This is a genomic window from Yimella radicis (assembly GCF_054778255.1).
On the sequence record NZ_BAAGZR010000025.1, the window covers coordinates 396199 to 452883 of the forward strand.

The 56685-nt window shown below is 67.2% G+C and carries 52 protein-coding genes, 3 tRNA genes and 1 pseudogene (2 of these 56 cut by a window edge); 23 read left to right on the forward strand and 33 right to left on the reverse strand.

The features are described 5' to 3' along the window. On the forward strand, window positions 1-1049 hold the 3' portion of the coding sequence (gene corA / locus ACYU8W_RS14950) for a magnesium/cobalt transporter CorA (protein WP_499470276.1). 106 nt of this gene lie to the left of the window's left edge; 1049 of the gene's 1155 nt are visible here — the last part of the coding sequence; the start codon falls outside the window, past its left edge; its stop codon occupies window positions 1047-1049. A 20-nt stretch (window positions 1050-1069) separates the two neighbouring features. Here the strand turns inward: corA and ACYU8W_RS14955 are convergent, their stop codons facing one another. Both ACYU8W_RS14955 and ACYU8W_RS14960 read right to left on the reverse strand, forming a co-directional pair. Continuing rightward, window positions 1070-1747: an IclR family transcriptional regulator domain-containing protein gene (locus ACYU8W_RS14955; protein ID WP_499470278.1), complete on the reverse strand. Its 678-nt coding sequence runs from the start codon at window positions 1745-1747 to the stop codon at window positions 1070-1072. Then, window positions 1635-1901: an FAD-dependent oxidoreductase gene (locus ACYU8W_RS14960; RefSeq protein ID WP_499470280.1), complete on the reverse strand. Its 267-nt coding sequence runs from the start codon at window positions 1899-1901 to the stop codon at window positions 1635-1637. The genes ACYU8W_RS14955 and ACYU8W_RS14960 overlap by 113 nt, the downstream gene beginning before the upstream one ends. A 341-nt stretch (window positions 1902-2242) precedes the next feature. Here ACYU8W_RS14960 and ACYU8W_RS14965 point away from each other — a divergent pair, with 341 nt between their 5' ends. From ACYU8W_RS14965 to ACYU8W_RS14985, 5 genes are read left to right on the forward strand one after another with little or no spacing between them, the layout of a single operon-like run. Next, a complete protein-coding gene (locus ACYU8W_RS14965; protein ID WP_499470282.1) occupies window positions 2243-3073 on the forward strand; it encodes a siderophore-interacting protein in 831 nt (276 codons plus the stop codon). A 46-nt stretch (window positions 3074-3119) separates the two neighbouring features. Then, a complete protein-coding gene (locus ACYU8W_RS14970; protein WP_499470284.1) occupies window positions 3120-4169 on the forward strand; it encodes an iron-siderophore ABC transporter substrate-binding protein in 1050 nt (349 codons plus the stop codon). Next, the gene (locus ACYU8W_RS14975; RefSeq protein ID WP_499470286.1) at window positions 4166-5212 is read left to right on the forward strand and encodes a FecCD family ABC transporter permease; all 1047 of its coding nucleotides are present in this window, start codon (window positions 4166-4168) and stop codon (window positions 5210-5212) included. The genes ACYU8W_RS14970 and ACYU8W_RS14975 overlap by 4 nt, the downstream gene beginning before the upstream one ends. Further along, on the forward strand, window positions 5209-6261 hold the full coding sequence (locus tag ACYU8W_RS14980; RefSeq protein ID WP_499470288.1) for a FecCD family ABC transporter permease: 1053 nt from the start codon (window positions 5209-5211) through the stop codon (window positions 6259-6261). The genes ACYU8W_RS14975 and ACYU8W_RS14980 overlap by 4 nt, the downstream gene beginning before the upstream one ends. Next, a complete protein-coding gene (locus ACYU8W_RS14985) occupies window positions 6258-7055 on the forward strand; it encodes an ABC transporter ATP-binding protein (protein WP_499470290.1) in 798 nt (265 codons plus the stop codon). Before ACYU8W_RS14980 ends, ACYU8W_RS14985 begins: the two co-directional genes overlap by 4 nt. 97 nt (window positions 7056-7152) lie before the next feature. Here the strand turns inward: ACYU8W_RS14985 and glpK are convergent, their stop codons facing one another. Beyond that, complete coding sequence (gene glpK / locus ACYU8W_RS14990; protein WP_141927451.1) at window positions 7153-8703, reverse strand: glycerol kinase GlpK; 1551 nt, start codon at window positions 8701-8703, stop codon at window positions 7153-7155. A 79-nt stretch (window positions 8704-8782) separates the two neighbouring features. Then, window positions 8783-9520 (reverse strand): MIP/aquaporin family protein, encoded by a 738-nt coding sequence (locus tag ACYU8W_RS14995; RefSeq protein ID WP_168990109.1) that lies wholly within the window; start codon window positions 9518-9520, stop codon window positions 8783-8785. Window positions 9521-9739: 219 nt separating this feature from the next. Here ACYU8W_RS14995 and ACYU8W_RS15000 point away from each other — a divergent pair, with 219 nt between their 5' ends. The 3 genes from ACYU8W_RS15000 to ACYU8W_RS15010 all read left to right on the forward strand — a co-directional run bounded on the left by ACYU8W_RS15000 (window position 9740) and on the right by ACYU8W_RS15010 (window position 13825). Then, window positions 9740-11467: a glycerol-3-phosphate dehydrogenase/oxidase gene (locus ACYU8W_RS15000; protein WP_499470293.1), complete on the forward strand. Its 1728-nt coding sequence runs from the start codon at window positions 9740-9742 to the stop codon at window positions 11465-11467. A 122-nt stretch (window positions 11468-11589) separates the two neighbouring features. After that, window positions 11590-12312, forward strand: a complete 723-nt coding sequence (locus tag ACYU8W_RS15005) for a response regulator transcription factor (protein WP_129624275.1) — start codon at window positions 11590-11592, stop codon at window positions 12310-12312. Window positions 12313-12319: 7 nt separating this feature from the next. Next, window positions 12320-13825 carry a sensor histidine kinase gene (locus ACYU8W_RS15010; RefSeq protein WP_499470295.1) on the forward strand — a complete coding sequence of 502 codons (1506 nt, stop codon included), beginning with the start codon at window positions 12320-12322 and terminating at the stop codon, window positions 13823-13825. A 53-nt stretch (window positions 13826-13878) separates the two neighbouring features. On the opposite strand, the gene ACYU8W_RS15015 is transcribed toward ACYU8W_RS15010, so the two are convergent. Then, a tRNA-Ser gene (locus tag ACYU8W_RS15015) sits at window positions 13879-13968 on the reverse strand. A 247-nt stretch (window positions 13969-14215) separates the two neighbouring features. On the opposite strand from ACYU8W_RS15015, the gene ACYU8W_RS15020 reads away from it, so the two are divergent. Together ACYU8W_RS15020 and ACYU8W_RS15025 are read left to right on the forward strand one after the other, a co-directional pair. Then, window positions 14216-15802, forward strand: a complete 1587-nt coding sequence (locus ACYU8W_RS15020) for an LCP family protein (protein ID WP_499470297.1) — start codon at window positions 14216-14218, stop codon at window positions 15800-15802. Between the two features lie 39 nt (window positions 15803-15841). After that, window positions 15842-17752 (forward strand): penicillin-binding transpeptidase domain-containing protein, encoded by a 1911-nt coding sequence (locus ACYU8W_RS15025; protein ID WP_499470299.1) that lies wholly within the window; start codon window positions 15842-15844, stop codon window positions 17750-17752. A gap of 97 nt (window positions 17753-17849) precedes the next feature. Here ACYU8W_RS15025 and ACYU8W_RS15030 read toward each other — a convergent pair whose 3' ends face one another. Together ACYU8W_RS15030 and ACYU8W_RS15035 are read right to left on the reverse strand one after the other, a co-directional pair. Continuing rightward, on the reverse strand, window positions 17850-18053 hold the full coding sequence (locus ACYU8W_RS15030) for a cold-shock protein (protein WP_129624281.1): 204 nt from the start codon (window positions 18051-18053) through the stop codon (window positions 17850-17852). A gap of 336 nt (window positions 18054-18389) precedes the next feature. Continuing rightward, window positions 18390-18752 carry a hypothetical protein gene (locus tag ACYU8W_RS15035; RefSeq protein WP_129624283.1) on the reverse strand — a complete coding sequence of 121 codons (363 nt, stop codon included), beginning with the start codon at window positions 18750-18752 and terminating at the stop codon, window positions 18390-18392. 206 nt (window positions 18753-18958) lie between these two features. Here ACYU8W_RS15035 and ACYU8W_RS15040 point away from each other — a divergent pair, with 206 nt between their 5' ends. Beyond that, window positions 18959-20116 (forward strand): PRC-barrel domain-containing protein, encoded by a 1158-nt coding sequence (locus ACYU8W_RS15040; protein ID WP_499470302.1) that lies wholly within the window; start codon window positions 18959-18961, stop codon window positions 20114-20116. 6 nt (window positions 20117-20122) lie between these two features. Here ACYU8W_RS15040 and ACYU8W_RS15045 read toward each other — a convergent pair whose 3' ends face one another. The 4 genes and pseudogenes from ACYU8W_RS15045 to ACYU8W_RS15060 all read right to left on the reverse strand — a co-directional run. Continuing rightward, a complete protein-coding gene (locus tag ACYU8W_RS15045; RefSeq protein WP_499470304.1) occupies window positions 20123-21376 on the reverse strand; it encodes a GNAT family N-acetyltransferase in 1254 nt (417 codons plus the stop codon). Window positions 21377-21415: 39 nt separating this feature from the next. Further along, window positions 21416-22405, reverse strand: coding sequence for a cation diffusion facilitator family transporter (locus ACYU8W_RS15050; RefSeq protein WP_499470306.1), 990 nt, complete (start codon window positions 22403-22405; stop codon window positions 21416-21418). Continuing rightward, window positions 22395-23276, reverse strand: a complete 882-nt coding sequence (locus tag ACYU8W_RS15055) for a crotonase/enoyl-CoA hydratase family protein (protein WP_141927441.1) — start codon at window positions 23274-23276, stop codon at window positions 22395-22397. The genes ACYU8W_RS15050 and ACYU8W_RS15055 overlap by 11 nt, the downstream gene beginning before the upstream one ends. An 11-nt stretch (window positions 23277-23287) precedes the next feature. Beyond that, window positions 23288-23467 (reverse strand): annotated as a pseudogene (locus ACYU8W_RS15060) (DUF1345 domain-containing protein); the annotation flags it as partial. A gap of 284 nt (window positions 23468-23751) precedes the next feature. On the opposite strand from ACYU8W_RS15060, the gene ACYU8W_RS15065 reads away from it, so the two are divergent. Together ACYU8W_RS15065 and ACYU8W_RS15070 are read left to right on the forward strand one after the other, a co-directional pair. Continuing rightward, a complete protein-coding gene (locus tag ACYU8W_RS15065) occupies window positions 23752-24507 on the forward strand; it encodes a histidine phosphatase family protein (RefSeq protein ID WP_499470308.1) in 756 nt (251 codons plus the stop codon). Continuing rightward, window positions 24497-25429, forward strand: coding sequence for an NAD(P)H-hydrate dehydratase (locus tag ACYU8W_RS15070; RefSeq protein WP_499470310.1), 933 nt, complete (start codon window positions 24497-24499; stop codon window positions 25427-25429). Before ACYU8W_RS15065 ends, ACYU8W_RS15070 begins: the two co-directional genes overlap by 11 nt. A gap of 4 nt (window positions 25430-25433) precedes the next feature. Here the strand turns inward: ACYU8W_RS15070 and ACYU8W_RS15075 are convergent. Next, a tRNA-Ser gene (locus tag ACYU8W_RS15075) sits at window positions 25434-25523 on the reverse strand. A gap of 134 nt (window positions 25524-25657) precedes the next feature. Between ACYU8W_RS15075 and ACYU8W_RS15080 the strand changes: the two genes are divergently transcribed. Both ACYU8W_RS15080 and ACYU8W_RS15085 read left to right on the forward strand, forming a co-directional pair. Then, window positions 25658-26083 (forward strand): hypothetical protein, encoded by a 426-nt coding sequence (locus ACYU8W_RS15080; protein ID WP_141927437.1) that lies wholly within the window; start codon window positions 25658-25660, stop codon window positions 26081-26083. Window positions 26084-26278: 195 nt separating this feature from the next. After that, window positions 26279-26554 (forward strand): HU family DNA-binding protein, encoded by a 276-nt coding sequence (locus tag ACYU8W_RS15085; protein WP_168990111.1) that lies wholly within the window; start codon window positions 26279-26281, stop codon window positions 26552-26554. An 80-nt stretch (window positions 26555-26634) separates the two neighbouring features. On the opposite strand, the gene epsC is transcribed toward ACYU8W_RS15085, so the two are convergent. Both epsC and cysK read right to left on the reverse strand, forming a co-directional pair. Beyond that, the gene (gene epsC / locus ACYU8W_RS15090; RefSeq protein WP_141927436.1) at window positions 26635-27261 is read right to left on the reverse strand and encodes a serine O-acetyltransferase EpsC; all 627 of its coding nucleotides are present in this window, start codon (window positions 27259-27261) and stop codon (window positions 26635-26637) included. An 83-nt stretch (window positions 27262-27344) separates the two neighbouring features. After that, entirely contained in the window at window positions 27345-28277 is a 933-nt protein-coding gene (gene cysK / locus ACYU8W_RS15095) for a cysteine synthase A (RefSeq protein WP_129624303.1), read from the reverse strand. Window positions 28278-28636: 359 nt separating this feature from the next. On the opposite strand from cysK, the gene ACYU8W_RS15100 reads away from it, so the two are divergent. The 3 genes from ACYU8W_RS15100 to ACYU8W_RS15110 all read left to right on the forward strand — a co-directional run bounded on the left by ACYU8W_RS15100 (window position 28637) and on the right by ACYU8W_RS15110 (window position 32895). Beyond that, window positions 28637-30889, forward strand: coding sequence for a (Fe-S)-binding protein (locus ACYU8W_RS15100; RefSeq protein ID WP_499470313.1), 2253 nt, complete (start codon window positions 28637-28639; stop codon window positions 30887-30889). A 147-nt stretch (window positions 30890-31036) separates the two neighbouring features. Then, window positions 31037-31399: a hypothetical protein gene (locus ACYU8W_RS15105; RefSeq protein WP_499470315.1), complete on the forward strand. Its 363-nt coding sequence runs from the start codon at window positions 31037-31039 to the stop codon at window positions 31397-31399. After that, entirely contained in the window at window positions 31396-32895 is a 1500-nt protein-coding gene (locus tag ACYU8W_RS15110; RefSeq protein ID WP_499470317.1) for a hypothetical protein, read from the forward strand. The genes ACYU8W_RS15105 and ACYU8W_RS15110 overlap by 4 nt, the downstream gene beginning before the upstream one ends. Before the next feature lie 6 nt (window positions 32896-32901). Here the strand turns inward: ACYU8W_RS15110 and ACYU8W_RS15115 are convergent, their stop codons facing one another. The 9 genes from ACYU8W_RS15115 to ACYU8W_RS15155 all read right to left on the reverse strand — a co-directional run bounded on the left by ACYU8W_RS15115 (window position 32902) and on the right by ACYU8W_RS15155 (window position 41446). After that, window positions 32902-34728, reverse strand: coding sequence for an ABC transporter ATP-binding protein (locus ACYU8W_RS15115; RefSeq protein WP_499470319.1), 1827 nt, complete (start codon window positions 34726-34728; stop codon window positions 32902-32904). Then, window positions 34725-36455, reverse strand: a complete 1731-nt coding sequence (locus ACYU8W_RS15120) for an ABC transporter ATP-binding protein (RefSeq protein WP_499470321.1) — start codon at window positions 36453-36455, stop codon at window positions 34725-34727. The genes ACYU8W_RS15115 and ACYU8W_RS15120 overlap by 4 nt, the downstream gene beginning before the upstream one ends. 12 nt (window positions 36456-36467) lie before the next feature. Then, window positions 36468-37400 (reverse strand): ABC transporter substrate-binding protein, encoded by a 933-nt coding sequence (locus ACYU8W_RS15125; protein WP_141927430.1) that lies wholly within the window; start codon window positions 37398-37400, stop codon window positions 36468-36470. After that, window positions 37397-38137 (reverse strand): ABC transporter permease, encoded by a 741-nt coding sequence (locus ACYU8W_RS15130; protein ID WP_168990112.1) that lies wholly within the window; start codon window positions 38135-38137, stop codon window positions 37397-37399. Before ACYU8W_RS15130 ends, ACYU8W_RS15125 begins: the two co-directional genes overlap by 4 nt. Further along, window positions 38134-38775 (reverse strand): ABC transporter permease, encoded by a 642-nt coding sequence (locus ACYU8W_RS15135; protein WP_129624316.1) that lies wholly within the window; start codon window positions 38773-38775, stop codon window positions 38134-38136. Before ACYU8W_RS15135 ends, ACYU8W_RS15130 begins: the two co-directional genes overlap by 4 nt. Beyond that, window positions 38772-39908, reverse strand: coding sequence for an ATP-binding cassette domain-containing protein (locus ACYU8W_RS15140; RefSeq protein WP_499470324.1), 1137 nt, complete (start codon window positions 39906-39908; stop codon window positions 38772-38774). The genes ACYU8W_RS15135 and ACYU8W_RS15140 overlap by 4 nt, the downstream gene beginning before the upstream one ends. Before the next feature lie 45 nt (window positions 39909-39953). Next, window positions 39954-40628: an alpha/beta hydrolase gene (locus tag ACYU8W_RS15145; RefSeq protein WP_499470326.1), complete on the reverse strand. Its 675-nt coding sequence runs from the start codon at window positions 40626-40628 to the stop codon at window positions 39954-39956. Next, a complete protein-coding gene (gene dcd / locus ACYU8W_RS15150) occupies window positions 40629-41204 on the reverse strand; it encodes a dCTP deaminase (RefSeq protein WP_141927426.1) in 576 nt (191 codons plus the stop codon). It abuts the gene before it with no gap. Window positions 41205-41375: 171 nt separating this feature from the next. Beyond that, window positions 41376-41446 (reverse strand) — tRNA-Gly (locus ACYU8W_RS15155). Window positions 41447-41505: 59 nt separating this feature from the next. Here ACYU8W_RS15155 and ACYU8W_RS15160 point away from each other — a divergent pair. From ACYU8W_RS15160 to ACYU8W_RS15170, 3 genes are read left to right on the forward strand one after another with little or no spacing between them, the layout of a single operon-like run. Continuing rightward, a complete protein-coding gene (locus ACYU8W_RS15160; protein ID WP_499470328.1) occupies window positions 41506-42291 on the forward strand; it encodes a LamB/YcsF family protein in 786 nt (261 codons plus the stop codon). Beyond that, window positions 42288-42935, forward strand: a complete 648-nt coding sequence (locus ACYU8W_RS15165; RefSeq protein WP_499470330.1) for a 5-oxoprolinase subunit B family protein — start codon at window positions 42288-42290, stop codon at window positions 42933-42935. Before ACYU8W_RS15160 ends, ACYU8W_RS15165 begins: the two co-directional genes overlap by 4 nt. Continuing rightward, entirely contained in the window at window positions 42932-43780 is an 849-nt protein-coding gene (locus tag ACYU8W_RS15170) for a 5-oxoprolinase subunit C family protein (RefSeq protein ID WP_499470332.1), read from the forward strand. The genes ACYU8W_RS15165 and ACYU8W_RS15170 overlap by 4 nt, the downstream gene beginning before the upstream one ends. A 49-nt stretch (window positions 43781-43829) precedes the next feature. Here ACYU8W_RS15170 and aroQ read toward each other — a convergent pair whose 3' ends face one another. The 5 genes from aroQ to ACYU8W_RS15195 form a co-directional block, all read right to left on the reverse strand. Further along, complete coding sequence (gene aroQ / locus ACYU8W_RS15175; protein ID WP_499470334.1) at window positions 43830-44273, reverse strand: type II 3-dehydroquinate dehydratase; 444 nt, start codon at window positions 44271-44273, stop codon at window positions 43830-43832. A 9-nt stretch (window positions 44274-44282) separates the two neighbouring features. Then, a complete protein-coding gene (locus ACYU8W_RS15180; protein WP_499470336.1) occupies window positions 44283-44801 on the reverse strand; it encodes an MFS transporter in 519 nt (172 codons plus the stop codon). Window positions 44802-44871: 70 nt separating this feature from the next. Continuing rightward, window positions 44872-45561, reverse strand: a complete 690-nt coding sequence (locus tag ACYU8W_RS15185; protein WP_499470338.1) for a Pr6Pr family membrane protein — start codon at window positions 45559-45561, stop codon at window positions 44872-44874. A gap of 204 nt (window positions 45562-45765) precedes the next feature. Then, a complete protein-coding gene (locus ACYU8W_RS15190) occupies window positions 45766-46299 on the reverse strand; it encodes a YbhB/YbcL family Raf kinase inhibitor-like protein (RefSeq protein WP_499470340.1) in 534 nt (177 codons plus the stop codon). A gap of 47 nt (window positions 46300-46346) precedes the next feature. After that, window positions 46347-46847 carry a Fur family transcriptional regulator gene (locus ACYU8W_RS15195; protein WP_499470342.1) on the reverse strand — a complete coding sequence of 167 codons (501 nt, stop codon included), beginning with the start codon at window positions 46845-46847 and terminating at the stop codon, window positions 46347-46349. A gap of 146 nt (window positions 46848-46993) precedes the next feature. Here ACYU8W_RS15195 and ACYU8W_RS15200 point away from each other — a divergent pair, with 146 nt between their 5' ends. Continuing rightward, complete coding sequence (locus tag ACYU8W_RS15200; RefSeq protein ID WP_499470344.1) at window positions 46994-48856, forward strand: acyl-CoA dehydrogenase; 1863 nt, start codon at window positions 46994-46996, stop codon at window positions 48854-48856. 329 nt (window positions 48857-49185) lie between these two features. Here the strand turns inward: ACYU8W_RS15200 and ACYU8W_RS15205 are convergent, their stop codons facing one another. From ACYU8W_RS15205 to ACYU8W_RS15225, 5 genes are all read right to left on the reverse strand, one after another. Continuing rightward, window positions 49186-50370 carry an acetate/propionate family kinase gene (locus ACYU8W_RS15205; protein WP_499470346.1) on the reverse strand — a complete coding sequence of 395 codons (1185 nt, stop codon included), beginning with the start codon at window positions 50368-50370 and terminating at the stop codon, window positions 49186-49188. Next, window positions 50367-52457 (reverse strand): phosphate acetyltransferase, encoded by a 2091-nt coding sequence (pta, locus tag ACYU8W_RS15210; RefSeq protein WP_499470348.1) that lies wholly within the window; start codon window positions 52455-52457, stop codon window positions 50367-50369. The genes ACYU8W_RS15205 and pta overlap by 4 nt, the downstream gene beginning before the upstream one ends. A 61-nt stretch (window positions 52458-52518) precedes the next feature. Continuing rightward, entirely contained in the window at window positions 52519-54330 is a 1812-nt protein-coding gene (locus ACYU8W_RS15215) for an NHL domain-containing thioredoxin family protein (protein ID WP_499470350.1), read from the reverse strand. A gap of 87 nt (window positions 54331-54417) precedes the next feature. Then, entirely contained in the window at window positions 54418-55212 is a 795-nt protein-coding gene (locus ACYU8W_RS15220; protein ID WP_499470352.1) for a carbon-nitrogen family hydrolase, read from the reverse strand. Beyond that, window positions 55212-56685, reverse strand: the 3' portion of a protein-coding gene (locus ACYU8W_RS15225) for a bifunctional copper resistance protein CopD/cytochrome c oxidase assembly protein (RefSeq protein ID WP_499470354.1). It continues 491 nt past the right edge of the window; the window shows 1474 of its 1965 coding nt (coding positions 492-1965); the start codon falls outside the window, past its right edge — the gene reads right to left on this strand; it ends in the stop codon at window positions 55212-55214. The genes ACYU8W_RS15220 and ACYU8W_RS15225 overlap by 1 nt, the downstream gene beginning before the upstream one ends.

Here is a 56685-nt window from a genome sequence, read left to right on the forward strand (position 1 = left end):
AAGACCGTCCCGCAGAGGCCACCGTGGTCGAGCGTGCGATCTACTGCAACGGTCGCAAGTTGGAGAACCCCGCGACGATCTCCGAGACCATCCACCGGTTGTCGCACAAGCCCGATCCGTCCGAGCGGCCGATGGCCTGGATCGGCTTGGCCCACCCCAGCGCCGATCACGTGCAGCAGGTCGCGCGCATCTTCGACCTGCACCCGCTGGCGGTGGAGGACGCGATCGTCGCCCACCAGCGTCCGAAGCTCGAGCGCTACGACGACACGTTGTTCGTGGTGCTCCGTTCGGCCAGCTACGACGACGACACCGAGACCGTCGACTTCGGCGAGATCCACCTGTTCATCGGCCCCGACTTCGTCATCACCGTGCGGCACAGCGCCGACCCCAAGCTCGGTCCGGTGCGCAAACGGCTGGAAGCCGAGCCCGACCTGCTCGCGCTCGGCCCCGAAGCCGTGCTTTACGGCGTGCTCGACCACATCGTCGACGGTTACGCTCCCGTGCTCGTAGGCCTCGAGAATGACATAGACGAGATCGAGACGCAGGTGTTCGAGTCCGATCCGAGCGTCTCGCGCCGCATCTACGAACTCAGCCAGGAGGTCATGGAGTTGCAGCGTGCGGTGAAGCCCTTGCAACGCATCCTCGACGCGCTCGACAAGGGTGTCGAGAAATACGGCACCGACCCCGAACTCCAGCGCTCACTACGCGACGTCGCCGACCACGCCACCAGTGTCGCCGAGCGGGTCGACGGCTTCCGGCAGTCGCTCGCCGACATCCTCACCCTCAACGCCACCCTCGTCGCACAGACCCAGAACGAGGAGATGAAGCGGCTTGCCGAGGTGGCGAACAACCAGGCGGACGAGGTGAAGAAGGCCTCGTCGTGGGCGGCCATCCTGTTCACCCCAACTGTCGTCGCCGGCATCTACGGCATGAATTTCGAGAAGATGCCCGAACTCTCCTGGTGGTTCGGCTACCCGTTCGCGTTGTTCTTGATGTTCGCGGTCAGCACCACGATGTGGCTCGTCTTCCGGCGCAAGGGCTGGCTCTGACCCACCTCACTGCTGTTCGGTCACCGAAACTGGTTCCGACGCACGTAGTCCTCACTGATCGAGGATGCCGTCGCATCGCGCAGAGGCGCGGCCACGGAACGGATGCCCACTGCGAGGTCTTGATCGGTCATGCACCACCCCTTGGCGCGAGTATCCACAAGTTCCCGTTCCAGTTGGGCCCGGTCGACCTCCCGGCGGGCGACCACCCCCGATCGGCTCGGCTGGGCGAGCACCGCGTCCAACTCCTCAGGGCTCATGTCGGCGAGCAGCACCTTGCCGAGCGAGGTTGATGCGGCGGGGGGAGCGCGTGCCGATGCCCACGCGCAGCGCCACGATCTTGGGCACCGCGACGCGTGCGACGTAGACGATGTCCGAGCCGCGAGTTGCGCGATCGAGGAGGACTCGTGGGTGTGCGCGACCAAGGCCTCCATGTGCGGTCGCGCGATGTCCCACAAGCCTTGGGAGTGGATGTAGGAGACGCCCAGCTCCAGCACCCGTGGGTGAGCGCACTCCGAAGTCGTTCTGGTTGATCTTGTAGTAGAAGGCGTAGCGGGTCGGCAGCGTTCGGTAGTCGGTCCTGGGCTGCTAGGAGAACTCGCGCCCCGGGAAGTGGTAGATGTTGCCGGGCGCCTCGGCGCACACCTCCTCAAGACGGTGCGCCACTCCCATGTGGTCGAACATCTCCATCGAACGGGCATGGACGGTCATCGCCCGGGTCGTGTGCGATGGCCCGAGGCGCTTCTCCAGCAGGCGCACCGAGACGCCTCGGCGCAGTAGTTCGTGAGCCAGGATCATGCCGGTCGGACCGGAGCCGACGATCAGGACACTGGGGTTGTTACGTGAATAAGGCATCACTGCTCCTCAGCAACGAAATTGTGATGAACGTCATAGTGAGCAAGCAGCCGACTCGGGGATATCCAGATAACGAATCCTGTCCGAAACGCGCACGGGTGTGCTTCCGCTGGTCGATCGTCGTCGTCCTGCCGATCGGCCCTGCGCAGCGACGAGCACCCTGCGAGCTACGCCTACGCGGAACATCGACCCGGTAGACGCGCGACTTACGCATTACCGCGAGCGCCTCCTGGCCGGAGCGAGACCGGCTTGACATGGTTAGGCAATGCTTAGTTAGGTACACCTGACCTAAGCCGCCGCTCTTGTCATGGAGTGGGGTCCAGCAACCGGAAGGAACTCGCGTGACCACACTGCTCGGCCGCATCGAACAGCGCGCCGTGTCTGCGTACACCGCCGTCACGATGGCGCAGATGCCCGACCGCACCGACCTTCGGCAGTGGCCCATGACCGTCCGCTCGATCACTGAGGTCGCCGACCATGTGCGTCGGTTCACGTTCGTGGCCAATGAGTTCAGCGGCTACGCCAGCAACGGCCCCGACGAGTACTTCGGGTTGCTCATCCCCACCGACGGTCGGCTGACGATGCCCGATCCGAACGAGGCCAACGTGCGGCGCGCAGTGCATGCGATGAATCCGGTCGAACGCCCTGAACTTCGGTGGTACACCTTGCGGGCGGTGCGCCCCGACCTCGGCGAGGCCGATGTCGACATCGTGTTGCACGGCGACGCCGGTCCCGGCACTGCCTGGGCGTCGCGAGCGCGCGTCGGTGACCGCCTGGGCTTCCGCCAGGGCACCGCGCTCTACCTGCCCCAGCACGACGGCCACGAACTGCTGGTCGCCGACGAAACCGGGGCCCCGGCGCTGGCCGCGATCATCGACCAGCACCCGGACAAACCGCGCACGATCATCGTCGAGGTGCCGGACACCGATCACCTGTCGCCACTGCCGGTCGACACCGACGCGCACATCGTCATTCGCGGCGATCGCGCGCCCGGCGAAGCCGTGCTGGAGGTGCTGCCCGATCTGCAGTGGCCCGCCCTCGGCTACGCGTGGATCTGCGGCGAGCGCGCCCTCGCGACCGGCGTCCGGCGCCATCTGGTCAGCGAGCGCGGTGTGCACCGCAGGAAGGTCATGTTCTCCTCCTTCTGGCAGCTCGGCCAAGCCCGCGTCTGAACCACAACCCGCCCGAAATCTCTTATCCGACAAGGAAATTCCTCGCATGCAGAAGATCGCATTCCCCCTCGCGCTGCTGGCAACGGGCTTGCTCGCAGCCTGCTCGACCGGGCCGACCGGTGGCGCCGACAGCCAAACCGCGGGCACCCTGGCGGCCGGCGCCACAACGACCACCGACAGCGGCGCCTTCCCGGTGACTGTGAAGACCGCGCTCGGTTCCGCCACCATCACCAAGGCGCCGCAGCGAGTGGTGACCCTCGGCTGGAGCGACCAGGACGTCGCGGTCTCGCTCGGCGTCGCGCCGGTCGGTGCGCCGGAAGTCACCTGGGGTGGCAACGCCGGCAAGTCGACCGATTGGTACGACGCCGCGTTGGCGAAGATCGGCGGAAAGCAGCCCACCCGCTACAGCGACGCCGACGGCACCCCGTTCGACAAGGTCGCCGCGCTCAAACCCGACCTGATCCTCGCGACCAACTCCGGCATCACCAAGGACGACTACGCGAAGCTGTCGAAGATCGCACCTGTCGTCGCCTACCCCGACCAGCCCTGGGGCACCTCGTGGCAGCAGTCGCTCGACCTCGTCGGCAAGGCCCTGGGCAAGTCCACCGAGGCCGCGAAGCTGAAGACCGACACCCAGAACTCGATCAAGACCGCCGTCGCGAAGTACCCCGCGATCAAGGACAAGTCTGTCGCGTGGGCCTGGTTCACACCGACCGACCTGTCGAAGGTGAGCTTCTACACCAGCCTCGACAACCGGCCGCGGATGCTGAACGAGTTCGGGATGAAGACACCCGACTTCATCACCAAGCTGTCCGCCGGCAAGCCCAACCTGTTCAGCGTCGATGTCTCGGCCGAGAACGCCTCGACCGCCGACGCCGACGTGCTGGTCTTCTACGTCGACAACGCGGCGCAGACCAAGCAGATCACCGGCAACGCGCTGCTGTCGAAAATCCCTGCGCTGCAACGTGGTTCGTACGTCGCCAGCTCCGACAACGTCGCGGCCATGCCGATGTCCAGCCCCACCCCGCTGAGCATCCCGACCGCACTCGAGAAGTTCCTGCCGCAGCTTGCTGCGGCCGCCGCCAAGGCGCAGTGAGCACTCTCGTCTCCACCCGACCCGCGTCCGGCCGACCCACAACCGGACGCGGGTCGCGCCGGCGCGCCGGCGTCGGCTTCGCGATCGCGACGGCGACCTTGGGCGTCGCCTGCGCGCTCTCCCTCGCCATCGGCTCCAGCAGCAGCCTCGGCATGCTCGACGCTTTGCACGCGTTCTTCACCGGCACCGGTGACGCGGCCGCCGTCGTCGATGCACGCGCCACCCGCACCCTCGTCGCGGTAGTCGTCGGGGCGTCGGTCGCCGTGTCGGGTGCCGCGCTGCAGGGACTCACCCGCAACCCGCTGGCCGACCCGGGACTGCTCGGCGTCAACGCAGGCGCTTCACTGGCCGTCGTCATCGGCCTGACCGCCGGCTTCGCCGGCAACCAACTGTCGTTCGTGCTCCTTGCCCTGCTCGGCGGCGCTCTCGCGGCGTTCGCCGTCTATGCGATCGCCTCCGCGGCCTACGGTGGCGCTGGCCCGATCACGCTGGCACTGACCGGCGCCGCGGTCACCGCCGGCTGCTCGAGCATCACCGCCGCGCTGCTCATGCGCGACCAGGGGGCGCTCGAGGTCTACCGTTTCTGGCAGGTGGGCTCCGTCGGCGGACGCGAGTCGGCGAACCTGCTCCTCACCCTCCCCTTCCTCGCCGTCGGCGCACTGATCGTGATCGCCTCGGCGCGCACTCTCAACGCGCTCTCACTCGGCGACGACCTCGCCCGCGCCCTCGGCCGGCGGGTCGCGCTGGTGCGCATCACCGTCGCCGCCGGAGCCGTGCTGCTCGCCTGCACGGCCACCTCGATCGCCGGACCGATCGCCTTCGTCGGGCTCGTCGTGCCCCACGTCGCGCGCGGCTTCGCTGGGCCCGACCACACCCGCTTGCTGCCGCTGTGCGCCCTGGGCGGCGCCGTGATGCTGACCCTCGCCGACGTCATCGGACGCGTCGTGGCCCGCCCAGGCGAGCTTCCGGCCGGCATCCTCACCGCACTGGTGGGGGTGCCCGCGCTGATCGTGTTGCTGCGCCGCAAGGTGGTCACCCTGTGACTGCCGCAACCTGCGCCACCCCTGCCCTGAAGGCGGTAGCCGCCGCGCGCACCCGCGTCCGCCGCAGGTTGTCGGTCGCGCTCGTAACCGCGGCCTTCGCGCTGCTCGGACTGCTCGCCGCGCGCGTGCTGCTCGGCGACTACACCGTGACGATCCCCGACTTCTTTCGCATCGTGACCGGCACCGACATCCCGGTGGCCGGTTTCATGGTGATGGAGTCCAAACTCCCGGCCGCGCTCGCAGGAGCTCTTGCAGGGGTCGCCTTCGGCGCGGCCGGGTCGATCTTCCAGACGATGTTGCGCAACCCGCTGGCCAGCCCCGATGTGCTCGGCGTCTCGCTGGGAGCAAGCGCAGGGGCGCTGGGTTCGTCGGTGCTGCTGGGCTGGTCGGGCACACCGATGTCGCTCGCCGCGCTCGTCGGCAGCCTCGTCGTCGCGCTGCTGATCCACCTCGTCGGCGGCCGCGGCGCGACCGCCTCGCACCGGATGATCCTCATCGGGCTCGGCATCAGCGCGGCGCTGCAGTCGCTGATCCAGTGGCTGCTCATGCGCTCCAACATCCATCAGGCACAGGACGCGATGGTGTGGCTGACCGGGTCGCTCAACTCCCCCGGGTGGAGCGGAATCGCCCGGCTGGCAGTTGTATTGGCCATCGGCCTGCCGGTGGCCGCCGTACTCGCCCGGCCGCTGCGACTGATCGAACTCGGCGCCGAAGCGGCCACTGCACTCGGCGCTGCGGCTGACCGCACCCGACTCGCGCTCATGGCCGTCGCGGTCCTCATCACCGCCACCGCGGCCTCCGTCACCGGCCCCATCGCGTTCGTCAGCCTGCTCGCGGGGCCCACCGCGCGCCGCCTCAACGGCGGCCGCCCCTCGATCCCGTTGTCGGCACTCATCGGAGCCTGCATCGTCGTTGCCGCCGACTACCTCACGAAGTACGTCGTGCCCGGCAGCCTCCCGGTCGGTGTGCTCACCGGCATCGCCGGCGCGCCTTTCCTGCTGTTCCTGTTGATCCACCGCCCCACCTCGCGAGGAAGTAACGACGCATGACCCTCGAAGCACGTGGCCTCACCCTCACCTACGACAAGCACACCGTCGTCGACGCTCTCGACCTCGCGCTGCCCGCGGGCCAGATCACCGCGATCGTCGGCGCGAACGGCTGCGGCAAGTCGACGCTGCTGCGCGGGCTGTCGCGGGTGTTGCGTCCACACGCGGGTGCGGTGCTGCTCGACGGTGCCGACCTGAGGTCGATGCACCCCAAGCAGGTCGCGCGGCGCGTCGCGCTGCTCCCACAGCAACCTGTCGCGCCGAGCGGCATGACCGTCGTCGAACTCGTCGGGCTGGGCCGGCACCCGCACCAGAGCGCGTTTCGTCCCCGTACCCGTGACGACGATCGCATCGTCGCCGAGGCACTCGAAGCCACCGCAACCCTCGACCTCGCAGACCGCCTCGTCGAAGAACTCTCCGGTGGCCAACGACAGCGGGTGTGGATCGCGATGGTGCTCGCCCAACAGACCGACGTGCTGCTGCTCGACGAACCCACCAGCTTCCTCGACCTCGCCCACGCCGTCGACGTGCTCGACCTGGTCACCGACCTCAACCGCGAGCGCGGGACGACGGTGGCGATGGTGCTGCACGACCTCAACCTGGCTGCCCGGTACGCCGACGAACTCATCGCGGTCAAGGAAGGAACGGTCGTCGCTCAGGGCAGCCCGACGGAGGTGATCACCGCCGAGCGCGTGCGCGGGGTCTTCGGTCTGACCGCGAGTGTCGTGCCCGACCCGGTGACCGGGACGCCGCTGGTGGTGCCGATCGGCCGGCACCACAGCGTCCCCGCTGCCTGAACAGAACCAGGCCCCAGCCGTGTCGGGGCTGGGGCCTGGGTTCTGGTCCGGGTTTCGATCCGTCGCTCGCAGCCACGACGGCTCATCCACCGGTCGGTTACTGCTGGATGTCGGCCTCCGACACCGCGTCTTCCGGCTTCTCGTCGTCCTTGGCCCAGTCGAGGGTGCGCTGGACGGCCTTGTTCCACTTGGCGTACAGACGCTTGCGGTCGGCCTCGTCCATCTGCGGCTCCCAGCGCTTGTCCTCGGCCCACTGCTTGCGCAGTTCGTCCTCGTCCTTCCAGAAACCGACGGCCAGGCCGGCCGCGTAGGCCGCGCCCAACGCGGTGGTCTCGTTGATCACCGGACGGATGACGGGCACGCCGAGAATGTCGGCCTGGAACTGCATGAGGGTCTCGTTGACCACCATGCCGCCGTCGACCTTCAGCTCGGTGAGGTCGACGCCGGAGTCGGCGTTCATCGCGTCCATCACCTCGCGGCTCTGGAACGCGACGGCCTCGAGCGCGGCACGGGCGATGTGGCCCTTGTTCGCGAACCGGGTGAGGCCGACGATCGCGCCGCGGGCGTCGGAGCGCCAGTGCGGGGCGAACAGACCGGAGAAGGCGGGGACGATGTAGACGTCACCGTTGTCCTCGACCCCCTTGGCGAGGTCCTCGACCTCTGGCGCCGAGCTGATCAGGTTGAGGTTGTCGCGCAGCCACTGCACCAGCGACCCGGTGACGGCGACCGAACCCTCGAGGGCGTAGATCGGCTTGTTGTCCCCGATCTTGTAGCAGACGGTGGTGAGCAGGCCGTTCTTGCTCATGACCTTCTCCTCACCGGTGTTGAGGAGCATGAAGTTGCCGGTGCCGTAGGTGTTCTTCGCCGTGCCGGGCTCGTAACAGACCTGACCGAAGGTGGCGGCCTGCTGGTCGCCGAGGATGCCCGCGATCGGCACACCCGGGAAGGAGCCCTTCTCCCGGCCCTTGCCGTAGACCTCCGACGACGACCGGATCTCCGGAAGCATCGACATCGGAATGCCCATGTCCTTGGCGATGGATTCGTCCCACTGCAGGGTGTCCAAGTCCATCAACATGGTGCGCGAGGCGTTGGTGACGTCGGTGACGTGGACACCGCCGTCCGAGCCGCCGGTCATGTTCCACAACACCCAGGTGTCCATGTTGCCGAACAGCAGGTCGCCCTTGTCGGCCTTCTCGCGAGCGCCCTCGACGTTGTCGAGGATCCACTTGACCTTCGGACCGGAGAAGTAGGTGGCCAGCGGCAGGCCGACCTTGTCCTTGTACTTGTCGGCACCCTCGGAGCCGCCGAGTTCCTCGACGATCTTGTCGGTGCGGGTGTCCTGCCAGACGATCGCGTTGTAGACGGCCTCGCCGGTGTTCTTGTCCCAGACGACCGCGGTCTCACGCTGGTTGGTGATGCCGACCGCGGCGACGTCGCCGCGCGAGATGTCTCCCTTGGCCATGGCCTCGGCGCTCACCTTGCGGGTGTTCTCCCAGACCTCGGCCGGGTTGTGCTCGACCCAGCCGGCCTTGGGGAAGATCTGCTCGTGTTCCATCTGTGCGACCGAGACGACCTTGCCGTCGTGGTCGAAGATCATGCACCGCGTGCTGGTGGTGCCCTGGTCGATCGAAGCGATGTACTTGCTCACTGCGGTGGCTCCTTAGCCGAAAGTTTCGTGCGGGGAAGAGAGGAGTGTCCCGCCGCTGGTGCGACGGGCCCACGTCCGATCACATGTAGACGATCGCGAGCAGACCTGCAGCGACGGCGCCGAGGAGCGGGCCGACGACCGGGATCCACGCGTAACCCCAGTTGCTGTCGTCCTTGTGCGGGATCGGCAGCACGGCGTGCGCGATACGCGGACCGAGGTCACGCGCCGGGTTGATGGCGTACCCCGTGGGGCCACCCAGCGAGGCACCGATTCCGACCACGAGCAGCGCCACGGCCAACGGGCCGAGACCTGCGGGTGACTTGCCGAACATCATGATGATGAAGACCAGAACGAAGGTCCCCAGGGCCTCGGTCACGAGGTTCCAACCGGTGGAACGGATCTGCGGGCCGGTGGAGAAGACGCCGAGCGAGCCGGCCTCACCGCGCTCGTCGAACTGCTTCTTGTAGGCCATCCAGCACAACACAGCACCGATGAAGGCACCGATCAGTTCGGCGGCCAGGTAGACCATGGTGGACGCGGCGGTGATCTCCACGCCCTTGGCGTAGGTCACGGGTTCGTCACCGAGGCTCTGAGTGAGCAGACCGATGGTGACGGCCGGGTTGAGGTGCGCGCCCGACTTCCAGGCGGCGTAGACACCCGCGAAGACCGCGAGACCCCACCCGAAGTTGACCATCAGGAAACCGCCGTCCGTACCGTTGTTCTTCGGCAGAGCGACGTTCGCGACGACACCACAACCCAACAACAGCAGGATCGCGGTTCCGATCACTTCACTGACAAATACTGCTCCGAGGCTCACCGTTGAACCCCTCCTCCCAGTATGCGAAGAGCGCGGACCGCGATCTTCGGCGTAGATGTGACTATGTTCTACCAAAGGTCAACCCATGTCCGTAGGGCTTAAGCGCAATTGACCGGCGCGTTTTCGGTCCTCTACATCCGTAGTGGCCAGTGGGTGGCGACGTTGACCACTCGTTTACAGTTGAACCAGAACACTCGTCGAGGCAGCCAGGAGATTCCCATGGTCATGCAGCCATTCAACGCCAAGCTCGGACCGGCCGAACACGAGCAGGCCTGGGCCGAGCTCGGCGAACGCGAGTTCGACGTCCTGGTCATCGGCGCCGGCGTCACCGGCGCCGGCATTGCGCTCGATGCAGCGACCCGCGGACTGCGCACCGGACTGGTCGAGGCGCGCGACTTCGCCAGCGGCACCTCTTCGCGCAGCAGCAAGCTCTTCCACGGCGGGCTGCGCTACCTCGAACAACTCAACTTCAGCCTGGTGGCCGAGGCGCTGAAGGAACGCGAGTTGATGCTGACCCGCATCGCTCCCCACCTCGTCCACCCCGTCCCGTTCCTGTACCCCCTGTCGCACCGCGGCTGGGAGCGTCCGTACGTTGCGGCCGGGTTGACCATGTACGACCAGATGGGCGGTGCCCGCTCGGTGCCGCGCCAGAAGCACCTCACGCGCGGCGGTGCCCTGAAGCTCTTCCCCGGCCTGAAGTCCGACGCGATGGTCGGCGCAGTGCGCTATTTCGACGCCCAGGCCGACGACGCCCGACACACGATGATGGTCGCCCGCACCGCCGCACACTACGGGGCGGTCGTGCGAAACAGCACCGAGGTCGTCGAGATCGTCAAGGAAGCCGACCGGGTCGTCGGTGCGGTCGTGCGCGATGTCGACACCGGCACCACCCAGACGGTGCGCGCCAAGGTCGTCATCAACGCCACCGGCGTCTGGACCGACGACGTGCAGAAGATGAGCGGCGGACGCGGACGCTTCCGAGTGCGCGCCAGCAAGGGCGTGCACATCCTCGTTCCGCGCGACCGCATCGCAGGCGAGGTCGGCCTTATCCTTCGCACCGAGAAGTCGGTGCTGTTCGTGATCCCGTGGGGCCAGCAGTGGATCATCGGCACCACCGACACCGACTGGGCGCTCGACGTCGCCCACCCGGCGGCCACCAAAACCGATATCGAGTACATCCTCGAGCACGTCAACGAGGTGCTGGCCACCCCACTGACCAAGGACGACATCCTCGGTGTCTATGCCGGGCTGCGCCCGCTGCTCGCCGGCGAAAGCGAGTCGACCAGCCAGTTGTCTCGTGAGCACGCGGTCGCCCGTCCGGAGCCCGGTTTGATCTCGATCGCCGGTGGTAAGTACACGACCTACCGGGTCATGGCCAAAGACGCCGTCGACGCCACTGCCGAAGACCTCGGCCAGATCAAGGACTCCGTCACCGAGAACGTCCCGCTCATCGGGGCCGACGGCTACCAGGCGATGCTCAACCTCAAGGGCGAGCTCGCCGCCGAGACCGGGCTGCCCGAGTGGCGGGTGGAGCACCTGCTGGGCCGGTACGGATCGAAACTGCACGAGGTGCTGGCACTCGGCGAGGAGGACCCGTCGCTGCTCGAGCCGGTGACCAACGCCGAGGCCTACCTGCGCGCCGAGATCAAGTACGCCGCGACCCACGAAGGCGCGCTGCACCTCGCCGACGTGCTCACCCGGCGCACCCGCATGTCGATCGAGACCAAGCACCGCGGCACCGAAGCCGCCCAGGAAGCAGCCGACCTCATCGCACCGGTGCTCGGCTGGGACGACGCGAAGAAGGCACACGAGGTCAACGCCTACCTGGAGCGGGTGAAGGCCGAACGCGAAAGCCAGGAACTCACCACCGACGAGGAGTCCGACGCACGCCGCAACGAGGCGCCGGAGACCCGTCCGGGCATGCGCCAAGTGCTCGCGACTCGATAACCGCTGCCAGCATCGAACAGTGATGGGCGAGCAGCGCGGTTGCTCGCCCATCACTGACTTGTCATAGAAATCGCACAGGAATGCAATAGCTGTCGGCTAGCTGTGAAATGCACACTGGTCTCATGGCAAACGCTCCTGCCCTCACCCGCGTCGACGGCTCGCCGGTGCGCGTCCTCGTGGTCGACGACGAGTCGAACCTCACCGAACTGCTCGGCATGGCGCTGCGCTACGAGGGCTGGCAGATCCGCACCGCGGCGACCGGCACGAGCGCGGTGAAGACGGCGAAGGAGTTCGAGCCGGACGCCGTCGTGCTCGACATGATGTTGCCCGACTTCGACGGACTCGAGGTGCTGCGCCGGATGCGCGACAGCGACCCGTCCCTGCCGGTGCTGTTCCTCACCGCGAAGGACGCCGTCGAGGATCGGGTGGCCGGACTCACCGCCGGTGGCGACGACTACGTGACCAAGCCCTTCTCGCTGGAAGAGGTTGTCGCTCGGGTTCGCGCCCTGATCCGACGCTCCACCCAGATGGTGCAGGAATCGTCCTCGGTACTTCGGGTGGGTGACCTCACGCTGGACGAGGACAGTCACGAGGTGATCAGGGACGGCGCCGAGATCTCTTTGACCGCAACCGAGTTCGAGCTATTGCGGTTCATGATGCGCAACCCGAAGCGGGTGCTGAGCAAGGCGCAGATCCTCGACCGGGTGTGGCACTACGACTTCGGTGGGCAGGCGAACGTGGTCGAGCTCTACATCTCCTACCTGCGCAAGAAGATCGATGCCGGGCGCGAGCCGATGATCCACACGATGCGCGGCGCGGGCTACGTGCTGAAACCGGCTAAGTGATCCACGGGTGACCCTTGTCTCCCCCGGCCGCTGGACGCTGCGCACCAAACTGGTCGCAGGCGTCCTGTTGCTGTTCTTCCTGGTCACGGCCACCGTCGGCGCGTTGACGGTCTGGCAACTGCAGCGGACGCTGCTCGGCCAGGTGGACGAACAGTTGACGAGTTCCCATGCTGCTCTGAGCAATTCGGGCGACCGAGCCGGACCCGGACCACAAGGGCCGCAGGGAAGTGTCGCCGGCGGCTCGATGCTGCGCCTCGACGTGCTCGCAGACACCTCGACCCCGACGGTCTCGCGTGACCCGGACACCGACAAGTACACCCCGGACGCCTGGATCAACGCGCCCGGCAAGCGAACCCGCCTGTCTCCCGCCCAGATCGACCAACTGCTCGCGGTCGGCCTCGACTCGAACCCTCGGACGGTGCACGTCGACGACGCGGGCGACTACCGGCTGATTGCCGTCCGGCATCCGCAGCGGGTGATGAAGGTCGACACCGGCGAACGCTCGACCGAGCAGGTGGTCACGATCATGGGGTTGCCGCTGGAGCCGGTGCGGGAGAACATCGCGAAGACGGCGTTCTCGGTCGGGCTGCTCAGCGGGCTCGGCGTGCTCATCGTCGGCCTCGGGAGCGCATTCCTCATCCGGCGCAACCTCGAACCACTGCGCCGTGTCGCGGGCACTGCGACGAAGGTGTCCCAGTTGCAGCTGTCCCGCGGTGAGGTCGACATCGTCGAGCGTGTCGACCCGCGCGACACCGACCCACGCACCGAGGTGGGTCAGGTCGGCCACGCGCTGAACAACCTGCTCGACCACATGGGCGCTGCCCTGAGCACCCGCCAGGCGAGCGAGACCCGCGTCCGCCGTTTCGTCGCGGACGCCTCGCACGAACTGCGGACCCCGCTCGCGTCCATCCGCGGTTACGCCGAACTGTCTCGTCGCGAACCCGAGCCGGTGCCCGATTCGGTCACCCACGCCCTCGGACGCATCGAGTCCGAGGCGACCCGGATGACCGCGCTCGTCGAGGACCTGCTGCTGCTGGCCCGACTCGATTCCGGACGCCCGCTCGACCGCGAACCGGTCGATCTGTCGATGCTGCTCATCGAGACCGTGAGCGATGCGCAGGTCGCCGGACGTGACCACCGGTGGAACCTGGATCTGCCGCAGGACGCGGTCGAGATGATCGGCGACGAGGCACGGCTGCGTCAGGTGATGATCAACCTGCTGGCGAATGCGCGACGCCATACGCCGGCCGGCACGACCGTGACGGCGGGTGTCCGCGAGTTCGAGGACCACGTGGAACTGATGGTGCGCGACGACGGGCCCGGTATCGATCCGGACCTCGTGCCGCACATCTTCGAACGCTTCACCCGTGGCGATCGCGCGCGTACCCGCACCGAAGGGTCGACGGGTCTCGGTTTGTCGATCGTCGACGCGGTGGTGGGCTCACACGGCGGTGCCGTGTCGGTGACGTCGCGGCCCGGCGACACGATCTTCCTGATCCGGCTGCCTCGATGAGCCCCCGCAGAACGAGACAAGGGCTCCCCGGTCGGGGAGCCCTTGTCGATCGGCGGAGGCGGCGGGATTTGAACCCGCGTGCGGCTTTAAGACCGCTCCCGCTTAGCAGGCGGGCGCCATAGACCTGACTAGGCGACGCCTCCTCCGCTTGCCGTGCGATGTCTCACGTTGCTCATCGAGCAACGACGAGGCACCATGGACGGCAGCCCGGTCAGGCTACCCCGCTACGGCGAGTACCTGCAAAATGGGTTCGAGGGGGGAACCAACCGCAGTACCGTGCACGTCGTCCCTTACAGGGGATTGTCGTGCAACAGAACATCCGGAGAACGACCACAGCCTGAGCGGCCGCGCCCACGAGGACGGCCGTACGACCAGCGTGAGAAGGAATCGATGTCGACCGAGGACCGCAATGTGTCCACCGAGGACGACGCTTCCACGCCCACACGCGACGGCCGGGAGTTGAGCCGGCACGAAGTACGGCAGGTGCGCTCCGAGCAGTTGAAGCGAGCACTGGCCCTCACCGGTCTGTCGACCATCTGGCCCGGGATCGGGCTGCTGCGCACCCGGCGCAAGTGGCTCGGAGTCGTCCTGGCTCTGGGCGCTGCGGTGACGGCCATCGTCCTGGGGTTCGTGCTGTTCAGCGGCGGTGTGCTGGCCGGCGCGGCCAAGTTCGCCACCAAACGGGGTCTGATCTCGCTGCTCGTCCTGATCGCCATCGGTGCCCTGGTCTGGATCAGCGGCATTTTGTTGACGGCGAAGGAGACGTCCGGACGCCGGTGGACCTCGAAGATGCGCTGGGCGCTTCGCGGTTTCACCACGCTGATGGTGCTGATCGTCGCCGTGCCGGCCGTGCAGGCAGTGCGTTACGTGACGGTCACCCGCAGCGCGTTCGACAAGATCTTCACCGACCGGTACGAGGGACGCGGCGGCCCTGCACGCGGTCCCGGGACGGGTTCCGATCCGTGGAAGTCGGTTCCTCGGGTCAACATGCTGCTGTTGGGCTCGGACGCCGGCACCGACCGGTACAAGCAGCGCACCGACTCGATGATGGTCGTCAGCATCGACACCAAGACCGGTGACACCACGTTGATCTCGATCCCACGCAACCTGCAGAAGGTGCCGTTTCCCAAGAACAACCCGATGCACGCCCTGTTCCCCAAGGGTTACGACTGCCCTGAGCGCGGTGGCGCCGGCGCCGAATGCATGATGAACGGCGTCTGGGTCGAGGCCGACAACAACAAGGACAAGTTCCCCGCCGACGAGGCCAACCCCGGTCTCGACACCACGCGCGAGGTCATCGGCGAGATCGTCGGTCTGCACATCGACTACACCGCGGTCATCGACATGTCGGGCTTCCAGCAACTCGTGGACGCGATGGGCGGCGTCTACATCACCGTCCCCGGTCCGCCCCCGGGCATCCCGATCGGCGGGAAGGTCGTCAACGGCTACGTCGTCCCCGGCAGCATCACCGGTTACATCGCGCCGGGCTATCAGAAGCTGGACGGTCGCAACGCTCTCTGGTACGCCCGCAGCCGCGTCGCCGGCACCGATGACGACCGCATGCGTCGTCAACGCTGCATGGTGAACGCTCTTGTCTCCCAGACCGATCCGTTCAAAATGGTCACGAAGTTCACCGGCATCATGGAAGCTGCCGGGCAGAACATCCGTCTGGACGTCCCCCAGGACGAGCTCCCTGCGTTCGCCGAACTGGTGGATCGCATGAAGAGCGGCAACTCGCGCACGGTCAACGTCACCGACTCGGTCAAGCACTACAACCCCGACTTCGCGAAGATCCGCTCCATGGTCAAGACCGCGATCAACACCCCGCACGACCCCAAGGCCCCGAAGGCGGGCGCGACCGCTTCGACGTCGAGCCCGACCTCGTCGTCCAGCCCCACGACGTCCTCCCCCACCACCGAGCCGTCGAGCAAGTCGACCAGTGTGAAGCCGGTCACGGACACTGCGGAGCACTGCTGACGGGCAGCTGCCGGGCACCTGAAACGCCGAGAGGGATCGATGAGCGCACGCACAGTCCTGGCAACGACGACCGCAGGGTTGATGATCGCCGCCGGAGCCGGGGGCTACATGCTCTGGAACGAACGTTCCGAGCAGCAGGAGTTGGACGAGGCCGCTCGTAACGCAGCGACGAGCTTCGCGAGCGCGTGGTCGGACCGCAAGCTCGACCGGGCGAGTTACGTCGGCACCGAACCCGCCGCCGCTGCCGAGGACTTCCGCACGACCACGGCGCAGTTGGGCAACGGCAACGTCCGGACCTCGATCTCCGGGTTCGAGCGCAACGGCAAACGCGCCACGGCTGTTGTCAACGTCGCTTGGACCGTCTCGGGCGGCCGGACGTTCAGCTGGGTGAACCCGATCGAGCTGGAGAAGTCCGGCGACAGCTGGGGTGTCGTGGCGAACAACCGCTCGCTCTGGCACCCCAAGTTGCAGGCGAACGACGCATTCGTGGTCGATCTGGACAGCGGCCTGCGCGGGGAGATCCGCGGCCGGGACAACGCCGCGATCATGACCAACCAGTCGGTGTATGACATCTCGCTCGACCCGACCAAGGCCACCCTCGACTCGGCCCGGCGGCTGGAGAACACCACCGGCGTCGGCGGTCTGCGCGCCAAGGTGACAGCGGCGAAGGCTTCCGGGTCGAAGTCCACGATCGATGTCATCACCTACCGCAAGGACGACTACGAGGAGCGATCGTCGGGCATCCGCGACCTTGCCGGGGCGATCGTTCGTGAGCGAAAGCAACCGCTCGCAGCCAACCGTACGTTCGGGCAGCCCCTGCTCGGCGCAGTCGGCCCGGTCACTGCCGAGATGCTCAAGAAGGACCCGAGCACTTACCGGTCAGGCATGTTCGCCGGCACCTCGGGGCTGCAACGACAGTACGACGGGGTGCTCCTGCCGAAGGCCGGGCTGAAGATCTCGGCGAGGTCCCAGCCTGATGCGGTGCTCTTCGGCGCCGGCGCACAGGACGGCAAGAACCTGGGCACCACCCTCGACCCGAAGGTGCAGACCGCTGCGGAGAAGGCGCTCGACTCGCTGCCGGAGGGGTCCGTGGGTGCGGTCGTGGCGATCGACGTCCCGACGGGAGGCATCCTCGCGGCCGCCAACGCACCGACGTACGGGCTGGAGCGGGCCGTCACCGGTCGCTACTCACCCGGATCGACCTTCAAGATCGTCTCTGCGTACGAGCTGCTGAAGAAGGGGCTGAATCCCGACACCAAGGTGGCCTGCCCGCAGGAGACGAAGATCGACGGCCGCGCCTTCCGCAACTTCGAGGGTGAGACGCTCGGCGATCCCAGTTTCCGCGACGACTTCGCGCACTCCTGCAACACCGCCTTCGTCAACTCGACGAAACCGTTCGGTGCGAGCGATCTGCAGCAGGCGGCTTCGCTGTTCGGGTTCGGAACCGACCTGAGCAAGTCGGTCGGCGTCAACGGGGCCTACAGCGGCAGCGTCCCCGCGTCCGCCGGGCCAACCGACACGGCGGCGATGACGATCGGGCAGGGACGCATCCTTGCTTCACCGATGATGATCGCGAGCGTTGCCGCGTCCATCGCGCGCGGCAGCTACGTGCCGCCGGTTCTGGTCACATCCCCCGCCCAGGGCGGCGACCGGACGCCGAAGCCGTTGGATGCCGGGATCGTCAACTCGATCAGGCAGATGATGCGGCTGACAGTCACCGACGGCACCGCCACGCTCGTCGAGGGCGTGCCCGGCGGTGAGGTCCACGCGAAGACCGGCACGGCGGAGTTCTTTGAAGGTGGGAAAGCCGGTGCCCACGCCTGGTTGGCCGGCTGGCAGGGCAATGTGGCGTTTGCCGTCCTGGTCGCCGATGTTCCGGCCGGTAAGGGTGGCGGCACGGTCGCGGCGCCGGTCGCACGCGACTTCCTGTCCCTGCTCGCGCGCAGCTGACGCCGGCCGAAGACACGAAACCGCCCCGGCAGATGCCGGGGCGGTTTCGCTGGTGAAAGTCTCAGATGTTGCTTGCCATCACCATACTGAGGTGAACTCAGACCGCGACGACGTTGCTCGCCTGCGGGCCCTTGTCGCCCTGGGTGATGTCGAACTCGACGCGCTGCGCTTCCTCAAGGCTGCGGTAGCCCTGGGTCTGGATAGCGGAGTAGTGGACGAAAACGTCCGGGCCGCCACCATCCTGCGCAATGAAGCCGAAGCCCTTTTCCGCGTTGAACCACTTGACGGTTCCTTGTGCCATGCGGGGTAACTCTCAATCTGTGTACGGTTTCATTCCCACCAAGTCGGCAGGAACTGTGTTGCCGAAACCGCCCCCGAACATGCAAATGCCCACCTGTCGGCGGGCACTTCGTCTTACGAGGAACTGCAACTGCAACGAGACTGACGTTAGCACGGGCTGGCCGATAGGGCACGGTCGAAGAAAACCGAAAATGTTCAAGAAATGGTCAAGGACGCCGAAATTCACCCCGCAGGCGACCGCGGGCGAGGCGAAAATGAACGTCCGGCGAACCCTGCATGACCCTGCATGACTGTGGGGTCGCCGGACGTCCGGTTCGCGCGACAGGACCTACCGGGTTCAGGAATACAGCGGCCGCTCCGGGTCGGCGGGGTCTGCGTGAGTCTCCTGGGTCGGCTCTGCGGAACTGCGCTCCTCCCGCTCGAACAAGATCGTGCCGTCATTGGTCGAGATGGTCAGCGGTGCTGCACCCTCACCCACCAATTGCTCTGCGGTGCGGTCGATCTCGACCGGAGAGATCTCGACGCCGATGCGCTGGAAGCTGCGTTCGAGCTCTTCGCGCAGGATCTCCTTGTCGGCGTCAGGATGGTTCTCCGAAGCGTCGACAAGGACCTGGACGTACGCCTGCAGCTGCCCCTTGGACAACGAGTCGACGAAACCCTTGTTGAGGACGACGGTGCGCCCGATCGGTGCGTCATTCATGTTCGATCACCTTCCGCTGTGGTTTTGTCCGATCGTCGCAGACACGGCGTCGTGATCGGCCCTTGCCGGTCACTGTGGTTCGGCGCACACTGCCGCATCTGACCCGTCCCAGGACGGCCAATCGGAACCGGGGCTGTGCCACGATCGACAGGAGTCCGGGTTCGCGCAGCGCTCGGACACAGTCGCCCGAGGAATGAGGGATCCCTATGGCTCACGACAACTCACCGCACGAGGCCCGCCGCATCTCCGACGAGGAACTTCAGCGCCTCACTCGCGCAACCGTTCTCGACAGCGAGGGCGAACGCATCGGCGGGGTCGATCAGATCTACGTCCACGACACCACCGGTCGCCCCTCCTGGGCCTGCGTGCGTACCGGCCTGTTCCGCACGCGTGAGTCGTTGGTGCCGCTCGACGGCGTCGACCTCGGTGGCGATGAGATCCGCGTGCCGTTCACCCGGGACGTGGTGAAGAACTCACCCCGCGTCGACTCGGACGACCACCTGTCCAGCAGCGAGGAAGGCGAACTCCACCAGTACTACCGCCGGCACGGCTGGCAAGGTTCAGCCGGCTCCCGGCAGGACGAGGCCGGCGAGGGTGTGAGCGCCGAGAACACGGACGCCGATCGACGCGCCGGTCAAGCAGCCGCCGCCGGGGCAGCAAGCGGCGCGGCCGTCGGGTCGAGCGACGAGCGGGAAGCCCGGACACCGGCGACTGTCGGTGATCCGGACGCCGTCTCCCGCGGTGACGGTGTGTACGCGGGGACCACGACGTCGTCCGACGACTACCCGGTGACGGTCGAGTCCGCCGAAGAGATCGAGGCGCACGACGCACCGGACGAGGCACTCGTCGACGAGAAGCCTCAGAACGAGGCGGCGGTCGCCGGCGGTGCTGCGGGCGCGGTGCCCGACTCCCCCGGTGATGCGTACACCGGCGCAGGACGCGAGCACGCCGAGGCGACGCCGCGCTCGATCGGAATCGATGACGACAACCCTGACGGCGATCTGCCGGGCGTGCACCGCTCGACGCCGGATGTGGAGCAGGAGCAGGAGCTCCCGGCGACGGACATCCCGGCGGCGGCGGTCGAGCCCGGCCCCCACGACGGACCGTTCCCCGGCGGGGCTCGTGCCGACGGCACCGGCGGGCGACGGGTCAGCGACTACGACGAGGTTCGTGACGGCGGGTACGGCATCGGCTCCGCCGCTGCGATCGATGACGGCGCGCAGCCGCTCGGCCACCCGATTCGCGCCTGGCAGGACACGATGTCCTTCCGTGGCGGATCGGAAGCCGAGTGGGAACGCGACGCCGACGTCTGGTTCGTGGACGAGACCGCCGCGCAGAACGCCGGCTTCCACCCGGCCGACTGAGCTCGGTCAGAAGTCGACCGCCTTCGTCGGCTGGCTCGCGGTCCGCAAGGCTGCGTCCAGGGCAGCGACCGCTCCCTCGCTGGTTTCCCTGACGAAGCCGGCAGCGTGCCGTGCGCCGAGCGTCTGACCCCCGAGCCAGACAGCACCGAGGTCGACGATGTCGAGACTGAGGTCGGCCTCGCCCGCCGCCGGCTCGAGGGCACCCGTACCGTCGGCGTCGACCACCCAGTGCCAGACACGGTCGTTCTCTTCGATGAGCTTGTCCTGCACAGCGATTCGGACGTCGCACGGCGCGGCGAACCCACGTTCGGCGATAGCGGCGGACAGGTCGACGATGCGCAGCCACAACGAGTCGGTCACGCCGCTGCCGAGGCCACGCGGCGACGGGCTCCACAGCAGCAACGGGTCGTCCAGCGGCATCCAGTTGATGGCCGAACCCATCAGGTCGAAGTCGACGAGTCGGCGCATCAGCGCCAGGCGCGCACCGGTGTCGGTCGAACCGAACATGAACACGTCGATCTCACCGCCGGGCAACCCGTCGTCCCATTTGTGGGTGCGGCGCAGCAAGGCGTAACCGACGTCCTTGCCGTCCCGCGTCGCCCACAGCAGACGGTTACGCTCCCTGTCCCTGCGCTGTTCGGGTATGTCGGTGAGCAGCCGTCGCAGGTCATCGATGTGACGGACCACTGCTCCGCAAGCACCCTCGACGGCGCAGCGGCGCATCAGTGCGTGTAATCGCTGCGCGTCGTCGGGGGAAGCAGTCCGGAAGGTCGTGCGGGTTGCGTCCGCCAGATCGGAAACCTCTGAGGGAGCGGCGAACTGGGCGCCCCGGCCGAACTTCGCCTTGAGTGACTGCGCAGCCAGGCCGTAGCCGAAGCGTCCGTAGATGCCGGGCTCGGACGCCTTGAGCGCGGCGAGTGAACGGCCTTCGTCGCGCGTCCAACGCAGGTGGTGGCGCATCATCGCGCTCAGGACGCCCCGGCGACGGTGGTCGGGGTGGACGCCGACCCAGGTGAGGCCCTCGGCCGGCACCAGGCGACTCCCGGTCATCCCGCTCGGCACCGCCAGCTCGATGTCCCACGACGCGCTGATCCCGGCGAGTTCACCGTCCTGCTCGGCTGCGAAGCCGGCCCGTGTCGGGGTGTTCTGCAGGCGATCCTGCCGATCGCCGGCTTCGTCGTCGGCCCAGACGAGTTCGTCCGCAGCCAGGAACCAGTCGGCGTCGCCCGGTTCGATCCGGCGGATGGTGGTGTCGCTCATGCAGTCACGCTCGCAGACGCACGTGCGCGCAGCAACCGGTTAACGAGCCGCGAGGTACCAGGCCGGCAGTTCACCCGGACGCAGGTCGGTGGTGTCGTCCGGACGGGTGAGGGTCAGTACCGCACGGACGATCTCAGGACGTTCCTGCAGGTCGTCGGCGATGCCGGCGAGGGTTCGCGCGAGATGCGGCTCCGGGCGGTCGCCGATCAGGTCGACGGCGGCCACCAAGTACAGCTGGTCTGCCCCGATCCACTCCATGCGCAGGTAGCTGACCCGTTCGACCTCGGGGTGATCGAGCAGTCCGGCGAGGGCCGCGTTCCGGACCAGCGGCGTGACGTTCTCGCCGGTGAGGAAGTCCATGTTGCGAGCGATCAGAAAGACCGCGACGACGCCGAGCAGGATGCCGACGACGATCGAGCCGATCGCGTCCCAGATCGGGTCGCCTGTCACCTGATGCAGACCGATGCCGCAGGCGGCGATGATCAGGCCGATCAACGCCGAAGCGTCCTCGGCGAACACCGCGCGCAGCATGGGGTTGGACGTGATGTGGATGTACCGCAGCGGCGCGAGCCGCCGTTGGGCCGCGTTCTTGCGGGTCTGCCGCAGGGCCTGCAGGAACGAGGTTCCTTCCAGCACGAACGCGATGGCCAGCACGACGTACGCCCACAGGTAGGACGGGGTCTCCTGCTCGGTCGCGCCGAGCGACTGGATGCCGTGCCAGATCGACACCGCGGCACCCACCGTGAACAACCCGAACGCGGCGAACATCGACCAGACGTAGCCGACGCGGCCGTAACCGAGCGGGTGATCGTCGTCCGGTTTCTTGGCAGCCTTGCGGGTGCCGATGAGCAGAAAGACCTCGTTGCCGGTGTCGGCCCACGAGTGCGCAGCCTCGGCTATCATCGAGGCCGACGCGGTGATGACTGCGACGACGGTCTTGGCGATCGCGATCAGCAGGTTCGCGGCGAACGCGACGATGACGGTGAGCAGCGACTCGTCCTTGGTCGCCGCCTTGGCGTCACTGCCCACGCGACAGCCACTCGTCGTAGAAGTCGGGCAGCTGCGAGGCGCGTCCTTGGTACTCCGCAGCACGCTTGCCCAGGAACGCTGCCACACCTTCCTTGCCGTCGCCGACACTCGTCCAGAACATCGCGAGCGAATCGACGCGATGTGCCTCGACCGGGTGCTCGTAAGCGCTGTTGCGCCGGATCATCTGGCGGGTGAGCGCAACGCCGACCGGCGACCGACCCTTCGTCCATCGGTCAGCCAATTCCTTTGCAGCACCGAGCAACTCATCGGTGTCGTGCACGCCGTTCGCAAGACGCCGAGCGACGGTCTGCTCGGCGTCCAGAATGTCGGCAGAAAGCATGAGGTCGATCGCGTCGGCCATGCCGACGATGCGCGGTAGGAACCAGGTGGATGCCGCCTCCGGCACGATCCCGATCCGGCCGAACACCAACCCGAACCGCGCCTTCTCCGACACCAGACGCGCGTCCATCGCCAACGTCATCGTCGCGCCGATCCCCACGGCCGGACCGTTGATGGCCGCGATCACCGGCTTACGGCAGTCGTGGATGGCAAGCGTCACCCGTCCGCCGGTGTCGCGCACCTGTGCAATCCGCGGATCGGCCAGGTCTTCCATGTCTGCCAGGCCCGGGCGCTTGGACTCATCGAGCCCGAAGACGTTGCCACCCACCGACAGATCCATACCGGCGCAGAAGGCCCGCCCGGCACCGGTCACGATCACCGCGCGGACGTCGTCGTTGTCGTTCACCTCCCGGAACGACCGCTCGAGCTCGTCGGCCATCGTCACCGTGAAGGCGTTCAGCTGTTCGGGACGGTCGAGGGTGATCGTCAGGACCCCGTCGTCCAGGGTGTGGGTCAGCGTTTCGTAACTCATGTCGAGCCCTTTCAATTGCCGGTGACGAGACCGGCGACCAGGTTGATCGTGGTCGCGAGGATGACTGTGCCGAACAGGTAGAACAGCAGGCTGTGCCGCAGGACGACCGACCGGATGTCCGTGCTGGAGACGTCGGTGTCGGACACCTGGTAGGTCATACCGAGGTTGTGACTGAAGTAGAAGAAGTCACGGTACGCGGGCGGTTAGCAGCGACCTCATGGCCCCATCATGCTGCTCACTGGCTCCGGCAGTGGTTCAGCGGACCGGTCGGTGGGTTGTTCCGGCACCCTTTCCCACACGTCGTGAGACGACCACCGCCCCGACGAAAGCTCCCAGCGTTCCGAGCACCTCGTCACCGAGCGTGTCCTGGATACCGAAGTGTGGCGCCGCAGAACAGCGAGACGCCAGATGCTGCACGGCGAGTCGAATGCCTCGCGCCCGACCCGGTGCGCCCGCCCAGACCTACGCTGGCGCAATGGCACCCATCGACCTGATCATCGTCCGGCACGGTCAGTCCGTCGGCAACGTCGCGGCCGAGTCCGCCGAGCGCGCCAAGTTGGAGCGCATCGACGTCCCGGTGCGCGACCCCGACATCGAGCTGTCCGAACTCGGCCACGAGCAGGCCGCAGCGGTCGGGGCATGGCTGTCACGACTGGACGAGTCCGAGCGTCCGGACATCGCGTGGACCAGTCCGTACCGTCGCGCCCGCCAGACCTTGCAGACCGCACTCGACGGCGCGGGGCTCGAGGTCGACATCCGGGTGGACGAGCGGCTGCGCGACCGCGACATGGGAATCACCGACATGTTGACCGCGGCCGGCATCCGCGAGAAGTACCCCGAGGAAGTGGAACGCCGTAACTGGATCGGCAAGTTCTACTACCGGCCCCCGGGTGGTGAGTCGTGGGCCGATGTCACGCAGCGGGTCCGCAGTGTCCTCACCGACATCCGCCACCTGGTCGGCGAGGGCACCGTGCTGATCACCGCCCACGACGTGGTGAACCTGCTCTTCTGTTACGTGGCCGAGGGCCTGGACGAGGAGTCCGTGCTCGACCGGGCGCGCACGAATCCGATGGGCAACGCCGCGATCTGCCGACTGCGCAGTGACGAGGAGTCGCCGACCGGATGGACGGTCGTCGATTACAACCTGAACGAGCATCTGCGCGAGGAGAACGTGCAGGTCACCGCCCAACCGGGCGCCTCGGATGAGGTGGGTGCCGGCAATGACCAATGACGCTGTCTCGCAAAAGATCCCGGACGACGCACGCGGCGGCTCGCGCGAACAGCCTCGGCTGATCACGCCAGAGTTGCTGCGTTCGTGGACCCTGCCGGAGCCGTCCGGCACCAAGTACAGCCGCGGCCAGGTGTTGGTCGTCGGCGGCGACCGCGCCACGCCCGGCGCGGCGATGCTCGCCGGACTGTCGTCGCTGCGGATGGGTGCCGGGCGCCTGAGCCTGGCGGTGGCTGCGTCCATCGCGGCGCAGGTGGCGGTGGCCGTCCCGGAGTCCGGTGCGACCTCGCTCGCCGACGACTCCGAGGGAGCGATCACCGGCGAGCAGGTCGAGCAGCACCTGACGAAGGATCTCGAACGTGCCGACTGCGTGCTCGTCGGCCCGGGCCTGGGAAACCCGGACGGTGCCGGCCGCTTGCTGAGCGAGATCGTCCGACTGCTTCCGGACGACGTGCCGATCGTGTTGGACGCGTTCGGCGCGACTGTGCTGCCGGACCTGTCGACAGCCGAGCGCGACCGGTTGTCGGGACGACTCGCACTCACCCCCAACCGAGGCGAGCTGGCCCACCTGCTCGACGAGGACGAGGTGGACGAGGATCGCGTGGCCGAGGGCATCATCGACGCCGCAGGTCTGTACGGCGCTGCGGTCGGCTGCGACACCTGGATCACCGACGGTGACGGGCTGTGGCAGGTCACCACCGGCGACACCGGCCTCGGCACCTCGGGCAGCGGCGACGTCGTGGCCGGCGCGGTTGCCGGTCTGCTCAGCCGCGGCGCCGGACTCGTGCAGTCGCTGGTGTGGGGGAAGTACGTGCACGCGGCGGCGGGCGACGCGCTCGCTGCCCAGTTCGGACGCGTGGGCTACCTGGCCTCGGAGATCCCGCCACAACTGCCGCTGGTGATGCGCACCCTGCGTGGGGACTGATCGGCGGAGGGCGTGGGATTCGAACCCACGAAGCCGGGGTTACCGACTTAGCGGTTTTCAAGACCGCCGCACTAGGCCACTATGCGAGCCCTCCATGCTCCGGGTGACCGGAGCCCGCCCATCCTAGGTCACCGCCGGTCCGGGATTCGCGTTCAATGCCGACAGGGCGCAGGCCCCAGCCGTCCTGCGCCGATCAGTAGGGTCGTCCGCAGGACGAGAGGAGACCCGATGGGAAAGATTTCCTTCCTCGCCGGGTTCGCCGCCGGTTATGTGGCCGGTGCGCGGGCAGGCGAGCAGCGATACGAACAGATCAAGCTTCAGGCCGGTAAGGCCTGGCAGCACCCGGCCGTCCAGCAGAAGAAGGACGAGGCCACCCAGACGCTCAAGGAGCGTGGCCCCGAGGTTGCTGCGGCAGCTGGCCAGGCGGCCATCAAGGGCGCGGGCACAGCCGCGAAAAGTGCTGTGGCGGCTGGATATTCGGCTGCGAGGCATGGCAAGCCCGGTGAAACTGTGGAGGGTGAACTCGCTGCAGGCGACGACGCCGGCGTGGCACCGTCCGCCGACACCGACAGCGGCTCGACCAAGCAGACGTCCACGACGCTGTCGGACGACGCCAAGCTGCCCAAGACCGACCCCGGCTTCGACGCCAACTGAGGGCCCGGCCTCAGCGCGTCGGGTTGACGTCACGACGCCTTCCCGTACGGTGAAGCCGACGGCACACCCGCACAAATCCGCGGTTTTTCGCGGTTACTGTGGTGAACTGCCAACGCTACGGGGGTAACCACGCAGCGAAACAAGTCAGACGGAGACATCGAGTCCCGTCCTGATTAACACAGACAAGGAATATCGATGAACAAGACTGACCTCGCCAGCACGATTGCTCAGCGCACCGGCGTCAGCGTCAAGGACGCCAACGCGGTCATCGGCGGTCTCAATGACGTCATCCTCGAGGCTGTTGGCCGCGGTGAGAAGATCCAGCTGCCGGGTCTGCTGACCATCGAGGTCGTGGACCGCGCCGCTCGCACCGGCCGCAACCCGCAGACCGGCGAAGCGATCGAGATCGCCGCGTCGAAGGCCGCCAAGGTCACCGCGGGCTCCAAGCTCAAGGCTGCCGCGAAGGGCTGAGTCCCCCGCACCACGTCGAAGGCCCGCTCCCATGATGGGGGCGGGCCTTCGTTCATGCGTGTGCGACTGTTGACCTCTGCTCAGATGTAGAGCGCCGGATCCGCGAAGGGGTCGAGCGCAGCGGCCGGCTGGTTGGGCCGGACGACGGCGGGGACCCCGACCGCGGTGGACTGCGCCGGCACGTCCTTCACCACGACGGCATTCGCGCCGACCGCAGAACCGGCGCCGACGGTCACCGGACCCAGGATGCGAGCGCCGGCTCCGACGGTGACACCGTCCGCCAGCGTCGGGTGGCGCTTCACCTTCGCGAAGGTGCGGCCCCCGAGGTTGACGCCGTTGTACATCATCACGTCGTTGCCGATCTCGGCCGTTTCGCCGATGACGACCCCCATCCCGTGGTCGATGAAGAACCGCTTGCCGATCTGCGCGCCGGGGTGGATCTCGACACCCGTCACCGCGCGGGATGCCTGGGAGAGCATGCGCGCCGGCAGCTTCCAGCGTCCGCCGCGCTTCCACATCGAGTGTGAGACGCGGTGTGTCCAGATCGCGTGCAGGCCGGGAGAGGCGAGCGCCATCTCCACTCGCGAGTCGACCGCCGGGTCGCGGGCGATGGCCGCGTCCAGGTCAGCGCGAACCTCGTCGATCGCTCGACGCAGCGGCGAACCGCTGCTACGGCGGACTCCGCTGCCGCCCGTCAGAACCACCATCGGTTCACTCCTTGCATCTGACACGGGAAGGACAACAGCCGCAGCGCACGGACGATTCCGTACCGCGCGCCACGGCCGGCGGATCAGTCGAGAATGCCCTCGAAGAGGATCGTGGACAGGTAGCGCTCACCGAAGCTGGGGATGATCACGACGATCGTCTTGCCCTTGTTCTCCGGCCGCGCAGCGACCTGGGCCGCAGCAGCGAGCGCTGCGCCCGAGGAGAGGCCGACCAGCAGGCCTTCCTGGGTGGCGGCCTTGCGGGCCCACTCGACGGAGGTGGCCGCGTTGATGTCGATGACCTCGTCGTAGATCTCGGTGTCGAGGATCTCGGGGACGAAGTTGGCGCCGATGCCCTGGATCTTGTGCGGGCCGGGCTGGCCGCCGTTCAGGATCGGGGACTCCTCCGGCTCGACCGCGACGATCTGCACGTCCGGCTTGCGCTCCTTGAGCACCTGACCCACACCGGTGACGGTGCCACCGGTGCCGATGCCTGCGACGACGATATCGACCTTGCCGTCGGTGTCGCGCCAGATCTCCTCTGCGGTGGTCTCGCGGTGCACCTTCGGGTTCGCTTCGTTCGCGAACTGACGAGCCAGCACGGCGCCCGCACGCCCGGCGACGATCTCGTTCGCCTTGTTCACAGCGCCCTTCATGCCCTCCGAACCAGGAGTGAGGACGAGTTCTGCGCCGAACGCCTTGAGCAGGCCCTTGCGCTCGGCGGACATCGTCTCGGGCATCGCCAGCACGACCTTGTAGCCCTTGGCCGCGCCGACCATCGCCAGTGCGATCCCGGTGTTGCCCGACGTCGCCTCGACGATCGTCCCGCCCGGCTTCAGTTCGCCGGACTCCTCGGCGGCCTTGATGATGGCGGCACCGATGCGGTCCTTCACGGACGCGCCGGGGTTGTTGAACTCGAGCTTGGCCGCGACGGTCACGCCGGGCTCGTCGATGATCCGGTTGATCTTGACCAGCGGAGTGTTGCCGATCGCCTCGGTCACATCGTTCAGGATGGGCACAGTGATTCGCCTTCTGTCGTGAGCCGAAAGGCTCGGGTCAGTCGTCCAGTCATAACGTCCTCCCCGTTATGACTATTCCAATGCCAGGTTATATAACCGGGGAGCACGGACGCCACCCCGTCACAGTCCCTGAGACGCGTCGACTCGGATGGAAGATCGACCCTGCCCCGGTAGGTCGGATCTTCCACTTCGTTGATCCGCCCGGCAGCGCCTGTGCATACCGAGACTGCGATATGCGCGCGACTTGACGTCCAGCCTGACAAACTGCGATGGAAGATGGACCCTGTCCGGACGGGGTCGATCTTCCATCGAGAACCGACGCCGAGTACTTGCGAGTAACCGATCGTTAGGATGCGTGCATGTCCCCGCTGCAGATCGTCTCCATCGTCCTGACCCTCGGGATCACCCTGGTCGGGGTCGCGATGGTCGCCCGCGCCGTCCCGCAGATCATGTCCGGCTTCAAGCTCGGGCGCCCCGAGAACCGCGGTGACGCCAAGGGCAGGCGCACGGCGACGATGCTGCGGGAGATCTTCGGGCACACCCGGATGTCGCGTCTGCCGATCGTCGCGATCGCGCACTGGGTCACGATGATCTCGTTCATCATGCTGTCGCTGGCGGTGCTCCAGTCCTACTTCCAGGTCTGGGACCCCACCTTCATGCTGCCGCTGCTCGGGTCGTTCTTCCTGTGGGGCTGGGCGAACGAATTCCTCGGCTGGGCCGGACTGCTCGGCATCCTGTGGTTGATCTGGAACCGCCGAAAGAACCACCCGGGACGCTCCGCCGGACACGACGGCCGCAAGTCCCGCTTCTTCGGCTCGACCTTCTGGCAGGCCTACTTCGTCGAGCTGGTCATCGCGATCGAGATCATCTGCGTGGTCACGCTGCGCGGCCTGGAGTACGCCCTGGACAAGACCGGCTCGGGCGAGCACGCCGACGTCCTGCACTTCCCGCTGACGTTCTGGTTCGGCGAGTGGTTCACGAACATGGGCCGCGAGGGAATCAAGCAGTTCATCGTGGTGATCTCGGTGATCAAGATCGTCACTGCGATGGTCTGGCTGATCACGATCTGCCGCAACCTGACGATGGGTGTCGCCTGGCACCGCTTCCTGGCGTTCTTCAACATCTTCTTCAAGCGCCACCCCGACGGCCGCACCTCGCTCGGCGCACTGGAGCCGATGAAGGTCGACGGCAAGCCGGTCACGCTGGAGTCGTTGGAGGAGATGGACGAGGACACCACCTTCGGTGTCGGCAAGGTCGAGGACTTCACCTGGAAGGGCCTGCTCGACTTCTCCACCTGCACTGAGTGCGGACGTTGCCAGAGCCAGTGCCCCGCCTGGAACACCGAGAAGCCGCTGTCGCCCAAGCTGCTGATGATGACGTTGCGCGACAACGCCGCTCACCGTGCACCGTTCATGAAGGCCGGCGTCTCCGGTGGCGACAACAGGGAGAACGGGGAGAACGCCCCCGACGTCCTGGGCGCGACGCTGATCGGCGACACCGGGTACGACATCGACAGCCCGCTTATGGCGTACAACCCGCACGGTCCGGACGCGGTCATCGACCAGGACGTGCTGTGGAGCTGCACCACCTGCGGCGCCTGCGTCGAACAGTGCCCGGTCGACATCGAGCACGTCGACCACATCGTCGACATGCGCCGCTACCAGACCCTCATCGAGTCGGCCTTCCCGAGCGAGCTCGGTGGCCTGTTCAAGAACATGGAGAGCAAGGGCAACCCGTGGGGCATGTCCGCGCGGGCCCGCCTCGACTGGGCCAAGGACCTCCCCTTCGAGGTCAAGGTCTTCGGCCAGGACGTCGAGTCGCTGTCCGAGGTCGATTACCTGTTCTGGGTCGGTTGCGCCGGTGCATACGAGGACCGCGCGAAGAAGACCACCCGCGCGGTGGCCGAACTGCTCGACCTGGCCGGGGTCGACTTCGCCGTCCTCGGTGACGGCGAAACCTGTACCGGCGACTCCGCCCGCCGTGCCGGCAACGAGATGCTCTTCCAGGCTCTGGCCCAGCAGAACGTCGAGACCCTCAACGGGGCCGGCGCCAGCAAGATCATCGTCACCTGCGCACACTGTTTCAACACGATCAAGAACGAGTACCCGCAGGTGGGTGGCGAGTACGAGGTGCTGCACCACACCCAGTTGCTCAACCGCCTCGTGCGCGAGAAGAAGCTGACCCCGGTGACCCGTCCCGGCGAGACGCCGTCGTCCGTGGGCGCTGCGTCCACCGGTAAGTCCGTCACCTACCACGACCCGTGCTACCTGGGCCGTCACAACAACGTGTACGCCCCGCCGCGTGAACTGATCGGTTCGCTGCCCGGCGTCGAGTACCGCGAGATGGAGCGCAGCGGCGAGAAGTCGTTCTGCTGCGGCGCCGGCGGTGCGCGCATGTGGATGGAGGAGAAACTGGGTTCGCGGATCAACCTCAACCGCACCCAGGAGGCCGTCGCGACCGGCGCCGACCGCATCGCCATCGGCTGCCCGTTCTGCCGCGTGATGCTCACCGACGGTCTGACCGCCGAGCAGTCCGAGGGCAACGCCCGCGAGGACGTCGAGGTCGTCGACGTGGCGAACATGCTGCTGGCCGCGGTGAAGTCCGGCGACTGACGGACAGTTGAAGGATCGAGGGTCACTCCGTTCGGGGTGGCCCTCGGTCCTTTCTGCTGTCCACAGCCCGGTCGGTGCCGCTGCTGTGTTCACAGGCTTGCGCGGACGCGTGGTGCCGGCGGTGGTGCCTTACCTACCGTCCGGCCCATGAGTGATGCGGACGAGATCAGGGCGGTAGCGCGTCAGGCGTCCACCGTCGCAGGCGAGATTCGACGCGCGGCCTGGCGCATCGGCACCGCAGACGCGGTCGAGTGGCGCAGCACCGGGGCCGTCCAGTACCGAAAACGGTTGCACGAGAAGGCCGGTCGATTGAACAACCTTGCCCGGGAGGTGGACGGCATGGCTGGCGCACTGCACCGGTACGCGACGGCGGTCGAGGTCGGCCAGGCGGCGCTGACCGATGCAGCGATGGACGCCGTCGGTGCGTTCCACGATGCGGCCAAGGGCGTCGGTCGGGCGATCGCAGAGACGAGTCGGCCGCTCACGAGCGGGTTCGGGCTGCGCCGATGAGCCGGCAGCCCGGGGCACCGGAGCGCACCGGCGGAGCACATTCGACGGTCGCCGACCTGACCGACATGCGCGTCACCGCGGGTGTGCTCGAAACAGAGGGGAATGCCGTTCGCCGGGCGGGGGGCGACCTCGTCTCGGCACTGCTCGACCTGCCGGCGGCCGCTGTGCCGTTCGCTCCACTGCAAGCGGCCGGCATCGCTGCCGATGAACTACGCCTCGTGCATCACCCGAACGGCATTCTGGCCACCGGTGTCGACCTCGAACTGACCGCTCGAGCGCTTCGCGGAGCGGCTGTTGCGTACGCCGTCCGCGATGCGTCCGTGGCGGCGAGTCTGCGCTCGTTCAAAGTGATCATGGCGGCACCGCGGGTCGCTCTGACGCTGTACGGCACGGTGCAGGTCAGCCTCGCCGCGTCCGTTCCTCTCCCCCGGAAATGGGACTGGGCACGCGACGCAGCGATGCCGCCGTGCGCGCGCAACATCAACCCCCTGGCCGGCGTGGTGGGTTGCACGACAGCGGCGTTAATCGCGAATCCCGAACTGACCGACGCCACGCTGCTCACCGCACAGCAACTCCTGTTCGTCGTCGATCCGATGACTGCTCCGACCCTGGAGGCGCAGGCGGCCGCCGTCGTCCGATACGCGAGGGCGGGACGGCTGCTGAAGGACGACCGCCCGTTGACCGTGACACCGGTCGCGCCGCATGAACGAACGCATTTGGCGCCGCCGCGGGATGCCGCACAGGTGATCAGCAGCATCGACCGGTTGGAGACCACCTCCGCCAGTGCCGGCAACACGGCCTCGCGCATCCGGGTCCGACAGGTCACGACCGCCGACGGTGTCAGCGCGTGGATCGTCGAGGTGCCGGGTACCCAGGACTGGTCGGCCGATCGACCGCGCAACCCCAGCGACGCCGCGGCGAACCTGCTTGCGGTCGCCGGCATGCCGAGTTCGCTGTACCCGGCGATCGAGAAGGCACTGCGGACGTCGATGGCGAAGAAGGGGGTGACGCCGGGCAGCCAGCCGGTGCTCATCGCCGGGCACAGCCAGGGCGGGATCGTTGCGACGCGGCTGGCTCAGGACCGTCGGTTCCGACAGACCTTCCGGGTCACCCATGTGGTCACTGCCGGTTCACCGGTGTCGCGGATCGCGCTGCCGGCGAGCGTGAAGTCGCTGGACTTCGCGCATCGCGCCGATCCGGTGCCGCGCCTGGACACCCAGGGTCCGCCCGACCGGATGAACCGGTACGGACTCACCGGCGACCCGGCTCGGCGAGTGGGCGACGAGACGGACCCGATCGCGGTTCACGGGGCCACGCGTTACGCCGATTCGGCGGCCCACTGGGCACCGGCGAACAGCACCGACCCGAATGTGCGCGACTTCTACGACAGTCCGTTCTTCCACGGCACCACCGGCACCGTCGACGACTACCACTTGCAACGACCGGGGCCGCCCGACGTGGTTGCCACGCCCAGCTACACACCGGCGAACCGATGAACCCGATCAGGTTGTGACGCCTTCGAACTGGGATGCGTACAGGTCGCTGTAGACCCCGCCCAGTGCCAACAGTCGCTCGTGGTCCCCCGTCTCGACGATGCGTCCTCGGTCCATCACCAGGATCACGTCGGCGTCCCGGATCGTCGACAGACGGTGGGCGATCACGAAGCTGGTGCGGTTCGCGCGCAGGGAGGCCATGGCGTGCTGCACGAGCACCTCGGTGCGGGTGTCGACCGATGACGTCGCCTCGTCCAGGATCAGCAGTGCCGGATCGGCGACGAACGCCCGGGCGATCGTGATCAGCTGTCGCTCTCCGGTGGAGACATTGGTGCCGTCCTCGTCGACCACGGTGTCGTAGCCGTCGGGCAGGGAGTGCACGAACCGGTCGACGAAGGTGGCTTGCGCCGCTTCAAGCACGTCCGCCTCGGTCGCGTTCGGGTTGCCGTAGGCGATGTTCTCGCCGATGGTGCCGTGGAACAGCCAGGTGTCCTGCAGCACCATCCCGATCCGTGAGCGCAGGTCGGTACGCGGGACGTCGCGGATATCCCTGCCGTCCAGCGTGATTCGTCCGGAGTCGATGTCGTAGAAACGCATCAGCAGGTTGACCAACGTGGTCTTTCCGGCGCCGGTGGGTCCGACGATCGCAACCGTCTGACCAGGCTCCACCTCGAGGTCGAGGTGCTCGATGAGAGGCTCCTCGCCGTAGGAGAACGAAACGTCCTCGAAGGTCACCTTTCCCCGCGCCGGCGACAGTCGGCCGGCGGCGTCGGCGGGCTCCTCGGGGGCGTCCAGCACCTCGAACACCCGCTCCGCGGAAGCAACACCCGACTGCAACAGGTTGACCATCGACGCGAGTTGGGTGATCGGTTGGGTGAACTGCCGGGAGTACTGGATGAACGCAGTGACCTGACCGAGCGACATCCCGCCGTTCGCCACCTGCACCCCACCGAGCACACAGACGATGACGTACTGCAGGTTGCCGACGAACATCATGATCGGCATGACCAGTCCGCTGACGAACTGCGCCCGCCAGCTGACGTTCGTGAGTTCGTCGTTCTTAGCCCTGAACGCCGCCTGCACCTGCGGGCCGCGCCCGAAGACCTTCACCAGATCGTGTGCGGAGAACGTCTCCTCGATCTGGGCGTTGAGCTCGCCGGTGTGCTGCCACTGCTGCACGAACAGCCCCTGCGACTTCTTCATCACCTTCGCGGTCACAACCATCACGACCGGCACCGCGAGCACGGCGACGATCGTCAGCCACCACGAGATCGACACCATCATCACGACGACGCCGATCACGGTGAGGCCGTTGAACAACAGCTGACTGATCGACTGCTGCATCGACTGTCCGACGTTGTCGATGTCGTTGGTGACCCGCGACAACATCTCACCCCGTGGCTGGCCGTCCAGGTATGCCAGCGGCAGACGGTTGACCTTGGCCTCGACGTCGTCGCGCAGCCGCTGGACGGTGCGCTGGACGACCTTCGCCAGCAGGAACCCCTGCACCAGTTGGGCCGCCGCGGCGACCACGTACAGACCGACGACGATCGCGAGGATGCGTCCGACCTCGTCGAAGTCGACCGAGCGGCGACCGATCACACCGTCGTAGATCTCATCGACGGCCGCACCGAGCACACGCGGCGCGATCACCGACAGCACCACCGCGACGACGGTGAGTGCGAGCACCAGGATGAGCGTGAGGCGATGCGGACGCAGCCGGCCCAGCAGCCGCTTGGACGAACCCTTGAAGTTCATCGTCTTCTCGGCCATACCGATGCCCATCGACGGGCCGTGGCCGCGGCGCATGGGCGACTTGGTGGTCCGGGTGCTCATGCCGCGTCCTCGATCCGCTGCGAGGCGCAGATCTCCTGGTACTCGGTACAGTCACGCAACAACTCCTCGTGACGTCCGTGCCCGACCACTCGGCCGTCCTCCAGCACGATGATCTGATCCGCCTCCCGGATGGTCGAAACCCGTTGGGCGACAAGGAAGACCGTGCTGTTTCGCACGTACGGCGCGAGCGCGGTTCGAAGGGCGCGGTCGGTGCGCAGGTCGAGCGCGGAGAAGCTGTCGTCGAACAGGTAGATGTTGGCCCGGCTGACCAGGGCGCGCGCGATGCACAGCCGCTGCCGTTGGCCGCCGGAGAAGTTGGTGCCGCCCTGGCTGACCGGTGCGTCGAGCCCGCCGTCGAGTTCCTGCACGAAGTCGGCCGCCTGCGCGATGCGCAGCGCTTCCCACAGTTGCTCGTCGGACGCGTCCGGGTCGCCGTACCGAAGGTTGGACGCGACGGTGCCGGTGAACAGGTACGCCTTCTGCGGGACGATGCCGATGCGTCCCCACAGCAGTTGCGGGTCGAGCTCCCGCACGTCGATGTCGTCCACCAGCACCTCACCCGAGGTCGCGTCGAACAACCGGGCGATCAGTGACAGCAGCGTCGTCTTGCCCGATCCGGTCGCGCCGATGATCGCGATCGTCTGGCCGGGAGTGCCGCGCACCGAAACATCCTGCAGCACAGGGACATCCGCACCGGGGTAGGACATCGAGACGTCACGCAACTCGACCACACCACGGCCATCGTCCGGCGTCAGCGGGTTCGCCGGCGGCACCACCGACGGCTCCGTGTCGAGCACCTCCACGATGCGCTCGGCCGACACCGACGCACGCGGGATCATCATGAACATGAAGGTGGCCATCATGACCGCCATCAGAATCTGCATCAGGTAGGTCATGTAGGCCGTCAGGGCACCGATCTGCAGGGACCCGTCGCCGACCTGATGACCACCGAACCACCACACCGCGGTGGTCGACAGGTTCATCACCAGGAACACAACGGGGAACAGCGCCGACATCAGCCGCCCGGTGCGGATCAGCAACCCGGTGAGGTCTTCGTTGGCCTCGGTGAAGCGTTGCTGCTCGAAGCGCTCACGGGTGAACGCACGGATCACCCGGACGCCGGACAGGTGCTCGCGCAGGATCCGGTTGACGCCGTCGAGCTTGACCTGCACCTGCCGGAAGCCGGGCACGAGTTGCCGGATGATCAACGAGATCGTGACGCCGAGGACGATCACCGCGACCACGATGAGCCAGGACAACGACACTGATTCCTGCAACGCCATCACCACGCCGCCGATCATCATGATCGGCGCGGCGATCATCAGCGTGGCGCCCATCAGCACCACCATCTGCACCTGCTGGACGTCGTTGGTGCCCCGAGTGATGAGGGTGGGCGCCCCGAAACGGTTCACCTCACGAGCCGAGAACTCACCGACCCGCGCGAACAACGAACCCCGGGTGTCGCGCCCGTAGAACATCGCCAGCTTCGCTGCGACATAGGCCGCCCCGATGGCGGCGAACACCTGTACCAACGACACCAGCAGCATCCAGCCGCCCGTACGCCAGATGTATCTGGTGTCGCCGACGGTGACCCCCTTGTCAATGACGTCGGCGTTGAGCGAAGGCAGGTAGAGCGAGGCCGCGACGCTCAGCAACTGCAGCAGGACGAGGGCGCCGGTCAGGCGCGGATACCGCTTCAGGTGAGCGATGACGAGACGGGAGAGCACCCACCTACTCTGTCAGGCCAACCCCTCGGCCTGCAGGAAGGTTTTCGCGACAGCCTTCGCGCTCTTCTTGTCGACGACGACCTGCTTCAGCATCTCGGCCAGCTTGTCGGTGGTGAGCTTGGCCGAGACCGCGTTGAGGGCCACCTGCATCTTGGGCGTGGCTGCGGACTTGGCCACCAGCGGCACGACCTGGTCGGCGCCGAACAGCTTCTTGTCGTCCTGGAGCACGACGAAATTGTTGACCTTGATGGACGGGTCGGTGGAGAAGATGTTGCCTGCCTGCGCCTGGTTGTTCTTCAGCGCCTCCACGACAGCGGCCGAGGCGAGCGGGCGGAACGACTTCGGGGTCAGGTTGTAGGTGCGCTTCAGCCCCAGCAGTCCCTGCTCACGGCCCTGGAACTCCGAGGGCGCGGCGATCGTGATCTCGTTCGCGTGCTTGGCCAGATCGGAGATGGTCTTCAGTTGCCATTTGTCGGCGGTGGCCTTGGTGACCACCATCTCGTTGGAGTCCTCGGCACGGGAGGGCTGCAACGCGAGTTGGTTGCACGGCAGCGAGGTCAGCAGAGCGGCGTACACCTCCTGCGGGTCCTTCTCCTTGGAGTTCTCGTCGACGAAGGTCAACAACGAGCCGGTGTACTCCGGCACCACCTGCACCGAACCGTCCCCGAGCGCCTTGAGGTAGGCCTCACGCGCACCGATCGGGTCAGTGGTAGAAGCGCGAATCCCCTTGGCCTGCAGGGCCCCCGCGTACACCTCGGCGATCAGCGAGGACTCGGGGAAGTCGGCCGAACCGACCTTGATCGGTGCCTCCTTGGGCTTCTCGACCTTGCAGTCACCACCGCCGGAACCGGAGTCGAGCGCGTCACCGGACAGGCCACACCCCGACAGCGAGAGGACGAGGGCGGCGCTCAGCGCGGCGCGTCGGCGGAACGTACGTGTGGTCATCGGGCACTCCCTGTGGCTTCGAGGGCCTTGCGTTGCGAACGGGCCGATCGTCGTCCGGAGCGGCCGGTGAGACCGGGCGAGACGACCGTGCGCTGGATCAGCGCGAAGAGCAGGTCGACGGCGAGGGCGAGCAGTGCGACCAGCAACGATCCGCCGACCATCACCTCGTACTTGCTCTGCGCCAGGCCGTCGATGAGGTAGCGGCCGAGGCCGCCGAGCGAGACCGCAGCAGCGATGGTCGCGGTGGCGATCACCTGCAAAGTGGCGCTGCGCAGACCGGAGAAGATCAACGGAAGCGCGTTCGGCAGCTCGACCCGGGTGAAGACCTGCCCGCCGGTCATACCCATGCCCTTGGCGGCGTCCCGGGCCGCAGGATCGACCTCACTGACGCCGGCGTACGCGCCGGCGACGATCGGGGGGATGGCGAGGATGACCAGGACGACGATCGACGGGGCGGTGTAGGCGAGGTCGCCGCTCAGGCGCGGGCCGGCGAACATGGCGGCCACGAACAGCAGACCCAGGGACGGGACCGCACGGGCGGCGTTCGCGGCCGTGACCAGCCACTTCCCCTTGCCGGTGTGGGCGATCCAAGTGCCGAGCGGAATGGCGATCGCAGCAGCGATCAACACGGTGATGAGGCTGTAGATGACGTGTTCCTGCAACCGCATCGGGATGCCGTTGGGCCCTGACCAGTTGACGCCGTCGGTCAACCACTGCCAGACCTTCTCCAGAATCATCGCGTCACCACCCGTTGCCAGGGGGTGAGCAGCCGGGCGATCAACTGGATCACTGCGTCGAAGACGAGCGCGAGCACCAGGCAGGCGACGATCCCGACGAAGATCTCGTCCCAGTACTGACGCTGGTAGCCGTTGGTGAGGTAGTACCCGAGTTGGGGTACGCCGATCAGCGAGGCCACGCTGACGATGCTGACATTGCTGACCGCCGCGACCCGCATGCCGGAGGAGATGACCGGCGTCGCCAGCGGCAGGTCGACCTTGAACAGTCGCTTGAGCCGCGTCATCCCCATGGCCGTCGCCGCCTGTGTCACCGTCGACGGGACGGCGTCGAGCGCGTCGGTGACGGTGCGGACGAGCAGTGCGACGGTGTAGATCGTCATCGCGGCGATGACATTCCACGCGGACAGGATCTTGGTGCCCAGAATGATCGGCATCACGATGAACAGTGCCAGGGACGGGATCGTGTACAGCAGACCGGACCCGGCCACCATCACATTGCGCCAGCGCGGACGGCTGTGCGCGAGCCAACCGAGCGGCAGTGCGATCAGGAGTCCGAGCACGAGCGGAATCCCGGCGAGCAGCGTGTGCTGCCACGCCCGATGCAGGATGTCGGACCAGTTGTCGAGGGCGTAGTTCACGTGCGGCCGTTCGCGTGTTCCGGCGCGACGTCGTCCGGGTCGACCTCGACACGATCGGTTTCCTCGATCGCGCGCAGCACCTCGTAGGCGCGGACGGTGCCGGCCAGGCGTCCGTCGTCGTCGACGATGATGCCGCGGCGAGACGGCGAGGACAGTGCGGCGTCCAGACTGGTGCGCAGCGGGCCGCCCGAGCGGGCGACGGTGCCACCACGGTGCAGCATCGAGGGTTCGATGGCGCTCTGAATACGCGCCGGCTCGATCCACCCCTGCGGTTTGCCGTCTTCGACCACGAGCAGCCAGCGGTCGTTCGTCGCGGCACGCGCCTGCTCGACGGTGGCACCGAGTTCGACGGTGGGTTCGCTCATCAGTGGGAACCGCGGGGAGTTCTGGAAGCTGAGTGACCGGTACCCGCGGTCGCGTCCCACGAAGTCCGCGACGAAATCGTCGATCGGGTGGGCGAGCAGGTACTCCGGCGAAGCCACCTGGGCGAGTTTGCCGCCCACGCGCATCACGGCGACGTTGTCGCCGAGCTTCATCGCCTCGTCGATGTCGTGGGTCACGAAGACGATCGTCTTGTCGAGTTCGTCCTGCAGCCGAAGGAACTCGTCCTGCAGCTGGTCGCGGACCATCGGGTCGACGGCACTGAACGGTTCGTCCATCAGCATCACCGGCGGATCGGCGGCCAGCGCCCGGGCCACGCCGACACGCTGCTGCTGCCCACCGGAAAGCTGCGACGGATACCGGTCGGCGAAATCGCCTGGCAGACCGACGAGTTCGAGCACCTCGCGGCTGCGATTGCGAATCTTCTGCTTGTCCCAGCCGAGTAGTTTCGGCACGGTGCCGACGTTCTCCAGCACCGTCTGGTGCGGGAACAGTCCGCCGTGCTGAATGACGTACCCGATGCCGCGGCGAAGTTCGGGAGCGGCGACGTCGGCGATGTTGCGGTCGTCGATCGTGATCGTGCCCGAGGTGGGTTCGATCATCCGATTGATCATGCGCAGCGTGGTCGTCTTGCCGCAGCCGGACGGGCCGACGAGGCAGGTGATCTTGCCCGTGGGGGCTTCCAGGTCAAGGTGGTCGACGGCGATGTTCTTGTCGCCGAACGACTTCACCACCTGCTCGAAGCGGATCATTCAGCCAATCTAAACGCTGTGGCCGCGTCGGGAACTGTTGCGCGCCTACGCATTCCTGGGCTGGTCGCCGCCGTCGCCTACCAGGTAGTGATGCAGGAAAGAAGCGACCTCGCGGTGCCAGCCGGCCGGCCGGAACATCAGCGTGTGCCAGTCGGGCACGCTGCGGTACATCGCGCTGCCGCCGCCGATGCGGATGCGGCGGATCAGGTCTGCGGACGCGTCCGGGTCGGTGACGTTGTCGAGGCGTCCGTGCACGACCATTACGGGAGTGCCGAGGAAACGCTTCTCGTCATACCCGTCGGCCAACCACGGTGCCAGGCCGATGACCGCCCGGACGTCCGGCTCGTCCACGAGTTCGAACGCGGTGCGGCCGCCCATCGAGTGACCGACGACCGCGACCGGAAGGTCGGGATAGAGCTGTCCGATACGCATGAGTGCCCATCGCGCATCGGCGACCGGGGACATCACCCGATCGTTCCAGCCTGCGACGGCATTGAGGAGCCGGACGACTGCCAGGTCTGGTCGACGGCGGGCGATCCCGGCCGCGGCCACCCGCACCGGCAGCGGTGATGGGTCGAACGTGCTGCGCGCCTCGACCCCCTCCACGTCGCCGCCGTGCAGCATCAGCACGACGCCCCGGGGCTCGGTCGCACGTCGGTCGGGAAGGATCAGCGTCGGCCGGGCGCGACCGACGCCCGGGCCGATCTCCCGTCGCTCCACCTAGACCTGCGTGCGGTGGAAGTTCTTGTACGACCGGCTCGCCGTCGGTCCACGCTGACCCTGGTAGTGCGAGCCGTATTTCTCACTGCCGTAAGGATTTTCGGCCGGGCTCGACAGCTGGAAGAAGCACAACTGACCGATCTTCATCCCGGGCCACAGCTTGATCGGCAGCGTCGCGACGTTGCTGAGTTCGAGAGTCACGTGGCCGCTGAACCCCGGGTCGACGAAGCCGGCGGTGGCGTGTGTGAGCAGACCGAGACGCCCCAGGCTCGACTTGCCCTCGACACGGGCGGCGACGTCGTCGGGCAGCGTGATCGTCTCGAAGGTGGAGCCGAGAACGAACTCACCGGGGTGCAACACGAAGGGCTCGTCCGGCTCGGACTCGACCAGCCGGGTCAGCTCGTCCTGCTCCTCGCTGGGGTCGATGTAGGGGTACTTGTGGTTGTCGAACAACCGGAAGAACTTGTCGAGCCGGATGTCGACGCTGGACGGCTGCACCATCCCTGCGTCCCACGGGTCGAGGACGACGCGGCCGGCGTCGATCTGGGCCAGGATGTCGCGATCGGAGAGGAGCACGCGCCCAACTTACCCATGACGCGGAATCAAGGGATCGCGACGACGGTCGACCAGGTGCGAGTCACACACGAGCGCCGCGATCGAGACCGAGCTACCTGAGCGACCGAGGCATTCGACAACTGCCTCAGGAAACGACAAATCCCGTTGCGCTGCAACGGGATCGATGTCGAGAGCGAGTGACGAGAATCGAACTCGCGTATTCAGCTTGGGAAGCTGATGTTCTACCATTGAACTACACTCGCGGGTCGTGCTCGAAGGATTCTAACCCCTTCCACCTGCGCCGCTGAGGCAGGATTCGGCCATGACCTCACCCGTGACCTCGATCGACCTCAACGCCGACCTCGGTGAGTCCTTCGGCCGGTGGACTCTCGGCGACGACAAGGCGATGCTCGGTGTGATCACCTCCGCGAACATCGCCTGCGGTTTCCATGCCGGCGACCCGGCCACCTTGCTGCGCACCTGTCAGCAGGCCGTCCACGCAGATGTTGTGATCGGCGCACAGGTGGGATACCGCGACCTCGCCGGATTCGGGCGCAGGTTCATCGACATCGCTCCGGCCGAACTGATGGCCGACGTGCTGTTCCAGATCGGCGCCCTGGACGGCCTGGCGCGGTCGGTCGGCGGACGGGTCGCCTATGTGAAGCCGCATGGAGCCCTCTACAACGCGGTCGTCCACGACGAAGCACAAGCACGGGCCGTCGTGGACGCGGTTGCGACGTACCGCAATTGCGAGCAGACGAGCCTGCCGATCATGGGGCTGCCGGGGTCGGTGGTGCTGCGCATCGCGGAGGGCGAAGGTCTGCGGGCGGTCACCGAGACGTTCGCCGACCGCGCGTACACCCCGCAGGGGACTCTCGTTCCCCGCTCCCAGCCGGGGGCTGTCCTGCATGATCCGGAAGAGATCGCGGAGCGTGTCGTCCGGATGGCCACCCGGGGGCGGGTTACCGCGAACGACGGCACGGAGATCGGCGCCACCGCCGAGTCGGTCTGCGTGCACGGCGACTCCCCCGGTGCGGTCGAGATCGCGACCCGGGTGCGCGCAGCCCTCACCGAGGCCGGTGTCGACCTGCGCCCGTTCGTCCGATGATCCGGCTCCTGCCGTGCGGCGACCGCGCGATCCTGGTCGATCTCGACGACGCCCGCGAGCGCCGCGACTTCGATGCAGCACTTCGCGCCGAGATCGCCGCCGGCCGGTTAGCCGACGAGATCATCGAGCATGTTCCGGCGGCACGGACGGTGTTGGTTCGCCTGCGTGACCCCCGACATCGCGGCTCGGTCGAGACTGCGCTGCACAGCCTCGAAGTCGGTGCCGCGTGCGTCGAAGACCAGTCATCGGGCGAAGTAGCCGTGCCGGTCCACTACGACGGTGCGGACCTACAAGCACTCGCCCATCAGCTCGGGGTCAGGCCCGCCGAACTCGTCGAGTGGCACACCGCAACTCCCTGGCTGGTCGACTTCACCGGATTCGCACCGGGATTCGGTTATCTCGTGCGCGAGCCAGTGGGCTCGCCGCTGGACGATGTCGAGATCCCGCGGCTCGACTCACCTCGTACGCGTATCCCCGCCGGCGCAGTGGCCCTCGCCGGACGGTGGAGTGCGGTCTACCCGAGCGCGTCCCCGGGCGGCTGGCAACTGATCGGGGGCACCGACCTGCCGATCTGGGACGTGGACCGCGATCCGCCCGGGCTGTTCCGGCCGGGCGTCCGAGTGCGCTTCGAGGTGATGCCGTGACGTTGATCGTCGAGTCCGTCGGTCCGCAGGCCACCGTCCAGGACCTCGGTCGTCCCGGATACGCCGACGTCGGCGTACCGACCGGCGGCGCCGCAGACCGAGGAGCACTCACTCTGGCCAACCGGCTGGTCGGCAATCCGGACGGAGCCTGTGGACTCGAACTCCTGATGGGCAACGCCGTCCTGCTCGCCGAGGAGCCGGTCGTCGTCGCCGTCACCGGTGCACCCGCTTGCGTCAGCTCTGACCACCGCGCGATGCCGTTCGGCGAAGCCTTCCTGCTGCAGGAGGGCGATCGCCTGCGAATCGGTACTCCGGTCGCGGGGTTACGCACCTATGTCGGCGTCCGAGGCGGCATCGACGAACCCCGAACACTCGGCAGTCGCAGCACCTCACCGACTGCGAACATCGGACCGGAACCACTCCGATCCGGCCGCCGATTGCCGTTCGCAGATGCGCCCGACTCAGTTGTGCCGCAACCCTTCCCGGGTCAGTACGCCTGGACGAATCCGGTGACCGTCCGCGTCCTGCTCGGTCCACGGGACGACTGGTTCACCGACGACGCAGTGCGCATTCTGCTGCAGCAGAACTGGACGACCAGCAGCGATCTCGATCGGGTGGGCGTCCGCCTGGAAGGACCGCCGCTCAAGCGCAGCCGCTCCGGTGAACTCGCCAGCGAGGGCATGGTGCGCGGCGCGATCCAGGTGCCTGCGAACGGTCAGCCCGTCGTCTTTCTCGCCGACCACCCGACCACCGGCGGCTACCCGGTCATCGCGGTCGTGACGGACGCCGACACCGACCGGCTCGCTCAACTGCGCCCCGGCGACACCGTCCGCTTCACCCTCTGAAAGTCCGCAGAACCGACGGGTCGACCCGCGCGTCCTGCGGACTTTCGGGTCAGGGGTGGGCGCGCAGGGTTGCCACGGCGTCCACGGCCAGGACGTAGCCGTGCGCGCCGAGTCCGGCGATGACACCGTCCGCCACCGCCGACACGTAGGAGTGGTGTCGGAAGGACTCTCGCTGGTGGATGTTCGACAGGTGCACCTCGACCACTGGGCAGGTGACGATCTCCAAGGCGTCCCTGATCGCGACCGAGGTGTGCGTGTATGCGGCAGGGTTGATGACGATGCCCGCCGCCGACGTCCGCGACTGCTGGATCCAGTCGACGAGTTCGCCCTCGTAGTTGCTCTGCCGGAAGTCGACGTCCAGGCCGTGTTCACCGGCACGCTCACGGACGGACGACTCGATGTCGGCGAGGGTCGTGGTGCCGTACTGCTGCGGGTCGCGCAGACCGAGCAGGTTGAGGTTGGGCCCGTTGAGCACCAGCAGGACGTCACTCATGGCACGAGACTAGACCGAGTGGACGGCGCCGTCACCGACGACGCCAGGGTCCTTGATCGGCGGGACGATGCCGTTGACCTGCAGGGAGATCCGGCGCTCCAGGGCGAGCGCCGACCAGGCCATCGCCGCACAGCCGACCAGCAACACGACGATGTACTGGACGTTCCAGTGGTGCCGCAGCAGGAACCCGGCCGCGACCGGCCCGGCGACTGCGCCTGCCTGAAAGGCGCCGGAAGAAATCGCATTGAACCGGCCGCGCAGGTGGTCGGGAGCGAGGTCGTTGGTGATCGCGGGGATGGTCGGCTGCAGCAGTGTCTCGCCGAACCCGAACCCGAAGACGAAGTCGGCGGTCTCCTGCGTCGGCTCGACCTGGGTGCGCACGTGCCGAAGTGGTCCGAGCAGCAGACCGATCGGGATCAGCATCGCGAGCGCGTCGAGCACGTAGGTGGTGGTGAACGTCGAGGGTCGATGGACGTCGATGAACGCCCCGGAGATCAGCCCACCGACCCTGATACCCAGGTTGACCAACGCGAAGCTGATCCCGAAATAGGTCTGTCGCGCCGGCCCGCCAACGATCGCTGCTTCGAAAGCGAATCGTTTATGCGCGCTTCGGAGATCTACGTTCGAGGGCCCGATCGATACGGCAGTAGATCGCCGCGATGAGAAGGCCGATCGCCAGGATCGCCGCGAGAGTGGCTGCCACCCGGGCGTATCCGAGAGTCGAGACATCGGTGAAGTCGTACGGGTAGGCGTCGATCACCCGTCCGCGCAACAGCGTCCACACGATCCAGATCAACGGGACGACCAACGCCCACGGCAGCAGCCGGAAGCTCAACCAACCGCGCGGGCCGTAGGTCGCCCAGACGCCGACGGCGAGAACACCGACCACGAGGTGCTGCAGCGGGCTGGTGATCACCGACCAGCCCTGCCAAGTGTCGTTCGCCGCGAGCATCGCCCAGTAGACGATGGTCGTGATCGTGATCATCAGCAGCGCGTCCAGCAGCAACACCCGGTGCAGCAACGAGTCGGCACCGGGCCGCAGCGCGAGCAGCGTGAAGGCAACCGCGACAACGACATTCGACCAGACGGTGAAGTAGCTGAAGGTGTCGCCGATCCGGCCGGGCGCTCCGGCGATTCCGGACGTGTGCGTGCCGAACAGGTTGCCTTCGACCACCGCGCGTGCGGCGAAACCGTCCGCGGCCGAGACGATCGCGACGAGCAGCACCGACAACCAGGAGACGATCGCCACCACCGCGTGAGCGCGACGAACAGACAGGGATGAGGCCATGAACGGCAATGCTAGGCCGGATGTCACCTGAAGTTCGGGATCAAACTGATCCTCACCGTGCTGGAGGAGAACCCCCGCGAGGCGCAGATCAGGCGCGAGCGCCGGTTGGCGCGCCGGAACGCGATCCTGGCGTCCCGGGTCTGAAGCGGATCGGCCACCCACCCCATTCGCGGGCGGGTGGCCGATCGGTGACCAGTGGGTGGCTCAGGCCCGGTAGGTGCCGTGGATGTAGCCGCGGCCGATCGCCTTGAAAGCCAGGTTGAACGAGCAGACCGCCGGGGACGCGTCCGCGTCGATGCCCAGCGACTCCTCGCCCACCGCGTGGACGGCGAAGTAGTAGCGGTGCGGGAAGACGTCGCCCTCGGGCGGTGCCGCCCCGGCGTACGCGACGGTGCCGCCGTCGTTCTTAAGCATGAATGCCGCGCCGGGCAGCGACGCGCCCTCCGCGCCGGCGCCCGTGTCGAGCGAGGTGACGTCGGCGGGCACATCGACGAGCACCCAGTGCCAGTAGCCGGAAGGGGTCGGGGCGTCCGGGTCGAAGCAGGTGACGACGTACGACTTGGTGCCCTCAGGGGCTCCGGACCAGGACAGCTGCGGCGAGGTGTCGCCCTGCGCCTGCACCTGGTCGGCCTTGAGCGGCTGACCGTCGGTCATGTCGTCGCTGCGGACCTCGAAGGAGGGCAGCGTGGGAAGGAATTCGTAGGGGTTCGGGGGCTGCTTGCGCTCGAGGGAACTCATGTCCCCCACTGTGCCGCACGCACCCGTCCCGACGCCGAGTGGCCGGGCTATGAATTGGTGGCCGGGCCATACCCCGGACGCTCGTTCACAGCCCGGCCACTCGGCGGGCCGGGCTCGCGGCAGTCGGCACAGCGGCCGAGCAGCGCAGCGTGTCCGGCGTCGAGCGCGAAGCCGAGTTCGCGGTCGGCGCGAGCGCTGAGCTCGGCGAGCCAATCGACCGGGACGTCGAACATCCGCTGACAGCCGACGCACTGCAGGTGCGAGTGGCTGTGGCCGGAGACCGCCAGGTGGTAGATCGTCGCCGAGTCGGGCACGTGGGTGTGCGCGATGACTCCGAGGTCGACGAGCGACTGCAGACAGCGATAGATCGTGGCGCGGTGGACGCCGGGATGCCGTTCCCCGACGCGTCCGGCGACGGCGTCCGCGTCCATGTGCGGCCGGTCGGCGAGCGCCTCCAGGACCGCGCGCCGGGCCGTTGTGATGCGTTCGCCCTGAGCTCGCACGGCCGCGACCGCGGCGTCGACCTGAGTAGCGGGTTGCGACTGCATGAGCCCATGGTGTCAGCCGCCGTGCGGGACACACCAGGAATTACCGGACCCCCCGGTTGTCATTCGTTACTGGCGGGTAGCACAATGACATTACTGCCCAGTAACTAGCGCGATGGCAAGCGCTGCGCTTGAACAGGAGCCACACGTTGACGCACTACAAGAGCAACGTCCGCGACATCGAGTTCAACCTCTTCGAGGTGCTCGGTCGCGATGAGGTGCTCGGCACCGGACCGTACGCCGACCTCGACGCCGACACCGCCCGCGAGATGATCAAGGAGGTCGCTCGCCTGGCCGAGACCGACCTGGCCTCGTCGTTCGTGGACGCCGACCGCAACCCGCCGGTCTACGACCCGGAGACCAAGTCGGTCACCATGCCCGAGTCGTTCGCCAAGAGCTACAAGACCTACCAGGACTCCGGTTTCTGGAGCGTCGACGTGAACGAGGAACTGGGCGGCACCGTCGCTCCGCCGAGCCTGAAGTGGGCGATGAACGAGATGGTGCTGGGATCGAACCCCGCCATCGCGATGTTCGCCGCCAGCTACGCCTTCGGCAAGCTGCTGTACCTGCTCGGTACCGACGAGCAGAAGAAGCTCGCCGCTCACATCGTCGAAAAGGGCTGGCACTGCACGATGGTGCTCACCGAGCCGGACGCCGGTTCGGACGTCGGTGCCGGGCGCGCCAAGGCCGTGCAGCAGGACGACGGCACCTGGCACATCACCGGCGTGAAGCGCTTCATCACCTCCGGCGAGTCCGACATGACCGACAACGTCATCCACTTCGTGCTCGCGCGCCCCGAGGGTCACGGCCCGGGCACCAAGGGACTGTCGCTGTTCATCGTCCCGAAGTACCAGGTCGACCTGGAGACCGGTGAGCTCGGCGAGCGCAACGGTGTCTACACGACCAACGTCGAGAAGAAAATGGGCCTGAAGGTGTCGACCACCTGCGAGCTCACCTTCGGCGACGGCGCACCCGCCGTCGGCACCCTGCTGGGCGACGAGCACGACGGCATCGCGCAGATGTTCCGTGTCATCGAGCACGCGCGAATGCTGGTGGGCACCAAGGCGATCGCCACCTTGTCGACCGGCTACCTCAACGCGCTCGATTACGCCAAGCAGCGTGTCCAGGGCGCCGACATGACCACGCCGCAGAAGGACGCCCCACGCGTCACCATCACCCACCACCCCGACGTCCGCCGCTCGCTGATGCTTCAGAAGGCGTACGCGGAGGGTCTGCGGGCGCTGGTGCTGTTCACCGCGACCCAGCAGGACATCGTCGACCAGGAGTTCCTGGCCACCGGCAGCGAGATCCCGGCGGACGGTACCCCGGCGCAGATGGCCGCGCGTCTCAACGACCTGCTGCTGCCGATCGTCAAGGGTGTCGGTTCGGAGCGTGCGTGGGTGCTGCTGGGCACCGAATCGCTGCAGACGTTCGGCGGCTCGGGCTTCCTGCAGGAGTACCCGATCGAGCAGTACATCCGCGACGCGAAGATCGACACGCTGTACGAGGGCACGACGGCCATCCAGGGTCAGGACTTCCTGTTCCGCAAGATCCTCAAGGACCAGTTCGTCGCTCTCGGCGCACTGGCCGAGCAGATGCTGCAGACCGCCAAGGGCGGCGCGGGCGACGACAAGCTGCGAGGTGAGCGTGACCACCTCGGCAAGGCGATCGAGGACGTCCAGGGCATGGTCGAGAACCTCGCCATGACCGCGATGGGTTCGATGAGTGAGGACGGCGACCCGAAGTCGATTTACAAGGTCGGCCTCAACACCACCCGCTTCCTGCTCGCTGCCGGTGACCTCGTCATCGGCTGGCTGCTGCTGCGCCAGGCCGAGGTCGCACAGGCCCGTCTGGACGCCGGGGACGCCGGCAAGGACGAGGCGTTCTACACGGGCAAGGTGGCGGCGGCGAAGTTCTTCGCGGCCAACGTGCTGCCACGTTTGAGCGCGGACAAGGCCATGCTGGAAGCAACCGACCTGTCGCTGATGGAACTGCCGGAAGAAGCGTTCTGAGCCCGATCGCGAGCTGAGTACCTCTGCACGTCAACGGTGGCTGACCCCTTCGATGGGTCGGCCACCGTTGTTCTCGGTATTTTCACTATCAACACGGTCGGCGTCGTGCACCCGTTTCGTGGCGGCGTGGGATAGGTTCATCTGACACCGCTGGTCGCGACGTCGGATAGCCCGTCGCGGCCAGCGCTGTTTTTGGGGCGACGGCTTCTGCTCATCGACGCGACCCCGACGCCGAGTGCGCAACTGTTGCGCGCTCGGCTCGAAACAAGTCGACGTTTCGCGCCGCGCACGTAACAGCTGTGAGTCCGGGCGAGTAGGTGTGAGTTCGGTCAGCGGACGGCGACCTCGGCTGCGTGTCGTGCGATGGCCCATTCCTCGTTCGTGGGCACCACCAGAACCGCGACTCGACCGGCGCCGTCATCGATCCTGCGGGCGCCACCATCATGTGAACTGTTCTTCTGCTCGTCCAGACGCACTCCGAGGAAGCCGAGTCGCTCCAGCACAGCAGCCCTGATCGTGGGCGAGTTCTCACCGACACCGGCGGTGAAGGTGATGGCGTCCAGGCCACCGAGCACCGCGGCGTAGGCACCCACGTACTTCACCAGACGGTGGACGTAGACGTCGAACGCCAGCGTCGCGGCCTCGTCCCCGTCGTCCTTCGCCTGCTTCAGGTCGCGGAAGTCGCGGTGACCGCCGAGGCCGTAGATACCGGACTTCTTGTTCAGCAGGTCGTCGAGCCCCTGTGCGTCAAGGTCTGCAACGCGACTGAGGTGCAACAGGATTCCCGGGTCGAGGTCACCACTTCGGGTACCCATCACAAGACCCTCCAGGGGGGTCAGACCCATCGAGGTCTCGACGGCACGGCCGGAATCGACCGCCGAGATGCTCGCACCATTACCCAGGTGCAACACGATCTGTTTCAGGTCGTCGCGACCCAGCAGCGAGGACACCTGCTGCGAGACGTATTCGTGCGAGGTGCCGTGGAAGCCGTACCGGCGAATCGCGTGCTCACGCGCGAGATCACGGTCGATGGCGTACGTCGCGGCGGCGGCGGGCAATTCGGAGAAGAAGGCCGTGTCGAACACTGCGACGTGCGGCAGGTCGGGAAAAGCCTTGCGGGCACTGCGGATTCCGGCCAGTCCCGCGGGGTTGTGCAGCGGAGCAAGTACTGCGACACGATCGATCTCGGACTCCACGCCGTCGTCGATGAGCGTCGGTTCGGTGAAGTTGCGTCCACCGTGGACGACGCGGTGACCGACCGCGATCACCGAGTCGGGGGTGAGCGGTGTGCCACCCCGTTCCATCGCGTCCTGCATGACCGTCACCGCAGCCGAATGGTCGGGCACCTCGACGTCCCGCTCGTCCTTGCGGTCACCGGATTCGTGCTTGAGATGTCCCTTGTCGGTACCGACCCGCTCGATGAGTCCCTTCGCCGACGCCTCGCCGGTCTCGGGGTCGACCAGTTGGTACTTCAGCGACGACGAGCCGGCGTTGACGACGAGAACGTTGCTCATGAGATCCCCTGCTGCAGTGACTGTGCCTGGATGGCGGTGATCGCCACCGTGTTGATGATGTCGTCGACCAGCGCGCCGCGGGACAGGTCGTTGACCGGCTTGTTCAGGCCCTGCAACACCGGACCGATCGCGATCGCACCGGCGCTGCGTTGGACAGCCTTGTAGGTGTTGTTGCCGGTATTGAGGTCGGGGAAGATCAGCACGCTGGCCTGACCGGCGACCGGGGAGTCGGGCATCTTCGACTTCGCGACGGAGGGCTCGACCGCCGCGTCGTACTGGATCGGGCCCTCGACCAGCAGCTCGGGTTCACGCTCGTGGACCAGCGCGGTCGCCTGCCGCACCTTGTCCACGTCGGCGCCGTGACCGGAGCTTCCGGTGCTGTACGACAGCATCGCCACGCGCGGCGCGATGTCGAACTGTTGTGCGGTGCGTGCGGAGGAGATCGCGATGTCGGCGAGCTGTTCGGCGGTCGGGTCGGGATTGACTGCGCAGTCGCCGTAGACCAGCACCTCGTCGGCAAGGCACATCAGGAACACACTGGAGACGACGTTCGTGCCCGGCACCGTCTTGATGATCTCGAAGGACGGCTTGATGGTGTGTGCCGTCGTGTGCGCGGCGCCGCTGACCATGCCGTCGGCCTTGCCGAGGTGCACCATCATGGTGCCGAAGTAAGACACGTCCGTCACCGTCTCGCGAGCCTGCTCGATCGAGATGTTCTTGTGCGCCCGCAGCCGCGCGTACTCGGTGGCGAACTCCTCGACCAGGCGAGGGTCGTTGGGGGACAACAGGTTCGCGCCGCTGAGATCGGCACCGATGGACGATGCGAGCGAGCGAATCTTCAGCTCGTCGCCGAGGATCGTCAGGTCGGCGATGCCACGCCGCAATACCGCGTCCGCCGCTTCGAGAACGCGGGGATCGTCTCCCTCCGGCAACACGATGTGCATGCGCTGCGCGCGTGCGCGATCCATCAGCCGGTGGCCGAACATCAAGGGGGTGACGGCTGCGCTGGTGCCCAGCTTCATGCAGTCCAGCAGCGTCTGCGCGTCGGCGTGATCGGCGAAGTTACGCAGGGCCGCCTCGACCTTCGCCTTCGCTTCGGGACGCATGCGCCCCGTCACCCGCGACAGCACCGCGGTCGTCTCGAAGGTGTCGAGTTCGGTGACGATGATCGGGAGTTCGAGGTGCGCACCCTCGATCAACTGGATGACGCTGGACGGGGGCGTGTATCCGCCGGTGAGAACGATCGACGACAGAGCCGGGAACGTGCCCGACTGGTGGGCCAGGACGAGGCCGGGAAGGATGTCGTAGCGGTCGCCGGGAGCGATGACGGTGACGTCGTCGACGAGCCTGGTGAGCACGTTCGGCATCGACATCGCGGCCACGAGGAAGCCCTGGGCCTCGCGGTGCAGCCACTCCGAGTTGCCCTGGACGAGGTCGCCGCGACACGCCTTCATGAGGTCGCCGACGGTCGGGGCGTCCAGCAGGGGGTTCTCCGGCAGGATGCCGGCGAGTGCCAAGCCGTGCAGCCGCTTGGACGTCTCGAAGCGGGTGCGGATGTCGCCCGCACGTGCATCGTCGGCCCGGTTGACCACGACCGCAACGGGATTGGCGTGCCGCGTGCGCAGTTCCTCGACGGCGAGTTCGGCGGCAGTCACGACATCGACCGCCGACCGGGCGAACGCCGGCACCACCAGCACGACCGGTGTGCCCAGATTCGCGGCGATCATCGCGTTGAACGACGCCTCCGCTCCCGGGGACACGTCGTGGAAGTCGCTACCCAGCACGAGAACGACGTCATGCTCGGCGCCGAGAGCGTGAAAGCGTTCGACGATCCGGGTCAGCGCCTCCTCCTCATCGCCGTGCGTCTCCTCGTACCCGACGCCGATGGCCGACTCGTAGGACTGGTGGCCACCGGCCTGGGTGAGCATCAGTTCGACGATCGGGTCACGCTCGCCGAGGGTCGCGGTCACGGGTCGGAAGATCCCGACCGAGCCGGCCTCGCGGGCCAGCAATTGAAGGAGTCCGAGGGCGACGGTGGACTTGCCTGCCTGTCCCTCGGCGGAGGTCACGAAGACGCTTCGAGCCATGCCCCTGAGTCTATGTGCGTGCTGTCATCCCGTCCGACCTGGCGAGCGTTCGAAGTCACGATCAGACCCCGCGCAGGTGCAGGTCGAGCACCGCGTCCGCACCGGCCTCCAACCGCACCGGAATACCCCAGTCCTGTTGGTACAGGTGACAGGCGGCGTGCTCGGGCACCTCCCCGTCGGGCCCGGATGCGTCGCACGCCGCGGCGCGCACGCTGATGTGCAGCACACCGTCCCCGACGGAACTGTCGAGATCGAGCGCACGGGCGAGACCGGTTGCCCGACCACCGCCGGACCGGATCAGCGAATCCGGGGTCGAGGACACCATCAGCATCGTCGGATCGCCGTACCGGTCGTCCAGTTTCTGCCCGGCCGACGGCTCGAAATGCACGACGAGTTCGACTGCGCCTGGCGCGATCTGCGTCGCAGACCGACGCACTCGTCCGGCGCCGCCCTCGGCCGCAGCGGTTGCCGGCAGACGCATCCGATCGACGCGATGGGCCGACGACTCGACGACGATCAGACCGTCGTCCAGAGGCAGCACGTCGCTGGGTTCGCTCAGCCCGGTGAGCGCCGTGCTCAGCACCTGCGTCACAGGGTCGAACCGGCGGATCGCGCCGTTGTAGGTATCGGCGACCAGCACGGTGCCGTCCGCCGCCTCGGCGACGCCGAGCGGGTGTTGCATGCGCGCCTGCGAACGAACACCGTCCACGAACCCGAAGTCGAACAGACCCTCCCCGATGTGCGTCTCGAGACGGAAACCGTTGTCGTCGACCACGATCGAACGCAGCGCAGACGTCTCGGAGTCGGCGATCCAGACCCGGTCGCCGGATGCACTCACAGCCAGGCCGGACGGTTGCGCGAGCCACGCTTCGTCCGCCGCACCGTCACGCAGGCCTTCGGCGCTCGTCCCGGCCAGGACCGCGACCGTGTTGTTCTCAGGTTCGGTAGCGAGGTGCAACGCCCACAGCTGATGGGTACCGGCCATCGCGATCACCGCGCGGTCGAGCCACCAGACGATGTCCCACGGCGAGGACAGCGGCTGCTTGTGCGCAGCACCGCCTCCGGAACGCTCACGCAGCTGCTCACCCGTACCCGCCTCAGTGCGAATCCGCCCGTCGGACAACCGGATCGAGGCAATTCGGTGGTTCACCGTGTCCGCGACCAGCAGGTCGTAGCCGAGCCGTTCGGCCGCGTCCGATGGGAGCACACAGACGCCCTGCGGTTCTTCGAAGACCTCCGGCCCACCGAATCGTGCCCGTTCGGTCCGCAGGTCCGATTCCAGGAGCACGATCTGGTGGTGCGCGGTGTCGCTGACGACGAAGCCGCCGTCGCCCAGCGGGACGGCCTTCCCCGGGAACCTGAACTGCGTCGAGTCCGAGCTCGGCGGGACGTACGGTGAATCTCCTCGCCGCAGAGTGCCCCTCACGCTGTGCTCGCTGATCAGTTCACGGACCAGCGAGGCGATGCCCGGTCCATGACCCTCACCCGACATCTGTCCGACGATGTAGCCCTCCGGGTCGATGACGACCAGCGTCGGCCAGGCACGAGCCGTGTACGCATCCCACGTCACCAGGTCGGGATCATCGAGCACCGGGTGATGGACGGCGTACCGCTCGACGGCGGCCTCGACGGCTTCAGGTCGCCCTTCGTGTTCGAACTTGGGCGAGTGCACGCCGATGATCACCAGCGAGTCGGCGAACTCCTGCTCGAGCGGACGCAGTTCGTCCAGGACGTGCAGGCAGTTCACGCAACAGAAGGTCCAGAAGTCCAGAACGACGATCCGGCCGCGCAGACCGACGAGAGAGAGTTCCTCGCCGCCGGTGTTCAGCCACCGCCGGCCTCGAAGTTCAGGGGCACGCAACCGGTCGACCATGTCGCCAGTCTCGCACCGAGAGCACTCAGGACGTGGCCGGCCCGCAGGCGGTCGATCAGCATGGCGACGGGCTGGCCGCGCGACTGCTCACAGGCGACGGTCCCGCAGAACCGGGAAGGACTCGCGCTGCTGGGCGACGAGCGAGGGGTCGATCTCTGCTCGGAGCACCTCTTCACCCTCCCCCGCTTCGGCCAGCACAACGCCGTTGGGGTCGATGACTGCGGAGTGTCCGCCCATCTCGGTCTCGGCGTGGGTGCCCGCTGTGTTGCAGGCCAGCACGAAGGTTTGGTTCTCGATCGCCCTGGCGCGCAACAGGACTCGCCAATGCTCGACCCGCGCCATCGGCCACGCCGCCGGAATCAACGACAGTTCGACGTCGCGGTCGCCGTACTGCCGGTACAGCTCGGGGAAGCGCAGGTCGTAGCAGGTGCTGAGGCCGGCCCTGGTGCCGTCGATCTCCACGGTCACCAGGTCCTCTCCCGCCTCCATCAGCTTCGGCTCGCCGCCGGCGAACCCGAAGCGGTGGATCTTGCGGTAGGTCGCGAGGGCTCGCCCGTCGCGGCCGAAGATCAGCGACGTGTTCCACAGGTCTTTGCCCTCGGCACCGGTGGAGCCGTCCGCCGGACGCTCGACGATGGACCCCCCGTGCAGGTACGCGCCGATCGAGCGCGCTGCATCCGAGAGCCTTTGTGCGACAACGCCGTCCGTCGCCTGGGCTGCGCCTGACCACGCCCGGTAGTCGAAGCCGCCGGCCGACCAGAGTTCGGGCAGCATGACCAGATCGTGTCCGCGCTGCTGCTCGACGAGGTCGACCACGCGATCGATCCGCTCGGCGATCGGCTCATTGTCGTCGTACGCCAACTGGATCAGCGCGACCTTCATCAGCTGCCTCCTCGGCCCCGGCCCAGGCCGGCCAGGTAGTCGTTGTACGCGTTCAGGTCGCAGTCGCCGTCCCGCTCGGCCTTGCGCTCCTGACGCTCGGCGTCCCGACTGTCGGTGCGGTACCACTCGAACGCGATGAGCATCGTCAACAACAGCGTCGGCACCTCACCGACACCCCAGGCGACGGTACCCGCGCGCTGCTGGTCCAGCAGCGGGTCGGGCACGTAGGACAGTCCGACCCGGGTGAAGAAGTCGCCGGCGAGCAGGTCGGTGCCGGTCATCAAGGCCACGCCGAAGAAGGCGTGGAAGGCGACGGTGACCAACAGGACGAGCAACCGGATCGGCGCCGGCCACTTACGTGGCCCGGGGTCGATGCCCACCAGCGACCACGCGAACAGGTAACCGGACAGCACGAAGTGGATGATCATCGTCAGGTGCCCGGTGTGGGTGGTGAGCGCGAACTCGAACCAGCCGGTGTAATAGAAGAGAATCAGCGTGCCGAGAACGATCGTTGCGATGATGGCCGGGTTTGCGACGACGTTGAGCACCCGGGAGTGCACCGAGGCGAGCAGCAGTTCACGCGGGCCGAGGGTCTTGTCCTTGCGCTTGGGCAGCGCACGCAGTGCGAGCGTGACGCCGGCTCCGCGCACCAGGAAGATCGGCACGACCATCGACAGCATCATGTGTTCGGCCATGTGTGCCGAGAACATCACGCGTCCGTAGATGCCGGGCCCGCCGCTGATCATGAACACGAACAGCGCCCAGCCGAAACACCAGGAGATCGTGCGGTCGATCGGCCACTTGTCGCCGCGCTGCTGCAGGCGGCGCACCCAGCGCAGGTAGACGAGGACGGCGACGACGGCGACCGAGGTGAACAGCCACTGCGTGCGCCACGATCCGAAGATCTCCGCGGCGCTGATCTGCGGCGGTGCCGGGTAGCCGGTCAGCGCGACGACGGGGTCGGCGGACTCCTGCTCGACCACCGGCGGTGCAGTACGGGCGAGCGCTGTCGCCAACCCGATCGCGACGGCCATGATGACCACCTCGACCGACGCCAGCCGGACGGCGAGCGAGCGGGCCGGTTTGTCCTGCGGGTCCTTCTTCAGCCGCTCGACGACCGCTGAGCGCTGGCGGGCACCGATGACGCCGAGTGCGACCAGCGCACCCACCTTGAGCAGGAGCAGGACGCCATACGCACTGCCGAGATCGGACAGCGAGCGCAGCCGCAGGAGTGCAGCCAGGACCCCCGACCCGGCGACGCCGACGTAGCACCACAGTGCGATGGTCGAGAACCGTTGCAGAACGACGCTTGCTGATTTGCCGAGGGTGTTCCACATCGCCGCGATCGCGGTGATCCCGCCGACCCAGATCGTCACCGACAGCAGGTGGACGGCGAGCGAGTCGACGCCGGTCTCGTGGTCGGCGCTACCGGCGGCGTGGCCGGAGAGCGCGAGCGGCCACAGCGCGAGGAGA

Excerpts from the sequence above, each read along its gene's own strand:
- ACYU8W_RS14955 (WP_499470278.1), bottom strand. The coding sequence starts at position 1,747 with ATGCCCGTTCGATGGAGATGTTCGACCACATGGGAGTGGCGCACCGTC.
- ACYU8W_RS14960 (WP_499470280.1), bottom strand. The coding sequence starts at position 1,901 with ATGCCTTATTCACGTAACAACCCCAGTGTCCTGATCGTCGGCTCCGGT.
- ACYU8W_RS14970 (WP_499470284.1), top strand. The coding sequence starts at position 3,120 with ATGCAGAAGATCGCATTCCCCCTCGCGCTGCTGGCAACGGGCTTGCTC.
- ACYU8W_RS14985 (WP_499470290.1), top strand. The coding sequence starts at position 6,258 with ATGACCCTCGAAGCACGTGGCCTCACCCTCACCTACGACAAGCACACC.
- ACYU8W_RS15000 (WP_499470293.1), top strand. The coding sequence starts at position 9,740 with ATGGTCATGCAGCCATTCAACGCCAAGCTCGGACCGGCCGAACACGAG.
- ACYU8W_RS15005 (WP_129624275.1), top strand. The coding sequence starts at position 11,590 with ATGGCAAACGCTCCTGCCCTCACCCGCGTCGACGGCTCGCCGGTGCGC.
- ACYU8W_RS15020 (WP_499470297.1), top strand. The coding sequence starts at position 14,216 with ATGTCGACCGAGGACCGCAATGTGTCCACCGAGGACGACGCTTCCACG.
- ACYU8W_RS15025 (WP_499470299.1), top strand. The coding sequence starts at position 15,842 with ATGAGCGCACGCACAGTCCTGGCAACGACGACCGCAGGGTTGATGATC.
- ACYU8W_RS15030 (WP_129624281.1), bottom strand. The coding sequence starts at position 18,053 with ATGGCACAAGGAACCGTCAAGTGGTTCAACGCGGAAAAGGGCTTCGGC.
- ACYU8W_RS15035 (WP_129624283.1), bottom strand. The coding sequence starts at position 18,752 with ATGAATGACGCACCGATCGGGCGCACCGTCGTCCTCAACAAGGGTTTC.
- ACYU8W_RS15040 (WP_499470302.1), top strand. The coding sequence starts at position 18,959 with ATGGCTCACGACAACTCACCGCACGAGGCCCGCCGCATCTCCGACGAG.
- ACYU8W_RS15045 (WP_499470304.1), bottom strand. The coding sequence starts at position 21,376 with ATGAGCGACACCACCATCCGCCGGATCGAACCGGGCGACGCCGACTGG.
- ACYU8W_RS15055 (WP_141927441.1), bottom strand. The coding sequence starts at position 23,276 with ATGAGTTACGAAACGCTGACCCACACCCTGGACGACGGGGTCCTGACG.
- ACYU8W_RS15065 (WP_499470308.1), top strand. The coding sequence starts at position 23,752 with ATGGCACCCATCGACCTGATCATCGTCCGGCACGGTCAGTCCGTCGGC.
- ACYU8W_RS15070 (WP_499470310.1), top strand. The coding sequence starts at position 24,497 with ATGACCAATGACGCTGTCTCGCAAAAGATCCCGGACGACGCACGCGGC.
- ACYU8W_RS15080 (WP_141927437.1), top strand. The coding sequence starts at position 25,658 with ATGGGAAAGATTTCCTTCCTCGCCGGGTTCGCCGCCGGTTATGTGGCC.
- ACYU8W_RS15085 (WP_168990111.1), top strand. The coding sequence starts at position 26,279 with ATGAACAAGACTGACCTCGCCAGCACGATTGCTCAGCGCACCGGCGTC.
- epsC (WP_141927436.1), bottom strand. The coding sequence starts at position 27,261 with ATGGTGGTTCTGACGGGCGGCAGCGGAGTCCGCCGTAGCAGCGGTTCG.
- ACYU8W_RS15100 (WP_499470313.1), top strand. The coding sequence starts at position 28,637 with ATGTCCCCGCTGCAGATCGTCTCCATCGTCCTGACCCTCGGGATCACC.
- ACYU8W_RS15105 (WP_499470315.1), top strand. The coding sequence starts at position 31,037 with ATGAGTGATGCGGACGAGATCAGGGCGGTAGCGCGTCAGGCGTCCACC.
- ACYU8W_RS15110 (WP_499470317.1), top strand. The coding sequence starts at position 31,396 with ATGAGCCGGCAGCCCGGGGCACCGGAGCGCACCGGCGGAGCACATTCG.
- ACYU8W_RS15115 (WP_499470319.1), bottom strand. The coding sequence starts at position 34,728 with ATGAGCACCCGGACCACCAAGTCGCCCATGCGCCGCGGCCACGGCCCG.
- ACYU8W_RS15125 (WP_141927430.1), bottom strand. The coding sequence starts at position 37,400 with ATGACCACACGTACGTTCCGCCGACGCGCCGCGCTGAGCGCCGCCCTC.
- ACYU8W_RS15130 (WP_168990112.1), bottom strand. The coding sequence starts at position 38,137 with ATGATTCTGGAGAAGGTCTGGCAGTGGTTGACCGACGGCGTCAACTGG.
- ACYU8W_RS15140 (WP_499470324.1), bottom strand. The coding sequence starts at position 39,908 with ATGATCCGCTTCGAGCAGGTGGTGAAGTCGTTCGGCGACAAGAACATC.
- ACYU8W_RS15160 (WP_499470328.1), top strand. The coding sequence starts at position 41,506 with ATGACCTCACCCGTGACCTCGATCGACCTCAACGCCGACCTCGGTGAG.
- ACYU8W_RS15165 (WP_499470330.1), top strand. The coding sequence starts at position 42,288 with ATGATCCGGCTCCTGCCGTGCGGCGACCGCGCGATCCTGGTCGATCTC.
- aroQ (WP_499470334.1), bottom strand. The coding sequence starts at position 44,273 with ATGAGTGACGTCCTGCTGGTGCTCAACGGGCCCAACCTCAACCTGCTC.
- ACYU8W_RS15185 (WP_499470338.1), bottom strand. The coding sequence starts at position 45,561 with ATGGCCTCATCCCTGTCTGTTCGTCGCGCTCACGCGGTGGTGGCGATC.
- ACYU8W_RS15190 (WP_499470340.1), bottom strand. The coding sequence starts at position 46,299 with ATGAGTTCCCTCGAGCGCAAGCAGCCCCCGAACCCCTACGAATTCCTT.
- ACYU8W_RS15195 (WP_499470342.1), bottom strand. The coding sequence starts at position 46,847 with ATGCAGTCGCAACCCGCTACTCAGGTCGACGCCGCGGTCGCGGCCGTG.
- ACYU8W_RS15205 (WP_499470346.1), bottom strand. The coding sequence starts at position 50,370 with ATGAGCAACGTTCTCGTCGTCAACGCCGGCTCGTCGTCGCTGAAGTAC.
- pta (WP_499470348.1), bottom strand. The coding sequence starts at position 52,457 with ATGGCTCGAAGCGTCTTCGTGACCTCCGCCGAGGGACAGGCAGGCAAG.
- ACYU8W_RS15215 (WP_499470350.1), bottom strand. The coding sequence starts at position 54,330 with ATGGTCGACCGGTTGCGTGCCCCTGAACTTCGAGGCCGGCGGTGGCTG.
- ACYU8W_RS15220 (WP_499470352.1), bottom strand. The coding sequence starts at position 55,212 with ATGAAGGTCGCGCTGATCCAGTTGGCGTACGACGACAATGAGCCGATC.